The organism is Oryzihumus sp. JJN4-3R, assembly GCF_057747915.1.
In genome coordinates, this window is record NZ_CM173229.1 from 3,773,289 (window position 1) to 3,828,913 (window position 55,625).

Below are 55,625 nucleotides of genomic sequence, written 5' to 3' on the forward strand. Positions count from 1 at the left end.
GAGAGTGTCATGTCTGATCCGCTGCTGGAGTTGCTCGCTGCGCCGCCGGCGCCGTCGATGACGGTCGACGAGGTCGCCATTCACCGCGGGGGGCGTCGCCGAGTGCGTCGTCAGCGCGCCATGCGGGTAGCTGTTGCCGCCGTGGTGGCGTGTGGGATCGGTGGCGTTGCCTGGGTGGCGGGCCCTCGGGCCCAGACCACCGCCCCCGCCGCCACGCCGCCGTCTCGCGCCGTGACCGCTTCCCTGCTGGATGGGCCGGTGGCGCAGATCGCCTCCTCGCCCACCGCGGTGCCTCTCCGGCTCTCGGATGGAGCCCGAATCTGGGTGGACCCGGGTGACCTGTCGAAGCGCGGGCAGATGCGGGTCGCTGCCCGCTCGGCTGCGGGCGCCGAGCTGGGGGCGGGATCGAAGGCAACGACCCCGGTCGGCGCCCCGTACAACGTGACATTGGACTGGTCGCGCACCCTGCTGCCGGACCGGCTGCTGGTCTGGGGCGTCGCTCTGGAGGGGACCACGAAGTTCCAGCCGGACTTCGCCGCCGGGATGCGGGTCGTCAGCGTGCAAACGGCGCTCGTGCCCAAGACCCACGTCATCGTCTACGCCCTGGACGTGCGGGCCAGCGACGGGAGCGCGCCGGGATCGATCAACGCCGTGACCGGCCTGCAGATGCAGTCCCCGGCCACCTGGCCACCTCAAGGGATAGCCGGAGGTTGCTCCCCGAGGTGCCGCGCGTTGCGAGGTGCGTCATCCAACGCCCGCGGGTCTGCGCATTGACCGGACCTTGGCAGGTGCATTGGTGAGCCGCCGCGATGCGGGCACGGCAGCCAAGTTCACGGGTTGAGAAGCCAGCCCCGGTGGGATCGGCACCGCCGGGCTCGGGTAGCCGCCCACCGCGGGGCCTCCGTCGTCGCCAGCGCCTGAGACGGTGAGTGGCGCGGTAGGTGAGACGGGGCATCCGGCTGGGTCGGGTGCCCCGCCTCGTTGTTGTGCCCTGGCCAGTTCGCCGCGGGGCTCGTCGATCTCGCAGTCGATGTTGTTGACTGTGCCGGTGTGACGTCGCACGCTGTAGCCCGCGTCTGAGCGGAGGGCTCCATGGGTAAGTTGATCTACGCGGCCAACATCTCGCTCGACGGTTTCCTCGAGGACGAGACGGGTTCGTTCGACTGGTCCGTGCCGGACGAGGACGTGCACGCGTTCTGGAACGAGCACGAGCGGCACATCGGCACGTCGCTCTACGGGCGACGCATGTACGAGACGATGCGCGTGTGGGAGAGCGACGACTGGTTGACGAACGAGCCCCCGGTGGTCCGCGAGTACGCCGGGATCTGGCGTGACGCCGACAAGGTCGTCTACTCCAACTCACTCACCGAGGTGTCGACCGCGCGCACGAGGATCGAGCGGCAGTTCGAGCCCGAGGCGGTGCGACGGCTCAAGGAGACCTCCGGCTCGGACCTGAGCATCGGAGGCGCGGGGATCGCGGCAGAGGCCTTCCGGCACGGCCTGGTCGACGAGTGCGTGCTGCTGCTGTGCCCAGTCCTCGTCGGCGGCGGCAAGCCGGCGCTGCCTCGAGGCGTACGACTCGACCTCGAGCTGCTGGACCACGGACGATTCGACAACGGCGTGGTCTACGTCCGCCACGCGGTCCGGCACCCTGCCTGACGCCAGCGGGAACACGACCTGCCACCAGACAAGGCGCACCGCCAAGAGTCCACCAGACCCATCGTTACGTTGGTGGGATGGCATTGCCTGGACCGACTGGACGGATTGACTCCTTCCGAAACGTGTCAGGCCGTCGCCCGCCTGTCAGGCCCTTGGTCCGCCCTCCGTACCCTCGCGAGGCAGCGACGATCGCGGGAGGGTCGCCGCGAGGGAGACCGCTCGCTGGGCTGCAGCGATGATCGAGCTTGGCTCTCAGAAGGGCTTGATTGGTGCGGCCGACCTGGCGGCTCGCTCGACCTTCGCGCAGTAGGCCGCACGGGCTTCCTCGTCGATCGGCTGCTCGTGTTCGGGGCGCAACCCGGTCCGGCCGTCGAGGCCCTCGCGAAGGATATCGGCGTGCCCGGCATGTCGGATGGACTCGCCGAGGACGTGGACGATGATGGCGAAGAGGTTGATGTTGCGATACGGCTCCGGCCACCACGGCACGTGGCCGGGGGCGTCGAGGGGAAGCTCGTTGATCGTCGCGTCCGAGTGTTCCCACGTGCGCCGGTAGAAGCCGATGATCTGATCTCGGGTCTCGCCCTCAGCGGCCCACAGATCGTTGCCGTTGTAGTCCTGCCAGCGGGGCAGCCGTTCCGGGGAAGGGCGGTCGAAGACCTCGCCGAAGTACCTGGCCTCGACGGTGGCCACGTGTTTGACCAGGCCGAGCAGGTTGGTGCCGGTCGCTGTCAAAGGTCGGCGGGCGTCGTATTCGGACAAGCCATCGAGTTTCCAGAGCAGCGACTTGCGGTCCCGCCGCAGCCTCTCGTGCAGGTTTTGTTTCGCGAATTCATCGATCATGCGGCATGAGCCTGCCATGGTTTGCTCGTGCAGCCCGGCAGGGAGAGCCACGGACCCGACAGCGGAGCAGTGGAGGGCGGCCGGAGAGGCGGTCAAGCCCTCACTGGCACGCCAAGGTGTGCGGGTGGAACCAGAGCCCGTTGCCGACCATTACTCCCCCTCAGGTGGGCATCGAGGCGCAAAGACATGACTTGTCGTTGAGCGAGGGGACGAGAGCGTGGATGTGTACGAGGCCGTGGACAGTCGCCGGGCCGTGCGGGCGTTCAGTCGTAGGCCGGTTCCTAAAGTGGTGCTCGAACGAGTGCTGGCTGCAGCGAGGCAGGCTCCGTGGCCGGCGCCTCGACTCGTGAGCTGATGCACCGGATGGGGCACGGCAGCATGCGCGCCGCTCTGGTCTACCAGCACGCCACCGATGAGCGGGCGAACAGATCGCGGCGGCTCTCAGCGACCTGGTCGAGAAGCAGTCGCACGCCGTCGACCAGCACGCTGACCGAGGACACGCGGGGCCGGCTGGGGACCTTGAGTCCGCGTCCTAATCGCACGCTAATCGCACGCGGGCTGAAATCGGCCCCGTCAACAGAGAAGCCGCAGGTCGGGTTTGAACCCGTGACCTGCGGCTTTCGTGGTGGAGCGGGTGACGGGAATCGAACCCGCATGACCAGCTTGGAAGGCTGGGGCTCTGCCATTGAGCTACACCCGCGCGGACACCGCCGTCATGGCCGGTGGTGCGGGGCGTTAGCCTAATGCCCGCTGTCGCACGTTCCGAAATCCGACCCCCGTCCCGGGGTGTCCGAGGGGGGCCGCGGGCCACAGCGCACGGGGTATGGCGCAGCTTGGTAGCGCGTCCGCTTTGGGAGCGGAAGGCCGCCGGTTCGAATCCGGCTACCCCGACCACCAGTGCCCTCGCGAGGGAGGCGGCAGGAACCCTCGCGAAGCCCCCACCCGAAGGCCGCATCCGACTGCGGCACAGGCGATTCGGCAAAACGCCCCCGCCGGGAGACCACCGCGAACTACGCTGCGGGCACCCGGGCAGTTCCCGGGCGGCGGGGCAGCTCACACGAGGGGGACACCAGCGCGACGACCACCTGGGCCGCGGGCTGCTCACGCCATGACGCGATCGAGGGGTGTGCGATGTCCGAGACGGTTGCCAAGGCCCGGCCTGACACCAGCGACCTGCTGGCGGTCCACCAGGTCTTCCGCGATGCCCTCGACGCGGCGTCCGACCTGGTCGCCGACGCCGTGGTCGAGCACCCGGGCAAGGCCGAGGCGGTGGCCGCCTACTACGGCAACGTGCTCGCCTTCCTGCAGGTCCACCACGCGGCCGAGGACGAGCTGCTCTGGCCCAAGCTGCTGGAGCGCTGCCAGGAGGACGCCCTGCGCGTCGTGATCGTCGCCGAGCAGCACGACGGCGTCGCCGAGGTCCTGGAGCCCGCCGCCGCCGCTGTGGTCGCGTTCGGCGCCGAGCCCTCGACCGAGCACGGCGCCAGCCTGGTCGGAGCGCTGGCCACTCTGCGCTTCGAGCTGGTCCGCCACCTCGACGACGAGGAGCAGGACATCCTGCCCCTGGCCGCCGAGCACCTCAGCGCCGAGGAGTGGGCCGCGGTCACGCAGCACGCCCTGGCTCACTTCACCGGTGACCGAGTGTGGCTCATCCTCGGGCTCGTCCTGGACGCCCAGAACGACAGCCAGCGCGACGTCCTGCTCGCCCACCTGCCCGAGGCGACGCGCGAGCACTGGGAGCACGAGGGCCGCCCGCAGTACGAGGAGCTCATGGCCGCCCTGCGCGCCTGACCCACCCCGGTATGCCGGCCGGCCGCCTCCCGGCCGACCTCACCGCCGCGAGGCGGTCACGTTCCCGCGACCTACGTGGGGCGGCCTCGGACCTCGACGCGCAGCCAGGCGAACGCGTGCTGGTCCTCCGCCGTGAGGTCTGACGGGCCGCGGACACTGTCGTCCGGGAGGAACCTCACGCTCGTGCCCGAACCCCTCGCGGGACTCACCTCAGCAAGCTCCCCGTCGGGGACGCCGTGGCGGTAGGTCTGCGACCACGCCCCGTCGGCGCGATGGTTCTCGTGGACGAGGACCCGGCTGAGCGCTGCCACCGTCGAGATCCCGCGCCGCGGCAGCCCGTCGGGGAGCACAGGGCCGTCCACGGCGTTGAAGAACCTCACGTCCCTGGTGGCCATCACCGGCTTGCGGACCACGGTGCCGTCGGTGTCCACGCGCGTGTCGGTGCCGCGCCCGTCATCAGCGACCGTGACCGTCCCGTCGTCCTCGGTCGTCACGACGGCGGTCCCCACCCGCCCGATCGACTCGGCCTCGTCGTTCGCGTAGGCAAGCACCTCGAGGGTCATGTGCCGCCGGCCACCGGCAGCGAAGTGATCGGCGCGGTCCCGGACCTGCGCCAGGTGCTCGCTGTCGAGGTCCTTCGACCAGTCGTGGGTGGTGACGGCCCACCCCGCTCGCTCGCTCGTCACAGGCCGTAGTTCTCCAGGAAGCGCAACCAGATCTCGCTCATCGTCGGGAACGAGGGCACGGCGTGCCACAACGTGTCCAGCGGGACCTTGCCGACCACCGCGATGGTCGCCGCGTGGGCCATCTCGGCCGTGTCCTGCCCGACGAAGGTCACGCCCACGAGCACCCGCTCGGCCTCGTCGACGACGAACTGCGCGAAGCCCTCGTAGTCGTCGGCCTGAAGCCCGGCACCGGAGGCGGCCCGCATCTTGATGTTGACCACCTTCACGTCGATCCCGCGCTCGCGGGCCTCGGCCTCGGTCAGGCCGACCGAGGAGACCTCGGGGTCGGTGAAGACCACCTGCGGGGCGCCCAGGTGGTCGGCCCAGGCGCGCATGCCCGGCCCGTCGGTGGCCTTGCCGGCCCCGCGCGCGGCGACCACGTCGCCGGCCACGCGGGCCTGGTACTTGCCCATGTGGGTGAGCAGGTTGCGCCCGGTGACGTCGCCCGCGGCATACAGCCAGCCGCCCGGCACGGAGGTGACCTCCATGGACTCGTCGACCTCGACGTAGCCCGCGCGGGTCAGCGAGACGCCGAGCTCCTCCAGCCCGATGCCGGCCGTGTTGGGGGTGCGCCCGATCGCGCACAGCAGCTCGTCGCCGGCCACGCTCGTGCCGTCCGACAGGCTCAACGTCACCTCGCCGCCGGGCGCCGGGCGCGAGACCGACTCGGCGGTGACCCCGAGCCGGATGTCCACGCCCTCGCGCGCCAGCGACGCCGCGACCAGCCCGGAGGCGAACGGCTCCGAGCGCACGAGCAGCCGGTCCTCGCGCTGGATGAGCGTCACCTGGGAGCCGAGCGCGCTGTAGACCTGGGCCATCTCGCAGCCCACGACGCCGCCGCCGAGGACCACCAGCCGCTCGGGCACGGTGGGGGAGGTGGTCGCCTCGATGTTGGTCCACGGCTTGGCGTCGCGCAGGCCGGGGATGTCGGGCACGGTCGGGGACGTGCCGGTCGCCAGGATGACCGCGACCCTCGCCCGGTAGGTCCGGCCGTCGACCTGCACCTGGCGCTCGCCGACGAGCCGCCCGGTGCCCCGGACCAGGTCGATGCCCGCCGAGTCCAGCCACTCCACGGCGCCGCTGTCGTCCAGGTCGGAGATCCAGTAGTCGCGCCGGGCCATCACCTCCGCGGGCACGATCCGCGCCCCGGTCACACCGCGCACCCGCTGGGCCGCGTGGGCGGCGTGGATCGGGCGCAGCAGCGCCTTGCTGGGGGAGCAGGCATAGAAGCTGCACTCCCCGCCGACCAGCCGTCGCTCGACGACCATCACCTTCAGCCCGGTGCGCCCGGCCCGGTCGGCAGCGTTCTCCCCGACCGCCCCCGCGCCGACCACGACCACGTCATACGTCTCGTCCATGGCAGCACTCATGGGCTGACGCTAGCCGCGTCGCGCCGCCGCGTCTCCCCATGAGTCGGGCGCGGCCACCGGCACGACCACCCGCCCACCGCACCGCGCGTTTCAACCGCGCGTTTCAGCAGATGGAAGACGTGTGGATACCATGGCCTGTCCTCTCGGCTCCGGGCCGAGCCTTCCTGATGCCCACACCCTTGGAGTTACCCGCAGTGAAGAGCGCCGTCGAGACCCTCAACCCGACCCGGGTCAAGCTGACCGTCGAGGTCCCCTTCGAGGAGCTCAAGCCGAGCCTCGACGCGGCATACAAGACGATCGCGTCGCAGATCTCCGTCCCCGGCTTCCGCGCCGGCAAGGTCCCGGCCCGGATCATCGACCAGCGCGTCGGCCGCGGCGCCGTGCTCCAGGAGGCCGTCAACGACGCCCTGCCGAAGTTCTACGGCCAGGCCGTCGAGGAGAACAAGGTCCGCCCGCTCGGCCAGCCCGAGCTGGACGTGACCGAGGTCCCGGCCGAGGAGGGCCAGGAGCTGAAGTTCACGATCGAGGTCGACGTCCGTCCCGAGATCGAGCTGCCCGACTACGACGGCCTGGCCATCGAGGTCGACGAGGTCGCCGCCTCCGACGAGGACGTCGAGGAGCGCCTGACCACGCTGCGCCAGCGCTTCGGCACCCTCACCGGTGTCGACCGCGAGGCCCAGACCGGTGACTTCGTCTCCATCGACCTCACCGCCACCATCGGCGAGGAGGAGATCGACGCGGTCAAGGGCATCTCCTACGAGATCGGCTCGGGCAACATGCTCGACGGCCTCGACGAGGCCCTGGTCGGCATGAAGGCCGAGGAGACCAAGACCTTCACCGCCCCGCTCGCCGGTGGCGACCACGAGGGTGAGGACTCCGAGATCACCGTGACCATCCAGTCGGTCAAGGAGCGTGTCCTGCCCGAGCTCGACGACGACTTCGCCCAGCTCGCCTCCGAGTTCGACACGCTCGAGGAGCTCAAGGCCGACGTCACCGCCCAGGCCGAGCGCGCCAAGAAGTTCGAGCAGGGCGTCCAGGCCCGCGACAAGGTCCTCGACCACCTGCTCGAGGTCACCGAGATCCCCGTCCCCGACGCCCTCGTCGAGGCCGAGGTCCACAGCCACCTCGAGAACGAGAACCGCCTCGAGGACGACGAGCACCGCGCCGAGGTCCAGGAGAGCGCCCGCAAGGCCCTGCGCGCCCAGTTCCTCCTCGACGCCATCGTCGAGAAGGAGGAGGTCAGCGTCGGCCAGCCCGAGCTGATCGAGTACCTCGTCATGTCCGCGTCGCAGTACGGCATGGACCCCAACGAGTTCGCCAAGGCCGTCGATGAGGCCGGCCAGATCCCGGCCATGGTTGCCGAGGTCGCCCGCCGCAAGGCCCTGGCCACGGTCCTGGAGAAGGCCGCCGTCAAGGACACCGCCGGCAACGAGGTCGACCTCAACGAGCTCAACGTCGAGCTGGCCGACACCACCGGCGAGGCCATCGAGGACCACTCGGGTCACGACCACGCCTGACTCGGCGACGGTCGCCTGACCGACACCGCACCACCGCGTATGCCGCGGCCGGGCTCCCGGTCGCGGCATACGCGCGTCCGGGGCCGGCAGGGGTCCGCGGCCCGGGCGGGTGGCTCAGTCCAGGTCGCGGCGGCGGAAGCCTTCGATGCCGAGCACCATCAGCGCAACTCCGACGACGGTCAGCCAGAGCAGGGGCGTCGCGGTGAACGCGCCGCCGGGCAGCCTCGGGGTGTGGGCGAACGGGGCGAGGTCCATGACCCGCTGGTCCAGCTCGAAGAGCGGGCCCAGCTCGCCGATGAGCAGGAACGCCACGAGCAACCCCCAGGCGGCCGCGACCAACCGCGGCAGCAGGCCGAACGCGGCGACGGCGATGCCGACCATGACCAGCACCGCCGGCAGGTGGACCAGCGCCGCCAGGAACAGCCGGCCGACCTGGCCGTAGTCGCCCAGTGAGCCGGCCGCCGACAGGCCCATGGTGAGCCCGACCACCGCGAGCAGCCAGAGCGAGCCGAGGACGGCGACCACGACCTGGCTGAGCACCCACCGACGCCGGGTCAGGGCGGTCGCCAGCAGCGGCTCGGCGTGCAGCGACTCCTCCTCGGCGTGCAGCCGCAGGATCGTGGAGATGCCGAACACCGAGACGAGGATGGCGATCACGGCGAGCTCGGTGCCGAAGAAGGCGTCGACCAAACCGGACTGCCCCCCGAGCTTGACGATGAAGTCGCGGGCGCCGGGGGAGTCCAGGAAGGACTGGACGCTGTCGGCGAGGCTGCCGACGATCGTGCCCATGATCGCGAACCCCGCGGTCCAGGCCAGGAGGGACCCGCGCTGCAGCCGCAGGGCCAGGCCGAACGGCCCGGCGAGCCAGCGGGTCGCCTCCGGCCGGCCGGAGCGGTCGGCGAACAGCCCGGCCCCGAGGTCGCGCCGGGCGGCCAGGCCGTAGGCGCCGACGACGGCCAGGGCGCTGAAGGCCAGGCCGAGCAGGAACACCCACCAGCGGACCCCGGCATACGGGCGCACCTGCTGGGCCCAGCCAACGGGCGAGAGCCACGAGGCCCACTGCGGGCCGTGGGCGTCGGAGACGTCGCCGATGGCGCGCAGCAGGTAGGTCGCGCCGAGCACCGCGGCCGTGAGCCCGGTGGCCGCGCGGGCGCCCGCGGTGAGCTGCGCCATGACGGCGGCGACGGCGGCGAACGAGACGCCGGTGAGTGCCCAGGACAGCCCGAACGCCAGGGAACCGGTCACGGGCAGGCCGGCCATGACCAGGCTCAGCCCGGTGAGCACTCCGAGCACGACGGCGGTGCCGATGGTGACGACCAGCGCGGCGGTCAGGGCCGCGAGGCGGCCGACGACGCCGGCGCCGAGCAGCTCCAGGCGACCGGCCTCCTCCTCGGCGCGGCTGTGGCGCACCAGCAGGACCATCGTGAGCACCGCGACGAGCGCCGCGCCCATGGCGTTGACCTTGAACATGGCGACGGCACCGGCTGAGTCGATGTCGAGCACCTTGCCGTAGAGGGCCACCATGGCCGGGTTGCCGTTGATCGTCGCGCCGATCTGGCGGCGGGAGACGATGTCGGGATAGAGGGTCAGGGTGCTCGAGGCGGTGCTGCCGGCCAGCACCACGAAGACGGCCAGCCACACCGGGACGAGCACGCGGTCGCGGCGCAGGGCCAGCCGCACCAGCGGCCAGGTGCCGGTGAACCGCCCGCCGGCCGACGGGGTCGCGGCCGGGCGGGCGGCCCGCAGGGCGCCCCGGGCGCCCGCGCCGGTGGACGTGCCGGCGCTCATCGTGGCCCGCCCCGGCCGGCCGGGACGCCGTTGCCGTTGGCGGCGAGCTCGTCGCTGTAGTGCCGCAGGAACAGCTCCTCCAGGGTCGGCGGCTGGCTGACCAGGCTGCGGATGCCGGCCTCGGACAGGCGGCGCAGGACCGCGTCGAGGTGGTCGGAGTCGACCTGCGCGACGACCCTGGCCGCGACCCGGGCCCCGTCGCCGGGCTCGACGTGCAGGTCGTGCAGGCCGGGCAGCGACTCCAGCCCGGCCGGGACGCGGGCGAGCTCGGCGGTCACCGACGTCCGGGTGAGGTGGCGCAGCTCCTCCAGCGTCCCGCTCTCGGCGACCCGCCCGTGCCGGATGATGCTCACCCGGTCGGACAGGGCCTCGGCCTCGGCGAGGATGTGGCTGGACAGCAGGACGGTCCGGCCGCGGTCGCGCTCCTCGCTGATGCACTGGCGGAACACCTCCTCCATCAGCGGGTCCAGCCCTGCGGTGGGCTCGTCCAGCAGGAGCAGCTCGACGTCGGAGGCCAGGGCGGCCACGAGGGCCACCTTCTGCCGGTTCCCCTTGGAGTAGGCCCGGCCTTTCTTGCCGGGGTCGAGCTCGAAGCGCTCGAGCAGCTGGGCGCGCCGCTGCGGGTCGAGCGTGCCGCGCAGCCGGCCGAGCAGGTCGATCACCTCACCGCCGGTGAGGTTCGGCCACAGCGAGACGTCGCCGGGCACGTAGGCCAGCCGCCGGTGCAGCGAGGCCACGTCGCGCCAGGGGTCGCCCCCGAGGAGGCGCACCTCGCCGGCGTCGGCACGCAGGAGCCCCAGCAGCACCCGCAGGGTCGTGGTCTTGCCGGCGCCGTTGGGGCCGAGGAAGCCGTGCACCTCGCCGCGGCGCACCTGCAGGTCGAGCCCGTCGAGGGCGCGCGTGGTGCCGAAGGTCTTGACCAGACCGGAGACCTCTATCGCCAGATCCATGCCTGTGACGCTACTCTGCGTTCATAAATCTGTGAAGATTCGAAATCTCAAGGTTCGACTCGGGAGGTGTGCCCGTGGCCGAGGGCCAGGACGCGCGGCTGCGCCAGTTCGTCGAGGACTTCGCCTCGACCCTGGTCACCGCCGGTGTGCCCCGGATGCCGGCGCGGGTGTTCAGCGCCCTGCTGGTCAGCGACTCCGGCCGGCTGACCGCCGCCGAGCTCTCGGAGCGGCTGCAGGTCAGCGCTGCGGCGGTCTCCGGCGCGATCCAGTACCTCGAGACGGTGCACCTGGCCCGGCGCACCCGCGAGCCGGGCTCGCGCCGCGACCAGTACGTCGTCGAGCACGACGTCTGGTACCGCGTCACGATGGACCAGGACGCCCTGCTCGGCCGGTGGGTCGAGCAGCTGGACACCGGCATGGCCCTGGTCGGGCGCGACTCCGAGGTGGGCGCCCGGCTGGCGGAGACCCAGGAGTTCTTCAGCTTCCTGCGTGAGGAGATGACCCAGCTCATCAACCGCTGGGAGGAGCGCAAGCGGCTCCGGAGCACGGCCTCCTGAGCCGGGCGCGACGTGCCGGCCGCGGCCGGTCCGCCGTGCAGCCTTGTGCGCTCACGGCGAACAGCGCGCCCACACGGGATTCACCGGGCAGGGCCGGGCGTTAGGGTCATCGCAAGGATGCACAGGACACGCACCACCCGCGCTACAGATGGAGACACGGTGAGCCACAGCAGCGAGGTCGTCGCCGCAGCCAACGGTCAGATGGCCGGCCTGGACGACCACATCTACAACCGTCTGCTCAAGGAGCGGATCATCTTCCTCGGCTCCGAGGTGCGCGACGACAACGCCAACGCGATCTGCGCGCAGCTCCTCCTGCTGGCCGCCGAGGACCCCGAGGCCGACATCTGGCTCTACATCAACAGCCCCGGCGGCTCGGTGACCGCCGGCATGGCCATCTTCGACACCATGCAGTGGGTCCCCAACGACGTCGCCACCGTGGCGATGGGCCTGGCCGCCAGCATGGGGCAGTTCCTGCTCAGCGCCGGCGCCCGCGGCAAGCGCTTTGCCACCCCGCACGCCCGCGTGATGATGCACCAGCCCTCCGGCGGCATCGGCGGCACCGCCTCGGACATCAAGATCCAGGCCGAGCAGATGCTGCACATCAAGAAGCAGATGGCCGGTCTCATCGCCGAGCACACCGGCCAGAGCGTGGACCAGATCGAGAAGGACTCCGACCGCGACCGCTGGTTCACCGCGGAGGAGGCCAAGGACTACGGCTTCGTCGACCACGTCTACACCCACGCCGGCCAGGCACCGGGTGGCGGCGGCACCGCGAGCTGAACCACCCGCCATACCCACGCCTGATATTGGAGCAACAGCAATGACCCAGAACCCGTATGGCGGCCTGCACGTCCCGCAGATGGGCGGTGGCCTGCACGCCCCCGGCCCGAGCAGCCGTTACATCCTGCCGCAGTTCGAGGAGCGCACCTCCTACGGCATGAAGCGGCTCGACCCCTACACCAAGCTCTTCGAGGACCGCATCATCTTCCTCGGCGTGCAGGTGGACGACGCCTCGGCCGACGACATCATGGCGCAGCTGGTCGTCCTGGAGTCCCAGGACCCCGACCGCGACATCATCATGTACATCAACAGCCCCGGCGGATCGTTCACGGCGCTGACGGCGATCTACGACACGATGCAGTACATCCGCCCCGACATCCAGACGTTCGTCCTGGGTCAGGCGGCGTCGGCGGCGGCCGTGCTGCTCGCGGCCGGTGCCCCGGGCAAGCGCTACGCCCTGCCCAACGCCCGCGTCCTGATCCACCAGCCGGCCATGGCCGGCGGCGACTACGGCCAGGCCAGCGACATCGAGATCCAGGCCAACGAGGTGCTGCGCATGCGCACCTGGCTGGAGGAGACGCTGGCCAAGCACACCGGCCGCAGCGTCGAGCAGATCGAGACCGACATCGAGCGCGACAAGATCCTCACGGCCGACATGGCCAAGGACTACGGCATCGTCGACGAGGTCCTCGCCAGCCGCAAGGCCTCGCTGCAGGCCTGAGCGTCGCCCTCCGGGAGACCCTGACGGTCCCCGGTCCCCGGCAGGTATGCCGTGGGGCCGGGGACCGTTCGCATCCGTCCCGTCGCAGGTGGCCGGGCTCCCGCAGGGGTGGGGTGGGCGCGCGGCCGGAGACCACCCGGCATACCGTGGCCACGGTGAAGACCGTCCCTGTCCACCTTGTCCGCTGTTGGCGGACAAGCCGTGACGGACGGGCGACACCGGCGTCTAATGAGACGTGGACGGGACCTCGCGAGGTACCGTCATCCATCACCGCAAGCAGCACCAGACGTGGTAATCACCTGACAGGAAGGACCGCCCCGTGGCACGCATCGGAGACGGTGGCGATCTCTTGAAGTGCTCCTTCTGCGGCAAGAGCCAGAAGCAGGTCAAGAAGCTGATCGCGGGCCCCGGGGTCTACATCTGCGACGAGTGCATCGACCTGTGCAACGAGATCATCGAGGAGGAGCTCGCCGAGTCCTCCGAGCTGGGCCTGGACGAGCTGCCCAAGCCGCGCGAGATCTTCGAGTTCCTCGAGCAGTACGTCGTCGGCCAGGACGTGGCCAAGAAGGCCCTCGCGGTGGCGGTCTACAACCACTACAAGCGGATCCAGGCCGGCGAGACCGCCAAGAAGGGTGACGACGCGGTCGACATCGCCAAGTCCAACATCCTGCTCATCGGGCCGACCGGCTGCGGCAAGACCTACCTCGCGCAGACCCTGGCCCGGATGCTCAACGTCCCGTTCGCGATCGCCGACGCCACGGCGCTGACCGAGGCCGGCTATGTCGGCGAGGACGTCGAGAACATCCTGCTCAAGCTGATCCAGGCGGCCGACTACGACGTCAAGAAGGCCGAGACCGGGATCATCTACATCGACGAGGTCGACAAGATCGCCCGCAAGAGCGAGAACCCCTCGATCACGCGCGACGTCTCCGGCGAGGGCGTGCAGCAGGCGCTGCTGAAGATCCTCGAGGGCACGACGGCCTCGGTGCCGCCGCAGGGTGGGCGCAAGCACCCGCACCAGGAGTTCATCCAGATCGACACGACCAACGTGCTGTTCATTGTCGGCGGGGCGTTCGCCGGCCTGGAGAAGCTCATCGAGTCGCGCTCGGGCAAGAAGGGGCTGGGCTTCGGCTCCCAGCTGCACACGGCCAAGGACGCCGGCGAGAGCTACGGCGACGTGATGCCCGAGGACCTGATGAAGTTCGGGCTCATCCCCGAGTTCATCGGCCGCCTGCCGGTCATCACGACGGTCTCGCCGCTGGACCGTGACGCCCTGGTGCGCATCCTCACCGAGCCGCGCAACGCCCTCGTCAAGCAGTACCGCCGGATGTTCGACATCGACGGGGTCGAGCTGGAGTTCACCGACGACGCCATCGAGGCGGTCGCCGAGCAGGCGCTGCTGCGCGGCACCGGCGCCCGCGGCCTGCGGGCGATCATGGAGGAGGTGCTCCTGCCGGTGATGTTCGACGTGCCCAGCGACGACGACATCGCCCGCGTCGTGGTCACCCGCGAGGTCGTGCTCGACAACGTCAACCCGACGATCGTGCGGCGGGAGGAGCCGGCCCAGCGACCCAAGCGCGCACCCCGCAAGGAGTCGGCCTGAGCGCAGGGGGCTCCATTCCCCTTACATGGACGAGGCCCGGGAAGCTGTTGCTTCCCGGGCCTCGCCGTTTCCCCCTGCGTCAGTGGCGGTTCAGCGCTTCTCGCAGGCGATGCCATCCTTGTCACGGTCGCTCTTGCGGTTCGCCGCGTAGACCGCGTCGTTGCGGGTGAAGGTCGTGACGGGCTTGCCGCTCGTCTTGTCGTGGGCGCTGCGTCGGCCCACGCCGTGCTTGTAGACCTTGTTCAGCGCGGTGCAGTTCTTGTATGTCGTCGCGTGGGTCGAGGTGAGCGTGACCTGCGTGGACGGTGCCGTCATCCCGGCGAACACCACCAGTGCGGCCAGGAACATGTTGGCGACGTGGTTCACGAGCTCCCCCAGCGGACAGACTGCGGGGACGTTGGCCCCCCGCCGCTCCCGACGGTAACCCCGGCTCGAGAGGCCACCTCGCGGACTTGACCAAGTCCATACCTTCAGGCGTCGTGCTTGACCGCGGCGTTGCCCGAGGCGGTCGCCCGGCGCCCGGTCCGGCGTAGGAGCAGCGCCCCGACGGCCACGAGCGCCAGCGCTGCCCCGGTGAGCGCCGCCTGCCCGGCCGGGTGCACCGCGAGGGCGAGGCGCGCGAGCCCCCAGACGAGCACCGTGGCCGTGGCCACGGCGGCGGTCCATCGCAGCCACCGGGTGAGCAGGGGGGTGGGCAGCCCGGCCGCCGGCGGGGCGGTGGCGCCCAGGGCGCCGGCAGCGTGGAACACCAGGACCGAGCCGGCCGCGAGCAGCGCCCAGACCGACCCCGACTCCGGGACCCGGCTGAGCCAGAACCAGCCGAGGATGCCCAGGACGACCAGACCGAGGTGGGAGTCCGGCTCGACCGCCGCACCGAGGGAGAACGCCAGCACCAGCAGCGCGATGGTGGTCGACCAGGTGGCGCCCGCGGCATGGGCCAGGACGAGCACCAGCTGGGGACTGAGCGCCACGACGAGCCGCAGGCCGGTCTGGGCGCGGCTGAGGTCGGCCAGCTCGTCCAGGGCGGCGCGCCAGGCGGCGGGCAGCGACGGGGTCATCGCCGCACCATCCGCGGGGCCCCGGCGCGGCGCGTGATGTCGCTCAGCACCTGGTCCAGGCTGCCCGGACCCCGCCAGGTGACCACCGGGATCCCGGCCGCCTGCACGCGCTGCAGCTCCCGCCGCCGCTCCAGCAACCGGATCCGCCAGGCCAGGGCCACCAGCGGGTCCTGCCCGTCACCGGCGACCAGGCCCTCGGGCAGGGTGTCCACGACGATGACGGTCAGCCCCCGGCGGGCGAGGGTGACGCCGTGGCCCAGCGCGACCGGCGAGATCAGCGGCGAGAGCAGCACGACCACGGTCCCGGCGGGCACGCCGAGCAGGACCCGGCGCGGGTCGTCGTGCAGGTCGCTGGCCACCTCGATGGCGGCGAGGGCGTCCAGGACCCGGCGCAGTTGGTTCTTGCCGGTGGCCGGCGGGACCCGCGTGCTCGAAGCCGAGCCGAGGACCCGCAGGCTGACCCGGTCCCCCCGGTGCAGGTAGTGCTCCGCCATCGCGCCGGCGGCCCGCACCGCCGTGTCGAGGCTGCTCGAGGCGCCCTCGAGGCCCTCGCTGCGGCCGAGGTCGTGGACCGCGTCGACGACCAGCAGCACGTGGCTGTCCTGGTCGGCCCAGGTCGAGGTGACGTGCAGCGTGCCGGTGCGCTGGGACACCGGCCAGTGGATGCGGCGCAGCCTGTCCCCGACCTGGAAGGGGCGGATGCTCGCGAACTCCGTGCCCTCCCCGGGCCGGGCGGAGCGGTTGAGGCCGACCAGCCCGCTGGGGTGCGGCATCGGTGCCGTGGCGTCGAAGGCCGCCGGCGACGGCAGCGTGGTGAGCGCCAGCGGCTCCACGTCGTGGGGCCCCCAGCGGTAGGCCCCCCAGGTGCTGCCGGCGACCACGACGGCCGGGCCGACGGTGCGCCTGCCCCAGCGGGTCGAGCGGACCGCGACCTCCAGCGACAGCCCGGCCGGGGACGGCAGCCAGGCCACCGCCGTGCCCGATGGCGGGTCGGTCTGGAGGTGGTCCCGACGCGACATCCGCGCCGCCGCCACCGCCAGCCCGGGGACGGCCTCCACCAGGACCGTCCACCGGGTCGCCTGCCCCTCGCGCAGCACAGGTGGGCCCAGGCGTGCCGTGACCCCGGGCGCGCGGGCCGGGCGCGACAGCAGGGACCAGGCGGCCACCACCAGCAGCGGCGTCGCGAGCACCAGCAGGTCCGGGCGGCGGAACCAGACGGCGAGCAGCGCCAGCCCCGACCCGGCCACCGAGGCACGCACGTGCGCGCCGGTGGGTCGCCAGGACCGGGGCGGGGCGGTGGTGGTCACCTCAGCGGACCCGTTCGGCCTCGCGAGCCGACGGCGTGGCCACGGTCGCCAGCACGCTGCTCACGACGCTGGCTCCGGAGGCGTTGCTCATCCACAGCTCGGGCTTGATGGTGACCCGGTGCGCCAGCACCGGCTCGGCCACGGCCTTGACGTCCTCGGGGGTGACGTAGTCGCGGCCGTGCACCACGGCATACCCGCGGGCGGAGAGCATGAGGGCCAGCGCGCCGCGGGGGGAGGAGCCGACGAGGACGTGGCGGTGGGTGCGCGTCGCGGCGGCGAGGGCGACGCAGTAGTGGTGGATGCTGTCGTCGACGGTGACCGTCTCCACGGCCGCCTGCATCGCCCGGAGCCCGGCCGCGTCGGTGACGGCGCGCAGGGTCTGCTCCTCGCGGCCGCGGGCCACCCGGCGGCGCAGCACCTGGGCCTCCTCCTCGGCGGTGGGGTAGCCGAAGCTGACCCGCATCAGGAAGCGGTCGAGCTGTGCCTCCGGGAGGGGGTAGGTGCCTTCGTACTCCACGGGGTTGGCCGTCGCCAGGACGTGGAACGGGGCCTCGAGCAGGAAGGTCTGGCCCTCGACCGTGACTTGGCGCTCCTGCATCGCCTCCAGCAGCGCGGCCTGGGTCTTGGGCGGGGTCCGGTTGATCTCGTCGGCCAGCAGCAGGCCGGTGAACAGCGGGCCCTGGCGGAAGACGAAGTCGCCCTCGCGCTGGTCGAAGACGAACGACCCGGTCAGGTCGCCCGGCAGCAGGTCCGGGGTGAACTGGGCCCGGGTGAAGTCCAGCCCGAGGGTCTGGGCGAACGACCGGGCGGCGAGCGTCTTGCCCAGGCCGGGGAAGTCCTCGAGCAGCACGTGGCCGCCGGCGAGCACCGCGCTGAGGACGAGGGTCAGGGCGTCGCGCTTGCCGACGACGGCGGTCTCCACCTCGTCGAGGATCGCGCCGGCGAGCCGGGAGGTGGTGGGCAGGTCGGGCGTGGTCACAGCGCCTCGATTCGGGTCAGGATCGTGGACAGGTAGCGGGGGTTGGAGCTCCCGGGCGCGGAGGGGGTGTCGAGGAACCGGACCAGCTCCTCGCCGAGCAGCTGCCGCGCCGCGGCGGGATGCTCGTGCCGGTCGACGCCGTAGCGGGTGTCGAGGCGGTCGTCGACGAGCTCGACCAGGAGGGGATGCAGCTCGCGGGCGAAGGTCTCCGGGTGCTCGGGGTCCTGCAGCTGGTGCAGGATCCGGCGGACGCGGACGTCGTCGCCGCGGACCCGGTGGTAGGGCTCGTAGCCGGCGTGCCAGGACACCAGCTCGGCGGCGGCCATGAGGTCCGCCATGAGCCAGCACAGGGTGGCCACGCCCAGCACCGCCCCGGCCAGGACCACCGGGCGGGGCTGCGAGCCGAGCAGTGCCGCGGCGACGCAGATCACCGCCCAGACGATGGCCGCGGTCCCGAAACGCTTGAGCCACAGGCGATCCAGCCGGATCGTCCTCACGACGCCACCCCAGGCCCGGAGCTGACCACGTCGGCCCGGCGGGACAGCTGCTCGTGCAGGGTGGTCACCGCCTCGACCGCTCGCTCGCGGGCGTCCTCACCCAGGACGTGCGCGGAGAAGCGGGCCTCGCGGTAGAGGGCCGCGAGCGTCACGATGGCCGACCGGTCGACGGTGTAGCTCTCCAGCACCCGCCTGGTGAGCTCCGCCGCGGTCTCGGCCGGGTCGCGGGGGAGCCCGGCAGCCTCCGCCGACTCCTCCAGGGCCAGCCAGCAGGCGACGATGGCGTTGCGGGGGGAGCCCTCGGCCAGGGCGTCCCGCTGCCGGGAGACGGTGGCGGTCAGGGCCTCGGCGAGGTCGGGGACGGGCTCGAGTCCGGTCGGTCGGGGCGCCACCTCGCGGGTGCGGACCCTGTCGCGCCACCACTGCCACAGCGCCCACAGCAGCAGCAGCCCCAGGACCACCACCGCGACCAGGACCGCCGTCGCCAGCAGCTGCCAGACGGTGTCGAGCGGGTGCGCGCCGGCCTGCCGGGTGGGGGTCGCGGTCGGGGTGGACGTGGGGGAGGGGGCCGGGGGCGGGACCGGGCGGGCCCGCGGCAGGCCGGCGGTCGGCACCCTCAGCGCCGACACCGACCCCGCGGCGGACACCCACACCAGGAGGGCGAGGCCGAGCGCCACGCTCCCCACGGCCACTCCCCGCGTGCGGTCCATGCGGCGCACGCTACAACTCATCGGGCGGTTCGCCCGGGACCGTTGTCATTCCGCAACCCGGGGGGCGGATGACAGTACGGACGACGGCCCGACCACCCGTGCACCGCCACCCGGTTTGCGGGGTGGCCGGGCAGGGCCGAGGGTGGGGCCATGACGTCGCCCTCCGGCCCGGCCACCACGTCCTGGAGCCTGCACCGGGGCGACCCGGCGCCGGTGCAGCAGAGCCCGGTGACGTGCGGCTCGGCCGCGCTCACCGTCGCGCGGATGCTCGCCGACCCGGCGTTCGCGCAGTGGGTCCTGACCGCCTCCGGTGCCGAGCCGGACGGTCAGGGCTTCACCCCACGGGCGCTGTCCCGCTTCGCCGCCCAGGAGCGCGCGACCATGGGCCGCACCAACAGCCCGGTCACCGCCGGGGGAGCGCTCAACCTCCCGTGGCCGACCGCCCTGGGCACGCCCCCGTGGGGCGCGCAGGCCGAGCTGGCCGCGCGCACCCACAGCAGGTATGCCGTGACGCAGCTCAGGTGGGCCGGCCCGGCCGGCCGCGCCGCGGCATACCAGCGCCTGTGCTCGACGCTGACCACGACGCGAGCGGCGTTGCTCTACGTCGGCAACGCATGGCTGCCCCGCCACATCACGCTGCTGCTGCCGCCGGAGGGGGACGAGGCGCTGACCGTCTACGAGCCGGCCCACGGCCTCGTCCGCGCGCTGCCCGAGGGGGAGCTGGCGCAGGGCCGGCTGGGCCTCGCCGGGTGGGACGAGCCCTGGCTGGTCGTGGAGCCGCAAGCCTGAGACAGCAGCAGGCCCCGACCCGGTGGGCGGGTCGGGGCCTGCCGTCGCGGGAGGTCGGTCAGTCCTTGACGACCGGCACCAGCGTCACGTCGCGCACCTCGACGGCCCCGGCCTCGCCGAAGGCGATCTCGCCGGTGATCCGACCGGCGGCCGTGAGGTCCGCCAGGCCGGCCCGCACCCGGTCGAGCTCGGCGGCCGGACCGGCCAGCGTCATCGCGCTGACCTCGGCCCGCATGCCGACCTTGGCCTCGGACTTGGCCTTGCGCACGCCGGCGAGGGCGGCGCCGACCGCCGGCAGGATCGCCGGATCCGCCTGTGCCGCAGCGGTCTTGACGTCATCGGCCTCCGGCCACGGTGCCCGGTGGATCGAGCCGTCGTGCCACCAGGACCAGACCTCCTCGGTGGCGTAGGGCAGGAACGGCGCGAGCAGGCGCAGCAGCACGTCGAGGGCGATCCGCAGCGCGGCGCGGGCCGAGGCGGCGCCCTCCTCGCCGCGGCCGCCGTAGGCGCGGTCCTTGACCAGCTCGAGGTAGTCGTCGCAGAACGTCCAGAAGAACGCCTCGGTGACCTCCAGCGCCCGGGTGTGGTCGTAGGCGTCGAAACCCTTGGTGGCCTTGTCGATCACGTCCGCCAGCCCGGCCAGCATCGCCGCGTCCAGCGGATCGGTCACGGCGGCCGCGAGGTCGCCCTCGACGTCGCCGAAGGACAGTGCGAACTTGCTGGCGTTGAGCACCTTGATCGCCAGGCGGCGGCCGACCTTCATCTGGCCGGTGTCGTAGGCCGCGTCCGTGCCCAGCCGGGCCGAGGCCGCCCAGTAGCGGACCGCGTCGGCGCCGTGCTGGGTGACGATGCCCTCGGGCGTCTCGGCGTTGCCCTTGGACTTGGACATCTTCTTGCGGTCGGGGTCCAGGATCCAGCCGCTGATCGCCGCGTGCTTCCACGGCAGCGAGTCGTGCTCGAGGTGGGCGCGGACCACCGTGGCGAACAGCCAGGTGCGGATGATGTCCTGACCCTGCGGGCGCAGGTCCATCGGGAAGATCTTGGTGAACAGCTCGCGGTCACCGCGCCAGCCGGCCGCGATCTGCGGGGTCAGCGAGGAGATCGCCCACGTGTCCATCACGTCCGGGTCGCCGGTGAAGCCGCCCGGCTGGTCGCGCTGGGACTCCTCGTAACCGGCCGGCACGTCGGCATAGGGGTCGACCGGCAGCTGGTCCGCCGACGGCGTGATCGGGTGGTCGAAGTCGACCTCGCCGTCCGCGCCGATCGGGTACCACAGCGGGATGGCGACGCCGAAGAAGCGCTGCCGGCTGATCAGCCAGTCGCCGTTGAGACCGCCCACCCAGTTCTCGTAGCGCGTGCGCATGAACGCCGGGTGGAACTCCAGCTCGCGCCCACGGGCCAGCAGCTGCTCGCGCAGGTCGGAGTCCCGGCCACCGTTGCGGATGTACCACTGACGCGAGGTGACGATCTCCAGCGGCTTGTCGCCCTTCTCGAAGAAGTTCGCCTTGCGCTGGGTGGCCGTCGGCTCACCGTCGAGGTCGCCGCTCTCGCGCAGCGCGTCGACGATCGTCGTGCGCGCCGAGAAGGTCGTCTTGCCGGCGAGGTCGTCGAAGAGCTTCTTGCCCCGGGCGGAGGCAATCCACTCCGGAGTCTCGTGCTGGATCCGCCCGTTGCGCTGGATGATCGAGCGCGTGGGCAGCTGCAGCTCGCGCCACCACTGCACGTCGGTGAGGTCACCGAAGGTGCAGCACATGGCGATGCCGGCGCCCTTCTCCGGCTCGGCGGCCGGGTGCGCCAGCACCGGGATCTCGACCCCGAACAGGGGTGAGGTGACCGTGGTGCCGAACAACCCGGCATACCGCTCGTCGTCGGGGTGCGCGATGAGCGCGACCACGGCGGGGATCAGCTCGGGGCGGGTGGTCTCGATGTAGACCTTCTCGCCGTCGGGCTGGTGGAAGGCCACGCGGTGGAAGTGGCCGGGGTAGTCGCGGGCCTCGAGCTCGGCCTGGGCCACCGCGGTCTGGAACGTCACGTCCCACAGCCCCGGCGCCTCGGCCTGGTAGGCCTCCCCGCGCTCGAGGTTGTGCAGGAACGCCTGCTGCGCCACGGCGCGCGAGCGGCCGTCGATGGTGCGGTAGCTGATGTCCCAGTCGACCGACAGGCCCAGCGTGCGCCACAGGTGCTCGAAGGTCTTCTCGTCCTCGACGGTGAGCACGTCGCACAGCTCGATGAAGTTGCGCCGGCTGATCGGCTTCTGGTCGGCCGCCTTGACGCTCTTGCCCTCGGCGCCCTGCAGCGGCGGGACGAAGCCCTCCTCGTAGGGCAGTGAGGCGTCACCGCGCACGCCGTAGTAGTTCTGCACCCGGCGCTCGGTCGGCAGGCCGTTGTCGTCCCAGCCCATCGGGTAGAACACCTCGAAGCCGGCCATCCGCTTGTAGCGCGCCACGCAGTCGGTGTGCGTGTAGGAGAACACGTGGCCGACGTGCAGCGAGCCGCTCGCGGTGGGCGGCGGGGTGTCGATCGAGTAGATCTCCTCGCGGCCCTTGCTGCGGTCGAAGGTGTAGGTGCCCTGCTCGCTCCATACGCCCGCCCACTTCTCCTCGAGACCGTCGATGGACGGCTTCTCCGGGATGGTCACGGCGCGCGGTGCGTTGGCAGGGTTGGTCATGGGCCGAATCCTCCCAGATGGCCGGGGGTGGTCACGAACGGGTTTGCCCCGCGGACGCCGGTATGCCGGGTGGCCGGCTCCGCGACGTGCCGGCGGGTGTGCCGGGTGGCCGGGTCAGCCGCGGGTCTGCCCGGCGGTCCGGGTCATGATTCGGGGACCCGGCGGGCGCCCGCCGGGTTGTTGAGGCATCCCGGGGTCTGCCGGGCAGAACAGGGGTCGGCGCGCGACTCGGGGGTCGGCGCGCGGACCACGGGTCGGTCGGCGGCTCAGGCCGGGACCGCCTCCTCGCCCGCGCCGTCGCCGTAACGCTGGAGCAGGCTGGTGCGGCGCACGAGGGAGGTCACCGCGGCGAGCTCGACGAGACCGAGGAGCAGCGCGGCCACGCCGCCCCAGACCAGCGCCACGGTGCGTCCCGTCGAGGTCTGGGCCCCGCCGGCGTCGTGGGTGACCACGAGGCCGTGCCGGTCGACCACCACGTCCACCTGGTCGCCGGGGTGCGCGAACGGGCCGTTGTTGAAGTAGAGCCAGTCGCCGGGCCGTCGGCGGTAGTGCTGGCTGTGGTCATGCAGGGTGAAGAACCCCCGCTGGACACGTCCGTCGGGCAGGACGTAATCCGCCTGCCACATGCCGTTCGAGAGCTCGTGGGCGGCGACCACCCTGGCCGCGTCGACCCGCTGGGCGTCGAAGCTGGCCGAGAGCTGGTCGGCCGCCTGCACGGTGACCGGGCCCACGGCGATCCCCGCGATGACGATGGCCGCGCCGAGGGCGATCGGCAGCCGGGCCGAGGCCTGGCCCAGCACGAGGAAGACGAGCACCGCCGTCACGGCCGTGAGGAAGGCGGGGTACTCGAAGGGCCGGGCCGAGCTGTTGGCGAGGTCGGGGTTGAGCCCCCACCACACCCCGATCGCCAGGGACAGGTGCAACACCACGACCTGGAGGATGCGCCCCCACAGCCGCATCCCCTTGCGCTCAGTGGTCTGGTCGGTCGGCAGCCAGGTGCTCGCGGGCATCAGTGTGCTCCTCCCATGTGGGCGGCGGCGGTGGCCGGGGTGCGTCGGGTCTCAGTCATCGACGTGCCCGGTGGCCAGGTCCGAGGAGCGCACCAGTCCCAGCGGGTCCGAGCCCAGCACGACGAAGCGGACCATGAGGAAGGTCAGGCCGGCGAAGACGACCCCGAAGCCCACCCAGAAGCCGACCGTCTGCCCGGTGACGGTGGCGTCGAGGAACCGGCCGAGCACCCCACCGACGGTGTGCCCGAGCTCGGCGGCCAGGCTGCTGACGAGGAAGACCCCGAGCCACAGCGGCCACGTGCGCCGGACCCGGGCGAGCCGCCCCGGCAGCCTGCCCTGCTCGTGCCCTTCGACGTCGGCGGCCTCGGCCATGACCCCGGCGACCAGGCGCCGCGGCATGACGTAGATCGGCACCAGCGCCAGGAGGAGCGCGAACACGCCGGGCAGGACCACCCGCGCCGGCGTAGTCGCGTCGCGGTTGCGCCACTCGGTCCAGCCGTGGGAGGTGCTGGCCACCAGCCGCAGCCGCTGGCCGGGATGTGCCGCCGCCGGCACCTCGACCGGCACCGGGTGGCCGTCGACCGTTACAGAGAGGTACCCGGTGCCCGGGTAGCCGTAGTCGCGCTGCACCACCACGCCGGTCGCCGCGCGCTCCCCGGGCCAGACCAGCCGCTCAGCCGGCAGGCCCGCGGCGAAGTACGTGACCAGCCCGACCATCAGCACCGCCGGGAGCAGGGCAAGGTGCGAGTATCCCGCGTAGCCGGCTGCCACAGCCCGCGGCAGGGAGAGCAGGCCCACCTCGTGCGACGGGTCGGGGTGCGGCACGGGTTCGCTCTCCGTCTCCACGGACGAGAACCCCGCCCGCGGGCCGCGGGAGAGGTAGGGCACGGAGGGGAAGGTGTGCCGCACCCGCCGCAGCGGCCGACCGTCCGCGGTGCCCAGCACGCGGGCCGTGCGGCGCGCCGTCGCCGGGCCGACCAGCGCCGTCATGACCAGCCCGCAGAGCATGCCCACGAGCACCGACGGCGCCGCGAGGAGGGCCACCACCATCAGGGGCAGCATGGCGATCCGGACATACCAGTCGAGCCGGCGGTCGGTGACCGGCTGGAGGGCGAACCTCGCCAGGTCCACCCACACCCGGGTCCAGCTGCACACCGCGCCGTAGAGCGGCAGGACCGCCGCCGTCCCCCAGCGCACCTGGGACATGGCCGCCGGGACCGAGGCCAGCGTGCCGTCCTCGACAGTCGCCTGACCGGAGCCGGGCAGTACGAGGTAGGTCCGGCGCAGGGCGCGGACGGCCAGCGCCTCCCCGGGCCGAAGGGTCTGGCTCACCCACACCTGGGCGCGCCCGAGGCCCTGTTGGCGCAGGGCTTCCGCCAGCGCCGGGGTCGGCCGGACGGGCACGGCCTGCGAGGCGCCGAGCAGCTTGCGCGAGGCGAGCAGCGTGCCCAGCACCGCGCAGACGGGTCCGGAGGCGATGGCGATGGCCATGGCCCGGCCGTTCCACTGCCAGACCCACAGCGCGTAGACCGGCCCCGCGACGACCAGGGCCAGCAGGTAGCTCCCGATGACCCATGTCGCGACCACGCGCGCGAAACCGAGGACCCTCACGCCTGACACCCCCCGCCACCGGGCCACCCCGTGGCCGGCCCTGACTCGACGTGGGCCGACCCTACCGGGGCCGGCCCCTGTCGGCGCCCGGCGGCTGGGCCGCCAGCGGGCTCAGAGGGCGCGCAGGTACTGCGGCGGCCACGGGGTCGACTCGGGCTGGACCTCCAGCGCCTGCGCGGCGTGCAGCGCCCAGTAGGGGTCGCGCAGCAGCTCGCGCGCCAGCAGCACCGCATCCGCCTCGCCGGCGACGAGAACGTCCTGGGCCTGCTTGGGCTCGGTGATCAGGCCGACGGCGCCGGTGGCGATCCCGGCCTCGCGCCGGATCCGCGCGGCGAACGGCACCTGGTAGCCCGGGCCGACCTCGATCTGCTGGCGCTGGTCGAGCCCGCCGCTGGAGACGTCGACGAGGTCGACACCGTGGTCCTTCATCCGCCGCGCCAGCTCGACGCTCTGGTCGACGTCCCAGCCCTCGCCGGCGGGGAGCCAGTCGGTGGCCGAGATCCGCACGACGAGCGGCAGCCGCTCAGGCAGCTCGTCGCGCACCGCGTCGATCACCTTGAGCGGCAACCGGATCCGGCCCTCGAAGTCGCCGCCGCGCTCGTCGGTGCGCTGGTTCGAGACGGGGGAGAGGAACTGGTGCAGCAGGTAGCCGTGGGCCCCGTGCAGCTCGACCACCTCGAAGCCGGCGGCGACCGCACGGCGGGTGGCGGCACGGAAGTCCTCGACCAGCCGGTCCACGTCGGCCGCGGTCAGCTCCCGCGGCGTCGCGTAGTCGCCGAAGGCCACCGGGCTCGGCGCCACGGTCTGCCAGCCGCCGCGCTCCACCGGCACCGACCCTCGCTCGGGGGCGAACGGCGCGTACGTCGAGGCCTTGCGCCCGGCGTGCGCCAGCTGGACGCCGGCCGTCGCGCCGGCGTCCTTGACCTGCGCCACGATCGGCGCGAACGCCTCGAGCTGGGTGTCGTTCCACAGCCCCAGGTCCTGCGGGCTGATCCGCCCCTCGGGGTTGACCGAGGTCGCCTCGGCCATCACCAGGCCGGCGCCGCCGACCGCGCGCGAGTGCAGGTGCGTGGCGTGCCAGGCCGTCGGCGCACCGGTCGCCGGGCCGGTGTCGGCCGCGGAGTACTGGCACATCGGCGACATCCACACCCGGTTGCGGATGGTCACGTCACGGAGGCGGATCGGCTCGAAGAGGGAAGTCACGTCATGGTCCAAGTGCTTGCGCCCGGGGCCTATTCCGTGACGCCCGCCCCCATGCCCACCTACCAGCCACCCTCGCCGGTATGCCGGGTGCGGGCGCCCGCACCCGGCATACCGGGGGTGCGCAGCCCCTCGTGCGTCTTGTGGCGGAGGTGGGGGCACGGGTGGGGGAGCAGCGTGGAGGCGCCCGGCGGCCCCCTGCCCGCCGGTGCGAGAGGAGACAGTCATGACCGTGATGGTCGAGATGGACATGGCCATGCCGCGAGAGCTGCTCGAGGCGCTCGCCGAGAAGATGGGGGTGCACTCCCACGCCCCCGACGGGCTGGTGACGCACTTCCTGTCCGAGACGGCGGACGGCGTCCACGTCGTCGACGTCTGGGACTCGCCGGAGACGTTCGAGCGGTTCCGGGACAACCAGCTGATCCCCGAGATGATGACGTTCCTGCAGGAGCGCGGGATCCAGCCCCCGGAGCAGCTGCCCGACGCGAAGTACACGCCCGTCTACGACCTCGTCCGCGGCAACTGAGGCCGGGGGCCGGGCGCCCCCCTGACGCCTGACGCGCAGGTTCGTCACCTTCACGCGGGAGATCCCCTGCGCGAACGTGACGAACCTGCGCGTCGACGCGGGGTCGGCGGGTCAGCCCGACCAGTAGACCCGGCCGGGGTTCATCACCCCGCGCGGGTCGAACAGCGCCTTGACCGCCCGCTGCCGGGCCAGCTCGGCCTCCCCGAGCTCCTGGGCCAGCCAGCGGGACTTCAGCGAGCCGACCCCGTGCTCGCCGGTGATCGTCCCGCCCAGCTCGAGCGCGACGGCCACCAGGTCGCCGAACGCCTCCTCGGCGCGCTCGCGGCTGCCCTCGACCGCCGGGTCGAAGAAGAAGCAGGGGTGCAGGTTGCCGTCGCCGCCGTGCCCGGACATGGTGACCTCCACCTGGCGCTTGGCGGCGATCTGCTGCCCGGCGCGGATCAGCTCGGTCAGCCGGCCGATCGGCACGCACACGTCCTCGATGAACCGGTGGCCCTTGGCCTCCAGGGCTGGGTTGAGGGCCCGGCGCCCGGCCAGCAGCGCGTCGGCCTCCTGCACGTCGTCGGCGACCGCGACCTCGGCGGCGCCGGCGGACTCCAGCACCGCGGCATAGCGCTGCACGTCCTCGGCCGTGTGGTCCGGCCGGTCGCTCTGCACGATCAGCGCGGCGGCGCAGCCCTGCGGGAAGCCGTAGTCGGCGATCGCCTGCACCGCGTCGATCGTCGCAGCGTCCATCAGCTCCAGCAGCGAGGGACGGTGCCGCTCCTGGCGCAGGGCGATGATGGCGGCGCTCGCCTGCTCGAGGTCGTCGAAGGTCGCCAGCACGGTCAGCGCCGGGTCGGGCGCCGGCACCAGCTTCGCGGTGACCTCGGTGACCACGCCGAGCGTGCCCTCGGAGCCCACGAACAGCCCGGTCAGGTCCAGCCCGGCGACCCCCTTGGCGGTGCGGCGGCCGGTGCGGATCACCTCCCCGCCGGGCAGCACCACCTGCAGCGCGCGGATGTAGTCAGCGGTGACGCCGTACTTCACGCAGCACAGCCCGCCGGCGTTGGTCGCGACGTTGCCGCCGATGGTGCAGAACGCCGACGAGGCCGGGTCCGGCGGGTAGAACAGCCCCGCCTGCGCGGCGGCCTGCTTCAGGTCGGCGTTGATGACCCCCGGCCCGGTCACGGCGATCCCCTCGAGTGGGTCGACCTGGTGGACCTGGTTGAGCGCCTCGACGTTGAGCACCACGCCGCCCTCGATCGCCACGCTGCCCCCGGCGAGGCTGCTGCGGGCACCCTGCGGCACGACCGGGGTGCCGGTCTCCTGGGCGAAGCGCATCACCTCGACCACGTCGGCCAGGTCGCGGGCCCGGACCACCTCGTAGGTCGCCGGGGCGACCGCGCCGAGGGACTCGTCCACGGCATACGTCGCCTTGACGTCGGGGTCGGTGACCACCCGGGTGCTGACCGATGCGGGGAGTGCTGCCACGGCCTTCACCCTATGCGCGCCCCGGCCGGCCGGCGCGGGCGAACGACGTCGCGACGCCGGCGGCGACTGCCCTAGACTGGCGCGCACAGGCGTCGACCCGGCCATCACCGGCGAGCCTCCGGAAGAAAGGGCCCGCGAGGGCCTGACTAGAACCGGACGGGTGGGCCCGTCACAGCCTCTGACCAGAGCGGTCGTATGCCGCGCCCCACCACCGGGGGCGGCTGCGGCAAGCGAGGTGGTACCGCGGTGCCGCCCGGACGGATCCGGGTGACGTCGTCCTCGTGAGACAGACGGCCACGAGCCGGCAGCTTTCGAGGAGATGGAGACGCGGCGATGACCTACCCCAAGGTCGACTTCCTGCAGCCCGAGTCCGACGACGCGACCGCGCGCCCCCAGGGTGTCGCCGCGAGCCCCCGCTTCCCCGAGATCGAGGAGCGGATCCTCAAGTACTGGGCCGCCGACGGCACGTTCCAGGCCTCGGTGGAGAACCGCCCGGCCGGCGAGGACGGCGCGAACGAGTTCGTCTTCTACGACGGCCCGCCGTTCGCCAACGGCCTGCCGCACTACGGCCACCTGCTCACCGGCTACGTCAAGGACCTCATCCCGCGCTACCAGACGATGCGCGGGCGCCGGGTCGAGCGCCGCTTCGGCTGGGACACCCACGGACTGCCGGCCGAGCTCGAGGCGCAGCGCAAGCTGGGGCTGAAGACCAAGGCCGACATCCTCGACCTGGGCATCGAGGCGTTCAACGCCGCCTGCCGCGAGTCGGTGCTGCAGTACACCCACGAGTGGGAGGCCTACGTCACCCGCCAGGCGCGCTGGGTCGACTTCGAGAACGACTACAAGACGCTCGAGCCCGACTACATGGAGTCGGTCATCTGGGCGTTCAAGACGCTCTTCGACAAGGGCCTGGTCTACGAGGGCATGCGCGTCCTGCCCTACTGCTGGAACGACGAGACGCCGCTGTCCAACCACGAGCTGCGCATGGACGAGGACGTCTACCAGCAGCGCCAGGACCCTTCGGTCACCGTCGCCGTGACGCTGGACTCCGGCGAGAAGCTGCTCGCCTGGACGACCACGCCGTGGACCCTGCCGAGCAACCTGGCCATGGCCGTCGGCCCGGACGTCGACTACGTCACCGTCGAGCACGAGGGCTCGCGCTACGTCCTCGCCGAGGCCCGCCTGGCCGCGTATGCGCGGGAGCTGGGTGAGGACGCCGGCGAGCGGATCGTGGCGCGCCACAAGGGTTCCGAGCTGGTCGGCCGGCGCTACACCCCGATCTTCGACTTCCTCACCGACACCGCCGTGTGGGGCACCGAGAACGCCTGGCAGGTCATCCAGAGCGACCACGTCACCACCGACGACGGCACCGGCGTGGTGCACATGGCCCCGGCCTACGGCGAGGACGACCAGAAGGCGTGTGAGGCCGTCGGCATCCCGACCATCCTCACCGTCGACGAGGGCGCGAAGTTCACCGCCGCCGTGCCGCCCTACCAGGGCATGCAGGCGTTCGAGGCCAACCGCCCGATCATCAACGACCTCAAGGCATCCGGGCTGCTCGTGCGCGAGGAGTCCTACGTGCACTCCTACCCGCACTGCTGGCGCTGCCGGAAGCCGCTGATCTACAAGGCGGTCTCCAGCTGGTTCGTCGAGGTCACCAAGATCAAGGACCGCATGGTCGAGCTCAACGAGCAGATCACGTGGGTGCCCGAGCACGTCAAGCACGGGCAGTTCGGCAAGTGGCTGAGCAACGCCCGCGACTGGTCGATCAGCCGGAACCGCTTCTGGGGCAGCCCGATCCCGGTGTGGAAGTCCGACGACCCGAACTACCCGCGCGTGGACGTCTACGGCTCCTTCGCCGAGCTCGAGCGCGACTTCGGCGTGGAGGTCACCGACCTGCACCGGCCGTTCATCGACGAGCTGACCCGGCCCAACCCCGACGACCCTACGGGCCGGTCGACGATGCGCCGCGTGCCGGACGTCCTCGACGTGTGGTTCGACTCCGGGTCGATGTCCTTCGCCCAGGTGCACTACCCGTTCGAGAACGCCGACTGGTTCGAGGACCACTTCCCCGGCGACTTCATCGTGGAGTACATCGGCCAGACCCGTGGCTGGTTCTACACCATGCACGTCCTCGCGACGGCGCTGTTCGACCGGCCCGCGTTCCAGGCCTGCGTCAGCCACGGCATCGTCCTGGGCAACGACGGCCAGAAGATGAGCAAGTCGCTGCGCAACTACCCGGACGTCTCCGAGGTGTTCGACCGCGACGGCGCGGACGCGATGCGCTGGTTCCTCATGAGCAGCCCGATCCTGCGCGGTGGCAACCTCGTCGTCACCGAGCAGGGCATCCGCGACGGGGTGCGCCAGGTGCTCATCCCGCTGTGGAACGCCTGGTACTTCTTCTCGCTCTACGCCAACGCCGCGGGCGGTGGCGAGGGCTACGAGGCGCAGTGGTCCACCGGCTCCGAGGACGTGCTCGACCGCTACCTGCTGGCCAAGCTGCGCCGGCTGGTCGAGGACGTGCAGGAGCAGCTCGACACCTACGACGTGGCCTCGGCCTGCGACACGGTGCGCGGCTTCCTCGACGTGCTCACCAACTGGTACATCCGCCGCTCGCGCGAGCGCTTCTGGGACACCGCCGGTGACGGCTCGGCTCAGGCGGCTTTCGACACGCTCTACACCACCCTCGAGGTGCTCACCCGGGTCGCGGCACCGCTGCTGCCGTTCACCGCCGAGGAGATCTGGCGCGGGCTGACCGGCGGCCGCTCGGTGCACCTGACCGACTGGCCGGTGGCCTCGGACCTGCCGGCCGACGACGACCTCGTCACGGCGATGGACCGGGCCCGCGACATCTGCTCGACGGCGCTCGGCCTGCGCAAGGCCAACGCGCTCCGGGTGCGGCTGCCGCTGCAGGACCTCACCGTCGTCACCGAGGACGCGAAGGCTTTGGAGTCCTTCGGCGCCGTCGTGGCCGACGAGGTCAACGTTCGCACGGTGACCCTGGTCGACGTGGCGGCCGCGAGCGAGGCCGACTTCGGCATCTCGCAGAAGCTGACCGTCAACGCCCGCGCCGCCGGACCGCGCCTGGGCAAGCAGGTGCAGGTCGCGATCAAGGCGAGCAAGTCCGGTGACTGGTCGGTCGGCGACGACGGCACTGTCGTCGCCGGCGGCCTGCCGCTGGAGGAGGGGGAGTACACCCTCGAGACGGTCGTGGCCGAGGACGGCCACGGAGAGGGCAGCCGGGCTACCGGCATGCTCCCCGGCAGCGGATTCGTCGTGCTGGACACCACGGTCACCCCCGAGCTGGCGGCCGAGGGCCTGGCCCGCGACGTGGTCCGCGCCGTGCAGCAGGCCCGTCGCGACGCCGGCCTGGACATCAGCGACCGGATCAGCCTGACCGTCACCGGGGACCAGGAGGTCTGGGAAGCCACCGTGGCGCACCAGGCCCTCATCGTGGAGGAGACGCTGGCCACCCAGTTCGGCTCGGCGCCCGACCTGGCGGCGCTGCCGCCGGGCGAGGGTGTCGTGGAGACCACCGTCGGCGACGGCCAGGCCGTCCGCATCCTGGTGAAGAAGCTCTGATGGCGCCCTCGTCCGGCCGCCCCGACGCGGCCCAGCAGCACGCCGCCGAGCAGCTCGAGCTGCGCAAGCGGATGCGCGAGGTGGAGGAGGCCATCCTCGCCCGCACGCCCGAGCACGACCTCGAGCCCTCCCTGGACCGCATCGCCGCGGTGATGGAGCTGCTCGGCGACCCGCAGAGGTCGTTCCCGGTCATCCACGTCACCGGCACCAACGGCAAGACCTCCACGACGCGGATGATCGAGCGCCTGCTGCGCGAGGCGGGCCTGTCCACCGGGCGGTTCACTTCGCCGCACCTGCACGACATCCGCGAGCGGATCGCCCTGAACGGCAGCCCGATCCCGGCCGAGAAGTTCATCGCGGCCTACGAGGACGTGCTGCCCTACATCGAGATGGTCGACGCCCGGTCGGCCGACGAGGGCGGCCCAAGGATGACCTACTTCGAGGTCGTCGTCGCGGTCGCCTACGCCGCGTTCGCCGACGCCCCGGTCGACGTGGCCGTCGTCGAGGTCGGCATGGGCGGGTCCTGGGACGCCACCAACGTCGCCGACGGCACGGTCGCCGTGGTCACGCCGATCGCCCTCGACCACGAGCGCTTCCTCGGTTCCTCGGTCGAGGACATCGCCACCGAGAAGGCCGGGATCATCAAGGAGGGCGCCATCGCCGTCGTCGGCGTCCAGGAGCCCGAGGTCGTCGAGATCCTGCGCGAGCGGGCCGCGGAGGTCGGCGCCACCACGGCGCTCGAGGGCCAGCAGTTCGGTGTGCTCGCCCGCGACCTCGCGGTCGGTGGCCAGCAGGTCTCCGTCCGGGGGCTCTCCGGTGACTACAACGACCTCTTCCTGCCGCTGCACGGCCCCCACCAGGGGCACAACGCGGCCATCGCGCTAGCGGCCGTCGAGGCCTTCATCGGTGGGGGCGAGCAACCGCTCGACATCGACGTGGTCCGCGCCGGCTTCGCCGAGATGTCGTCCCCGGGTCGGCTGGAGATCGTGCGCCGCTCGCCCACGGTCCTGGTGGACGCCGCGCACAACCCGGCCGGTGCGGTCGCCCTGCGCGACGCCCTGGAGGACTCGTTCAACTTCGCCCGGATCATCGGGGTCATCGCCGTGCTGGCCGACAAGGACGCCACGCAGATGCTCGAGATCCTCGAGCCGGTGCTCGACGAGGTCGTCCTCACCCGCACGACCTCACCCCGGGCGATGAGCCCGAGGTCGCTGGGTGACCTCGCCACGGAGATCTACGGCGAGAACCGCGTCACGGTGGTCGACAGCCTGCCCGAGGCGCTGGACCGGGCCGCCGGCCTGGCCGACGAGGGCGGTGTCGCCGGCGGTGTGCTCGCCACCGGGTCGATCACGACCGCGGCCGAGGTGCGCATGCTGCTGGGAGTCACCGAGGCCTGAGAGACGGCCGGGCCCACGGACTGCACCACGGTCCGTGGGTCCGACCCGTCGGCCCGGACCCATGACCCGTCGGCCCGGACCACGGGTCGACGCGGCTCACGGCAGGGGAGCGAAGCCCGGGATGTTCCTGCCCAGCCACGTCAACGCCCCGGGCAGCAGTCCCTGCCAGAGGCTGACCCGGTGGCCCGCGTGCTGCAGGACCACGGCGTTGACGGCCAGCGGCGGCCGGGTCACCTTGAGCAGGGCCGCACTGGACCCGTACGACACGGGGTCGGCGTGGGAGGTCTCCAACCACAGGGCCACCGGTGGCGGCCGCCGGGCGGTCAGGGCCACGAGGTCGTACCGGCGGGACAGGGGGCTGCCCGGCCGGTACGCCTCGTACGCCGGGCCGAACTCGGGCCGGAAGTAGCCGCCGAGGACGATCGCGGCGGCGTACTGCGCCGGGTGCAGCATCGTCGCCATGGCTGCGCACCAGCCGCCCGCGGACAGCCCGATGGTGGCCCACGACGAGCGGTCCAGCCGGGTGCGGAAGCTGGCCGCCAGCCAGTTGGGCACGTCCCGCGTCACCCAGGTCTCGAGCTGGGGTCGACCGGCGCTGCCGTTGACGCACTCGGTGTCGACCCCCGAGGGCACCTCCAGCTGGGGGGAGACGATGATGGCGGGTCGCATCCGGTGGGCGGCGACCTCCTGCGCCATGACCTGGCCGAGGTTCATGCCCTGCACCCACGAGAACGGCGAGCCGGGGTAGCCGTGGAACGCCTCCACCACCGGGTACCGCACCCGCGCGTTGGCCGGCGCCCCGTAGCCGGGCGGCAGCTGCACCACGATGCTGCCGGTGATGCCGCTCAGGGCCCCGTGGACCTGGTAGACCAGGGCACCGGAGCCCACGGTGGTCGGCGGCCCGGCCACCCCATGAGCCGGTGCCGTCGCCGCCGGCCCCGCCACGTACCGGGATGCCGCCTGCGCCGCGGAGGTCCCCCGCTGCAGGGCCGTGGTGGTGACCGTGCCGCTGATGGCGCCCTTGAGGTCGACCCAGTCGGCGAAGAACAGGAACTGGGCGTTGAGCTGCGTCGCCGCTGTGAGCAGCACCAGCAGGTTCACCCCCAGCAGCATCCCCACGCGCGCCAGCACCCGACCGGGGGTGCGGCCGGACAGCCGTGGCCACACGACCACCGTGACGACGAACGCCAGCGCCGTGACCCCGGCGACCAGCCCCAGGAACAGCCCACCCGTCAGTCCCATGACCGCACGCCACCTCGCCTCGGGTCTCACGCCAACCTGCCGCCGCCCAGAGGCTGCCCGCCGTGGCTGAGTGCACGCTGGATGCGGGCTGGGGATCCCCGGCGGTCTGCCAGCCCGGAGCGCAACGTGGAGGGTTGTCCGGGTCAGGACCCCGACAACCCTCCACGCTGGGGGCGTGGGGGAGACTGGAGCCGTGATCCGCTCCCTCGTGCTCTACGGCGTCCCCGAGAAGATGACCCGGCGGCTGGCCGCCACCGTCGTCGGCAGCCAGGGGCTCGCCGTCTTCTTCGGTGCCCTGGTCGCCCGTGCGATCGCGGCGGCGCAGGGCACGTCGAGCTCGGGCACCTTCATGGCGGTCGGCAGCGTCATCGCCGTGCTGTGCATCCTCGATGCCGGCCTGCTCCGTCGCCCCTGGGGGATCACGCTCGGCTGGCTGCTCCAGGTCGCGACGCTGCTCTCGGCGCTCGTCGTGCCGATGATGCTCATCGTGGGGCTGATCTTCGGGGCGCTGTGGGTCACCGCCCTCGTCCAGGGCGCCAAGATGGACGCCCTGACCCGCGCCCACGCGGCCCGAGAGGCCGAGGCCGGCTCGGCCGCACCGCCTACCGATCGGTAGGCTCCGGCCCATGACTGAGCGTTCACTTGTGCTGGTGAAGCCCGACGGGTTCAAGCGCGGACTCTCCGGTGAGGTCCTGCGCCGGATCGAGGCCAAGGGCTACACGCTCGTGGCCCTGTCGATCTTCGTGCCCGACCAGGACCGGCTGGCCCTGCACTACGCCGAGCACGAGGGCAAGCCCTTCTACGAGCCGCTGGTGGAGTTCATGTCCAGCGGCCCCGTCACCGCGGCCGTCATCGAGGGCGAGCGCTGCATCGAGGGCTTCCGCGCCCTCGCCGGCGCCACCGACCCGAGCACGGCGCTGCCCGGCACCATCCGTGGCGACCTCGGCCGCGACTGGGGCCTGAAGGTCCAGCAGAACATCGTCCACGGCTCCGACTCCCCGGAGTCTGCCAAGCGCGAGATCGAGATCTGGTTCCCCGGGCTCGCCTGAGCCCCGCCTGACCACGAAGGCCCGCCCCGGACGTCCGGGGCGGGCCTTTCGCATGCGGTGCCGGTATGCCGGGCAGGCGGCCACGCGGCATACCTGCGTCGGGTGCAGGTTGCCAAGGTCGCAGGCCGGTCCTTGACTGGCGACGGCGGAGGGGCTCGGTGTCGGAGGCGCACCGGGGCCGGCTCGCCGGGAGGTGACGGGGCATGGCGACACGACCGGAGTCCGTGAGCAGGGACCAGGACGCGGCGGCCCTGGCGGTCCGCGTCGGCGGCCTGCCTGGCCCCGACCGGGCGATGAGACGGTCCGCGGCGGCCGCGGGGGTGCTCGGCGTGCTGGTCGTGGTCGCCATGGACCAGCTGCACCCGGGGAAGGCGCCCCCCAACGACAGCGCCGCGTCCTTCCTCGAGTACAGCCGGTCGAGCGCGTGGACCGCCGTGCACATCGGCCAGTTCACCGGCGCGCTGCTGCTGTCGCTGATGCTCCTGACCCTCGCCCGCCTCGGCACCGTGCGCCGGGGGGCCGTCGGAGTCCTCGCGACCGTCGGCGGCTTCGCCGCGATCCTCTACGCGGCGGTGTTCGCCGTCCAGATGGCCGTGGACGGCGTGGCGCTCAAGGGAGCGGTCCACCGCTGGGTCACGGCCCCCAACCCGACGGCGAAGGATGCCGCCTTCCTCACCGCCTCCGCGGTCCGGGACGTCGAGAAGGGGCTGGCCGGGTTCTTCCAGATGCTCGGCGGGACGTCGCTGTTCGCCCTCGGCCTGGCCATCGTCCTCGGGCACCTCGTGCCCAGGTGGCTGGGGTGGGTGGCGGTCGTGGCCGGCGCCGGTCTCGCGGGCGGAGGGGTGCTGACCGCACACACCGGGTTCTCCTCCACGGCCTCGGCCGTCCTCCTGGTGCCGAGCGTTCTCCTGCTCGTCTTCGTGCTCGGCGCCAGCGTGGCCCTGTGGCGCGGTCCCGGGACGATCCCGGCCCCGACCCCTGGTGCCACGTGACCCCCGTCGGCGCCACGGGTCCCGGCTGAGCGGCGGGGGAGCGGGCTCAGCCGGGGGAGACCTCGTCGAGCCCGGCGATGACGACCTCGAGCAGCGAGGCGAGCTCCTCGCGCTGGGCGTGGGTGAGCGGGGCCAGCACGTCGGACTCGACCAGGTTGGCCTCGCGGATGGCGGCCTTGAAGGTGGCCCAGCCGTCCTGGGTGAGCGTGACGAGGACCCGGGTGCGGTTGTCCGGGTCGGCCCGGCGCGCGATCAGCCCGCGCTGGGCCATCCGGTCCAGCCGGTGCGTCATGGAGGAGGCCGCCACGTTGGTGGCCTCGGCGAGCTGGCTGGGCGTCAGCGCCGAACCGTCGCCGGAGGTGGCGAGCCGCGCGAGCACGCCCCACTCGCCGGCGGAGAGGTCGAGGTCGGCCAGCTGGTGGGCGTACCACTGGTTCATCCTCCGGGCCAGGCCGTGCACCGCGGTGATGACGCGCTGCACCGACTCCTCGCCCCCGGCCGCCACGTAGGCGGCGACGTCGGCCCGGTAACGCTCGTGCTCCGAGGGCTGGCGGGACCGGCCCGACCGCTTCGTGGCGCTCATGGCGTCATCGTGCCATGCTATATTTCGAAACCGAAATATTCGAGAAGCAACACTACGAGTTGCAAGTCTGAAGGGAGAGGGGCAGTGCGGCGCGCGCGTCTGCTGATCCTGGCGTCGACGATCGGGATGGTCGGGTGGGGCACGGTTCTGCCGTACCAGTACGCCTACGCGGCGAACACCCGCGGCTGGGGTGCCGTCGTCGCCGCGGGTGCGTCGAGCCTCTTCTCCATCGGGGCCCTCCTGGCTGCGCCCGTCGCCGGCCGGCTGACCGACCGGCACGACCCGGTGCGGGTCGCCGTCATCGCCAAGCTCGTCGCCGCGCTCGGCACCGGGTCGCTGCTGCTGGCCGAGGGGCCGGGGCTCTTCCTCGCCGGCATGTTCGTCTTCGGCGTCGGCATGACCGCCGCCACCCCCGCGATGTCGGTCCTGGTCCTGCGCTGGGTGGGGCAGGCCGAGCGGCGCCGTGTCTTCGCCTGGCAGTTCACCGGGCAGGCGCTCGGCATGGCCGTCGGCTCGTTCGCCGCCGGCTACCTCGTCGACCTGCACCGACCCCACGGCATGTGGCCGGCGTTCGCCGCGGCCGCGGCCGGCTTCGCCGTCTCGGCCGCCCTGCTCGGCGCCACCGCCTTCGGGCCGCGGGCCGAGCCGGAGGTGGCGGCCCGCGTGGAGGAGGCCCACCACGGCAGGGGCGCGGCCGGCCTACGGCTCGTGCTCGGCACCCCGGCCCTGCGCTGGACCGCCCTGGTCACCGTCACGCTCGCCCTGGGGTTCTACGCCCAGTTCGAGAGCGGGCTGCCGGCCTACGCCATCACCGTGCTCGACGTGCCAGAGCGCACCGTCGGCACCGCCTCGGCGGTCAACTGCCTCGTGATCATCGCGCTGCAGATGGTGGTCACCCGCTTCACCGCCCGCCGGTCCGCGCCGTCGCTGCTCGTCGTCGTGGGCACGATCTGGGTGCTCTCGTGGGGCCTGCTGACCGTCGCCGACCACGTGCCGGCGCTCGCGGGCACGCTGTTCGTCACGGCTTTCGGCGTGTTCGCCGTCGGCGAGACGATGTACGCCCCGGTCCTCAACCCGCTCACGGCGAGCCTGGCGCCGGCCGGCATGGTCGGCACCACGCTGGGCATCTTCTCCGCGCTGCAGACCGGTGTCTCCGCGGCCGGTCCGCTGCTCGCGGGGCTCGCCCTCAGCGGTGGCAGGGGTGGCGTCTTCCTGGCCGTCCACGCCGGCATCAGCGTCGCGGCGCTGGTCTCTGCCTGGCGGCTCAGGGCGCTGCTCCGCCGCGCACCGGTCAAGGCACCGGCGACAACCCGGCCCGAGCTGGCGCCGGCGCCGGTTGCCTGAACCCCCACCATCAGGGGTCCAGGGGACACGTCCATGCCATCTCCCGCTGACCCCGCCCCGCGATTAGGGCAGCGCACAGCCCCGCTGCTAACCTTGCTGACTGCCGTGAACCGGCCGCGGATCAGAGAGAGCCCAGGTGAACCAGCCCTGTGGCACCGCGCAACGACACTTAAGGAGCACTGTGGCCCTCGACGCTGCTGTGAAGAAGGAAATCCTCGCCGAATACGCCACCCACGAGGGCGACACCGGCTCCCCCGAGGTGCAGATCGCGATGCTGACGCGTCGCATCAAGGACCTCACCGAGCACTCCCGCGAGCACAAGCACGACCACCACAGCCGCCGCGGCCTGCTGCTGCTGGTCGGCCGTCGCAAGCGGATGCTGCGCTACCTCGAGGCGACCGACATCGAGCGCTACCGCTCGCTGATCAAGCGCCTCGGTCTGCGCCGATAAGACGTCTCACGTGAGGGAGGCGGCCCGCTCCGATTCTCCGGAGTCCGGGTCGCCTCCTTTCGCATGAGCGGCCTGTATGCCGGCCCCGGACTCGCGCGTCCCGCGCGCGGACCCAGCCACACGGCATACGGTGCCGGTGGCACCCGCCCACTGGGCGGGCCCACGAAGGAAAACCCGTGCACAACGACGATGCACGCGGTGTTTGTGAATGAGAGAACAGGAGGGCCCAATGGAGGGTCCAGAGATTCAGTTCGCCGAAGCCACCATTGACAACGGCTCGTTCGGCACCCGCACGGTCCGGTTCGAGACCGGTCGCCTGGCCAAGCAGGCCGGCGGCGCCGTCGCCGCCTACCTCGACGACGACACGATGCTGCTGTCGACGACGACGGCCGGCAAGTCCCCCAAGGACCAGTTCGACTTCTTCCCCCTGACGGTGGACGTCGAGGAGCGCATGTACGCCGCGGGCAAGATCCCCGGCTCGTTCTTCCGTCGCGAGGGTCGCCCCTCGACGGACGCGATCCTCACCTGCCGCCTGATCGACCGCCCGCTGCGCCCGACCTTCAAGAAGGGTCTGCGCAACGAGGTCCAGGTCGTCATCACGGTGCTGTCGCTCAACCCCGACCACCAGTACGACGTGCTCGCGATCAACGCCGCGTCGGCCTCCACCCAGATCTCCGGCCTGCCCTTCAGCGGCCCGATCGGTGGCGTCCGCGTCTCGCTGATCGACGGCCAGTGGGTCGCGTTCCCGAACTTCTCCGACATCGAGCGCTCGACGTTCGACATGGTCGTGGCCGGTCGGGTCGTCGGTGACGACGTCGCGATCATGATGGTCGAGGCCGAGTCCACCGAGTCGACCTGGAACCTCGTCAAGAACGAGGGCAAGCAGGCACCGACCGAGGAGATCGTGGCCGAGGGCCTCGAGGCGTCCAAGAAGTTCATCAAGGTCCTGTGCGAGGCCCAGGCCGAGCTGGCGAGCAAGTCCGCCAAGGAGGTCCAGGAGTTCCCGATCTTCCTGGACTACCAGGACGACGCGTTCGCCGCGGTCGAGGCCGCCGTCTCCGCCGACGTGGCGCAGGCGCTGACCATCGCCGCCAAGCAGGAGCGCGAAAGCCGTCTCGACGAGATCAAGGACGCCATGAAGGCCTCCCTCGGCGAGCAGTTCGAGGGTCGCGAGAAGGAGCTGTCCGCGGCCTACCGCTCGGTGCAGAAGAAGCTGGTCCGCCAGCGCATCCTGCGCGACAAGGTCCGCATCGACGGCCGTGGCCTCGCCGACATCCGCGCCCTCGGCGCCGAGGTCGAGGTCCTGCCGCGCGTGCACGGCTCGGCGATCTTCGAGCGTGGCGAGACCCAGATCATGGGCGTCACCACGCTGAACATGCTCCGCATGGAGCAGCAGCTCGACACGCTGTCGCCGACGACGCGCAAGCGCTACATGCACAACTACAACTTCCCGCCCTACAGCACCGGTGAGACCGGCCGCGTCGGTTCGCCGAAGCGCCGCGAGATCGGTCACGGCGCCCTGGCCGAGCGTGCGCTCATGCCGGTCCTGCCGACCCGCGAGGAGTTCCCCTACGCGATCCGTCAGGTGTCCGAGGCCCTCGGCTCCAACGGCTCGACGTCCATGGGCTCGGTCTGCGCGTCCACCCTGGCGCTGATGAACGCCGGTGTGCCGCTGCGCGCCCCGGTCGCCGGCATCGCCATGGGCCTGGTCTCCGACGAGGTCGACGGCGAGACCCGCTACGCGGCGCTGACCGACATCCTCGGCGCCGAGGACGCGTTCGGTGACATGGACTTCAAGGTCGCCGGCACGCGCGAGTTCGTCACGGCCATCCAGCTCGACACCAAGCTCGACGGCATCCCCGCCTCGGTCCTGGCCGGCGCGCTGACCCAGGCCCGTGACGCCCGCCTGCACATCCTGGACGTCATGGCCGAGGCCATCGACACGCCGGACGAGATGAGCCCCTTCGCTCCTCGCGTCATCACGGTGAAGGTGCCGGTCGACAAGATCGGCGAGGTCATCGGGCCCAAGGGCAAGATGATCAACCAGATCCAGGAGGACACCGGCGCGGACATCTCCATCGAGGACGACGGCACCGTCTACATCGGCGCCACCGACGGCCCGTCGGCCGAGGCCGCGCGTGCGGCGATCAACGCGATCGCCAACCCGCAGATGCCCGAGGTCGGCGAGCGCTTCCTCGGCACGGTGGTCAAGACGACGACCTTCGGGGCGTTCGTCTCGCTGCTGCCCGGCAAGGACGGCCTGCTGCACATCTCCGAGGTGCGCAAGCTCGTCGGCGGCAAGCGGATCGACTCCGTGGACGACGTCGTCAAGGTCGGCCAGAAGGTCCAGGTCGAGCTCAAGGAGATCGACCCGCGCGGCAAGCTCTCGCTCGCCGCGGTCCTGCCCGAGGGCGACGACGCCGAGGCCGGCGAGGCCAAGGCGGAGGAGCCCGCGCAGGCCTGACCCGGTCCTGACCGGTTGGTCTGACTGACACCGAGGCCCGGTGCCCCCACGTGGGGTGCCGGGCCTTCGTGCGTCCCGGCCTCCCGGGCGTATGCCGTGCGGCGGGGTCTCGTGCCGCCGCCTTTCACGCGGGTTCGTCACACTCGCGCGGGAACGTCTCCGCGCGAGTGTGACGAACCCGCGCTTCGTGCCGGGGCGGCTGCTCCGGCCGCCGGTCACCGGCCCTGCGGCGGGGGTCGAGGGGCGCGCTCACTACTCTGGTCGGCGTGAGCACGATCAAGGTTGCGGTCATCGGCGCCAACGGGCGCATGGGTTCCGAGGTGTGCCGTGCGGTCGAGTCCGCGCCGGACACCGAGCTGGTCGGTCGCTTCGACCACGGCGACGACCTGGGCGACCTCGGGGGCGCCGACGTCGTCGTGGAGTTCTCCGTCCCGGACGCCTCGGCTGCCAACGTGGCCCACTGCGTCGAGCGCGGCGTGCACGTCGTGGTCGGCACCACCGGCTGGAACAAGGACAAGCTGGCCACCCTGCGCGAGCAGGTCGAGGCCCAGCCCGGGGTCGGCGTGCTCATCGCCCCCAACTTCGCCATCGGCGCCATCCTGATGATGAGCTTCGCCCAGCAGGCGGCCCGTTTCTACGAGTCGGTCGAGGTCGTCGAGCTGCACCACCCCGACAAGGTCGACGCCCCCTCGGGCACGGCCGCCCGCACCGCCTCCCTGATCGGCACCGCCCGCCGCGAGGCAGGCCTGGGCGACGTCCCGGACGCCACCACCCACGACCCGGACGGCGCCCGCGGGGCGCGCGTGGACGGCATACCGGTGCATGCGCTGCGGCTGCGCGGCCTTGTCGCGCACCAGGAGGTGCTCTTCGGTGGGGTCGGCGAGCTGCTGACGATCCGGCACGACTCCTTCGACCGGGTCAGCTTCATGCCCGGCGTGCTGGAGGGCGTGCGCAAGGTCGCCGACCACCCCGGTGTCACCGTCGGCCTCGAGCACTACCTCGGGCTGGCCTGATCCCCTTGCGCGAGAAGGCCCGGGAGCGCATCACCGCGCTCGTGCTGTTCGTCGTCCTCGGGTTCTACTCGGTGACGATCGGCTGGCGCGGCGTGCTGCTGGTCACCGACAGCGGCGGGCGCATCGTCCCCATCCTCCTCGGCATCGCCGTGGTGTTGATGCCGGTCATCGCGCTGTGGGCGATCTGGCGCCTTGTGCTCTTCGCCCGCGACGGCTCGGCGATGATGCAGCAGCAGTCGTCGCCGGCGGGGCCGGCGGACCAGACGTGGCGGGCCCACCTGGCGGAGGCCGAGGCGCACCGGCAGGCGGGGGAGCGGCAGGCGGAGCAGCGCGCCTATCGCGCGGCGGTGCGGGCCTGGCGGGAGAGCCGCCCGGCCTGAGGTGCGGGTTCAGGTCCGGTCACTCACGGCTGGTGCCGTCGGGCGGGTTGGTGCCCGGGCACGCTCGACCTACCACGGGGGCTTTTCGGCGCGATAACCCGCAGGGATCGCCGCGAGGTAGGTCGATTGTGCTCGCCCCGACCTGCGCCCGTGATCGTCGGCCGTTGCCGACGGCCCGGATAACGGGCCCAGCGGGAGCGGTGAGGAGAGGTGCGGGGCAGGGGGCGCTCGGGTGCGGCGGGCCGGTATGCCGGATGGATGGCTCCGCGGGGCAGGTCCCCGGGTCCGCGGGTCGGGCCGCTATGCCGGATGGCTGGCTTCGCGGGGCCGGTCGCCGGGTCCCGGGTCAGGTCGCCGGGTCCGCGGGCGCAGGACTCCGGTCCCTGCGTGCTCGGTGCGGTGCGGTGCGGTGGTCAGGCGGCCCAGCCGAGGGCGCGGAGGATGCCCGCGGTGGCTGCGGCCAGGACGACCACGACGAGGAACGGCGCCCGCAGCAGCAGGGCCACGACGGCGACGGCGAGGGCCGCCGCGCGGGCGTCGAGCACGAGGGTGTTGCCGGTCGTGAACGCCTGCACCGCCACGAGGGCGGCCAGCAGCGCCACCGGCAGCAGGTCGGTCACCCGCCGGGTCCGCGGGGCGTCGAGCCAGCGGTGGGGCACGACGTGCCCGGCGTACTTCAGCCCGAACGCTGCGGCGCTGGCCACGAGGACGGTCACCCACAGGCTCATCCCTGCACCCCCTCGCCGCGCGCGTCCGTCGCGTCCGTCGAGCCGGTCGGTGCCGGGCCGTGGCGACGTCGCCACAGGCCGGCGACCACGGCGGTGAGGGCTGCGACGAGCACGGGGACGCCGGCGGGGGAGTGCGGCGCCACGACCAGGGCCACGAGCGCCGCGGCCACGCCCACCGCCGCTGCCTCGCGGGTGCGCAGCCGGGGCCAGAGCAGCGCCAGGAAGGCGGCCGCCGCTGCGGCGTCGAGGCCGTAGACCTTGGGGTCGCCGAGCGCGTCGCCGACGAGGGCGCCGAGCAGGGTCATGAGGTTCCAGAGCAGGAAGATGCTGGCGCCGGTGACCCAGAAGCCGAGTCGGCTGGCCGGGCGCTCGGGCTGGGCGATCGCCACGGCGGTGGACTCGTCGATCGTCAGGTGGGCCGCCGCGAGCCGCCGGACGCCGCGCACCTCGAGCAGGCGCGAGACCTGGAGGGCGTAGAGGCTGTTGCGGAACCCGAGCAGCGACGAGGTGGCGATCGCGGCCGCGCCCGACCCGCCGGCGGCGACGATGCCGACGATGGCGAACTGCGAGCCGCCGGAGAACAGCAGCGCCGAGAGCGCGACCGTCTGCCAGACGTTCAGCCCGGCGGCGACGGACAGGGCGCCGAAGCTGACCCCGTAGGCCCCCGTCGCGAGCCCCACCGACAGGCTCTGCCGCAGGACCGCGCGGCGACGGTATGGGTGCAGCTCGCTCACGCCGGGCCGAGGTCGGCGACCAGACGGACTTCCCGCATCGTCGCGCCGTCGTCGTCGATGACCCGGTCGCGCCAGGCGCCGTCGGGGGCCAGCCCCGCCGCCACCAGGAACGCCCGGGCCGGCTCGTCGTCCGCGAGCAGCCACACGCTGACCAGGGCGAAGCCGCCGGTGCGCAGGGAGTCGATGGCGGCGTTGAGCAGCCGCGACCCGTGCCCGGCCCGCCGCGCCTCAGGGTGCACGCCCATCGCCAGGACCTCGCCGGCGGTGCCCACCTGGTCGCGGTCCGTCGTCGGCCCGATCGCCGCGAAGCCCACGACCTGCTCGCCGGCGCAGGCGACGAGCAGCCGGTGCCGGGGCGAGGGCGCCGACGCCAGGGAGTCCCGCCACACGCGGGCGAACGCCGGCCCCTCGAACTGGGCGAGGACCTCCTCGGGGAGCAACCCGGCATACGCGTCCCGCCACACGGCCGCCTGGACCAGCCCCACGGCGGGGGCGTCACTGGCCCGGGCGACCCGCACGCTCGCGTCGGCCGCGACGGGGCCGGCCGCGGGGTCGTGCAGGTGCTCGTGGGCGTGGTCGTGGGGCATGGGGTCATCCTGTCATCGCGGCGTGGTGTGACACGAGGACGTCAGGATTGCGCCGATGTGTAACACCTCGGCATACTGGAGACATGTATGGCAACGACTTCGTCGACCCCGACGTGCCGCTCAACGCCGCCGAGTCCGGCGCCGTCGAGCAGGCCGCGGCGCATGAGGACCGGCGCGACGAGGTCGGGCCGGACTTCGACGCCCTGATCGCCGCCGACCAGCGGATCGAGCCGCGCGACGACATGCCCGAGGGCTACCGCAAGACGCTGATCCGCCAGATCGCCCAGCACGCGCACTCCGAGATCATCGGCATGCAGCCCGAGGGCAACTGGATCACCCGCGCGCCGAGCCTGCGCCGCAAGGCGATCCTCATGGCCAAGGTGCAGGACGAGGCCGGTCACGGGCTCTACCTCTACAGCGCCGCCGAGACCCTGGGGATCGACCGGGCCGAGCTGCTGGACATGCTCCACAGCGGCCGGCAGAAGTACTCCTCGATCTTCAACTACCCGACGCTGACCTGGGCCGACTGCGGCGCCATCGGCTGGCTCGTCGACGGCGCCGCGATCATGAACCAGGTGCCGCTGTGCCGCTGCTCCTACGGCCCCTACGCCCGCGCGATGATCCGCGTCTGCAAGGAGGAGTCCTTCCACCAGCGTCAGGGCTTCGAGATCCTCTGGGCCCTCTCCCGCGGCACCGACGCGCAGAAGGCCATGGCCCAGGACGCCGCCAACCGCTGGTGGTGGCCGGCGCTGATGATGTTCGGCCCGCCGGACACCGGCGAGGCCGCCAAGGGCGGCCACACCGAGCAGTCGATGGCGTGGGGCATCAAGCGGTTCAGCAACGACGAGCTGCGCCAGAAGTTCGTCGACATGACCGTCCCGCAGGCCCAGAAGCTCGGCCTGACGCTGCCCGACCCGGACCTGCGGTTCAACGAGGAGACCGGGCACTGGGACTTCGGCCCGATCGACTGGGACGAGTTCTGGCGGGTGCTGCGCGGTGACGGTCCGTGCAACGCCGAGCGGGTCCAGTGGCGGGTCTCCGCCCACGAGGAGGGTGCCTGGGTGCGCGAGGCCGCCAACGCGTATGCCGCCAAGCACGCCCGCGCCAACGGCCAGGAGAGCGCCGCATGACCATCCCCACCCCCCATGACCGTTCCGGCGACGCCGTGCCGCCCGCGCCCGAGCGCAGCTGGCCGCTGTGGGAGGTCTTCGTCCGCGGCAAGCGCGGCCTCTCGCACGTCCACGTCGGGTCGCTGCACGCGCCGGACGCCGAGATGGCGCTGCGCAACGCCCGTGACCTCTACACCCGCCGCCAGGAGGGCGTCTCGATCTGGGTCGTCGCCTCCAGCGACATCACCGCGAGCAGCCCTGACGAGCGCGACTCCTTCTTCGACCCGGCGGCGGACAAGGTCTACCGGCACCCGACCTTCTACGACGTGCCCGAGGACGTCGAGTACCTATGAGCGCCAACACTTCCCAGCCCGGGATCGCGGCCCTGACCGCCTCCCAGCTCACCGCCCGCTACGCCCTCCAGCTCGGCGACGACGCGCTCGTCTACGCCCAGCGCCTGGGGGAGTGGATCAGCCGTGCCCCGCAGATCGAGGAGGACATGGCCCTGGGCAACATCGGCCTGGACCTGCTCGGCCAGGCGCGGGTGCTGCTCAGCCACGTCGGCTCGCTGGACGGGACGGGTCGCACCGAGGACGACCTGGCCTACTTCCGCGACGAGCGCGAGTTCCGCAACGTCCACCTCGTGGAGCAGGAGCGGGGTGACTTCGGGGTCGAGATGGCCCGCCTGCTGTGGTTCTCCAGCTACCAGGCCGAGCTGTATGCCGCGCTGGTCACCTCCGCGGACGAGGTCATCCAGGGCGTCGCGCTCAAGGCGGTCAAGGAGGTCGACTACCACCGTGACCACGCCACCCAGTGGGTGCTGCGCCTCGGTGACGGCACCCCCGAGTCCCACGAGCGCATGCAGCACGGGCTGGAGCAGGTCGCGCCCTACGTCGCCGAGCTCTTCGACGACGACGCAGTGAGCGTCGCGGCGGCCGAGATCGGTGTGGGTGCGCGTCCAAAACCCTTGTGGGACAATGCTTCCGCCTACGTCAGCCGCGTGGTCGCGCAGGCCACTCTGGCGATGCCCGAGGAGCCGAAGTGGCGCTCGCGCGGAGGCCGTGAGGGCATCCACTCCCGACCGATGGGCTACCTCCTGGCGGAGATGCAGCACATCGCCCGATCCCACCCCGGAGCGACCTGGTGAGCACCGCCCTGCCCGAGAAGCCCGTCGACCTGACCGCCCCGGGGTCCGGTGTCGTCCTGGAGGTGCCGCCGCACCTGGCGCTGGACACGGCCGTGGGCCGGGCCATCGCGGACGTGCCGGACCCCGAGGTGCCGGTCGTGACCATCGAGGACCTCGGCATCCTGCGCGAGGTCACGGTCGACGAGGAGGAGCACCTCGTCCGCGTCGTCATCACGCCGACCTACTCCGGGTGCCCGGCCATGGACGCCATCCGCATGCGGATCGAGCACGTCGCCGCCCGCGAGGGCTACACCGCCTCGGTCACCACCCGGCTGGCGCCGGTGTGGACGACCGACTGGATGTCGGAGGAGGGCCGCGCCAAGCTGGCCGAGTTCGGCATCGCGCCGCCCGGCGAGCGTCCCGCGCCGGCACTGGGCCCGGTCGGGGTCGGGCTCTCGGTGCGCCAGGTGGCGTGCCCGCGCTGCGGGTCCTCGGCCACCGAGGAGGTCGCCCGGTTCGGGTCGACGGCCTGCAAGGCGCTGCGTCGCTGCACGGCGTGCGGTGAGCCGTTCGACGAGTTCAAGGCGATCTGAGTGGCCGGTCTCATCAGCAAGCCCCAGCGCCACCGCGCGCGGTTCCACACCCTCACCGTGGCCGACGTCGAGCGGCTGACCGACGACGCCGTCGCGGTCTCCTTCGCCGTGCCCGACGACCTGGCCGAGGAGTTCGCCTTCGAGCCGGGCCAGCACCTGACCCTGCGGGCCATGGTCAACGGCGAGGACGTGCGCCGCTCCTACTCGATCTGCCTGTCCCGCTCGGAGGCGAAGCGTCGCAAGCAGCTGCGCGTGGCGGCGGCGCGGGTCGAGACGGGGCTGATGTCGACCTGGATCGGGGAGTCGGTCAAGCCCGGCGACGAGATCGAGGTGATGACCCCGCTCGGCGGCTTCACCTGCCCGACCCGGCCGGACGGCATACGGCACCATGTCGCGGTCGCCGCGGGCAGCGGCATCACGCCGATCATGTCCCTGCTGGCCACCGCCCTGGAGGAGGAGCCGCACTCGCGCGCCACCCTCGTCCTGGGCAACCGGCGGACGAGCTCGATCATGTTCCTCGAGGAGCTCGAGGACCTCAAGAACCGCTACCCGGGGCGCTTCCACCTCATCAACGTGCTCTCGCGCGAGGCCCAGGACGTCGAGCTGTTCACCGGCCGCATCGACCGCGACAAGCTCGAGCGGTTGTTCGCGACGATCCTGCCGGTCGCCACCGTCGACGAGTGGTACCTCTGCGGGCCGTTCGGCCTGGTCGAGACGACGCAGGAGCTGTTGGCGGACAAGGGGGTCGACCCCCACCACGTCCACCACGAGGTGTTCCACGTCGACGCGCCGGGGGAGCCCACGGGCACCCGTGCGCCGGTGCCGGCCGCGCCGGGGGCACCGCCGGAGGCGGTCGTCACGGTCAACCTCGACGGCCGCTCGACGGTCATCGAGATGCCCTCGCGCGAGGAGACGATCCTCGCGGCGACGCTGCGGGCCCGGCCGGACGCGCCGTACAGCTGCACCGGCGGCGTGTGCGGCACCTGCCGCGCCCGGCTGGTCGAGGGCGAGGTCCGGATGGAGCGCAACTACGCCCTCGAACCGGAGGAGGTCGCCGCCGGGATCGTGCTGGCGTGCCAGGCCCACCCGCTCACCGACGCGGTGTCCCTCGACTACGACGCCTGAGGACCGGCCCAGACGTATTCCGGGTCGCCGCCGGGGCGGTCAGTCGCGCCAGGTCCGCTGGTAGGTGACGAAGGCGAAGCCCTCGCGCTGGTCGCGGGCCGTCTCGGACCAGTCGGCCGGGTCGACCTCGGGGAAGAGCACGTCGCCCTCGGGGGACTGCTCGACCTCGGTGAGCAGCAGGCGGGTCGCCACGGGCAGCGCCTCGGCGTAGACCTGGCCGCCGCCGACCACGAACACCTCGGTGTCGCCGTCGCCCACCGCCCGCTGCAGCGCCTCCGGCAGGGAGTGGGCCACCTCGACGCCCTCGTGCGCCCAGTCGCCCTGACGGGTCACGACCACGGTGCGCCGGCCCGGCAGCGGTCGGCCGATCGAGTCGAACGTGCGCCGGCCCATCACCAGGGTGTGACCCATGGTGACGGCCTTGAAGTGAGCCAGGTCCTCCGGCAGCCGCCAGGGCAGGTCGTTGTCTCGCCCGATGACCCGGTTGCGGCCGACGGCGGCGAGCAGGGTCACGCTCATACGGCGATGGGCGCCTTGATCGAGGGGTGCGGGTCGTAGCCGACCAGCTCGAAGTCCCCGATCTCGAACTCGTCGATGGTCTTGCGCTCGGGGTTCATCCGCAGCGTCGGCAGCGCCCGGGGCTCGCGGGTGAGCTGCTCGCGGGCCTGCTCGACGTGGTTGGTGTAGAGGTGGGCGTCGCCGAGGGTGTGGACGAAGTCGCCCACCTCGAGCTCGCACACCTGGGCGACCATGTGCGTCAGCAGCGCGTAGGAGGCGATGTTGAACGGCACGCCGAGGAAGATGTCGGCCGAGCGCTGGTAGAGCTGGCAGGAGAGCCGGCCGTCGGCGACGTAGAACTGGAACAGCGTGTGGCACGGCGGCAGGGCCATCTGCTCGATGTCGGCGACGTTCCACGCGCTGACGATGTGCCGCCGCGAGTCGGGGTTGCTGCGGATCGACTCGATCACCTGGGCGATCTGGTCGACGTGCCCGCCGTCCGGGGTCGGCCACGACCGCCACTGGAAGCCGTAGACCGGCCCCAGCTCGCCCTGCTCGTCGGCCCACTCGTCCCAGATCGTGACACCGCGCTCCTGGAGCCAGTCGACGTTGGTCGACCCGCGCAGGAACCACAGCAGCTCGCCCACCACGGACTTCATGTGCAGCCGCTTGGTCGTCACCGCCGGGAAGCCCTCGGTCAGGTCGAAGCGCATCTGGTGGCCGAACACGCTCAGCGTGCCGGTGCCGGTCCGGTCGCCCTTGGGCGTGCCGTGGTGCAGGACGTGGTCGAGGAGGTCGAGGTACTGCCGCACGCAGGCAACCTAACACCGGGCCCCGACGACTTTGCTCACCTCAGGCCGCTCCCGGGCCGCGATTCGGGGGTGGCGAGCGGCCTGGGCTGAGCAAACAGGCCTGAAGTGAGCAAACGGGCTTGGAGTGAGCGCAGGAGCCGGGGGGTGCGCCGCGCTCGGGCGGCGCGGCACCCGGCATACCGGAGGCGATAGCCTCACCCCATGCCCAGCACGCCCCCCTTCGGCACCGTCCTGACCGCCATGGTCACCCCGATGCACCCCGACGGCTCGGTCGACCTCGAGGGGGCGCAGCGGGTCGCGACCCACCTCGTGGAGCACGGCCACGACGGCATCGTCGTCAGCGGCACCACCGGAGAGTCGCCCACCACCACCGACCGGGAGAAGGCCGACCTGCTCCGCGCGGTCGTCGAGGCGGTCGGTGACCGGGCCCGCATCGTCGCGGGGGTCGGCACCAACAACACCGCCCACTCGGTCGAGGGGGCCGAGGCTGCGGCCAAGGCCGGCGCGCACGGGCTGCTCGTCGTGACCCCGTACTACAACAAGCCCCCGCAGGAGGGCATCCTCGCCCACTTCCGCACGGTCGCCGACGCCACCGAGCTGCCGGTCATGGTCTACGACATCCCCGGCCGCGCCGGAGTCGCGATCAGCACCGAGACGATGCTGCGCCTCGCCGAGCACGAGCGGATCGCGGCCGTCAAGGACGCCAAGGGCGACCTGTTCGCCTCGAGCAAGGTCATGGCCGCGACCGACCTGCTCTGGTACTCCGGCGACGACGTGATCAACCTGCCGCACCTCGCCCAGGGCGCCGTGGGCGTCGTCAGCGTCGTTGGGCACGTGGCCGGAGACCTGTATGCCGAGATGGTCGCCTCCGTGGGTCGGGGGGACCTGCCGCGGGCGATCGAGATCCACCGGCGCCTGATCCCCGCGGTCGACGCCGTCATGAACATCACCCAGGGCGCGATCATGGCCAAGGCCGCACTGAAGGAGCTGGGCGTCATCGACTCGGCTGCCGTGCGCCTGCCCCTGGTCGCCGCCACCGACGACCAGGTCGCCGCCGTGCGGTCCGGTCTTGAACAGTCAGGACTGATTTGAGTCATCCCCACCCCGAGCTGACCACCCCGCCGCCGCTCGCAGACGACGGCGTTCGCGTCGTCGCGCTCGGCGGCCTCGGCGAGGTCGGCCGCAACATGACCGTCATCGAGCACCGCGGCCGGCTGCTCATCGTCGACTGCGGCGTCCTCTTCCCCGAGGACCACCACCCCGGCATCGACCTTATCCTGCCGGACTTCAGCTACATCCAGGACCGCCTCGACGACATCGACGCGATCGTCCTGACCCACGGCCACGAGGACCACATCGGCGCCGTGCCGTTCCTGCTCCGCCTCAAGGCCGACATCCCGCTGGTCGGCTCGCAGCTGACCCTCGCCCTGGTCGAGGCCAAGCTCAAGGAGCACCGGATCACCCCCTACACCCTCGGGGTCAAGGAGGGGCAGCGCGAGCAGCTCGGCTCCTTCGACTGCGAGTTCGTCGCGGTGAACCACTCCATCCCCGACGCGCTGGCCGTGGCGATCCGCACCTCCGCGGGCACCCTGCTGCACACCGGCGACTTCAAGATGGACCAGCTGCCGCTGGACGGCCGGCTCACCGACCTGCGCGCCTTCGCCCGGCTCGGCGAGGAGGGCGTGGACCTGTTCCTCACCGACTCGACCAACGCCGAGGTGCCCGGCTTCACCACGCCGGAGAAGGACATCGCCCCGGCCATCGACCGGGTCTTCCACCAGGCGAAGCGCCGCATCATCGTGGCCTGCTTCTCCTCGCACGTGCACCGCGTGCAGCAGGTGCTCGACGCCGCCCACACCAACGGCCGCAAGGTCGCCATGGTCGGGCGCTCGATGCTGCGCAACATGGGCATCGCCCAGGACCTGGGCTACCTGCACGTGCCCGACGGCGTGCTGGTCGACGTCAAGAAGCTCGACAACTACCCCGACGACCAGGTCGTGCTCGTCTGCACCGGGTCCCAGGGCGAGCCGATGGCCGCGCTGTCCCGCATGGCCAACCGCGACCACCGCATCGAGGTCGGCGACGGCGACACCGTGGTCCTGGCCTCCTCGCTGATCCCGGGCAACGAGAACGCCGTCTACCGCGTCATCAACGGCCTGATGCGGCTGGGTGCCGACGTCGTGCACAAGGGCAACGCCCGCGTCCACGTCTCCGGCCACGCCAGCGCGGGCGAGCTGCTCTACTGCTACAACATCGTCAAGCCGCGCAACGTCATGCCGGTCCACGGCGAGTGGCGTCACCTCGTGGCCAACGGCGACCTCGCCGTCGCCACCGGCGTGCCCCGCGAGAACGTCGTGCTGGCCGAGGACGGCGTGGTCGTCGACCTGGTCGACGGCAGGGCGCGGGTCGTCGGCGCGGTCGACTGCGGCTACGTCTACGTCGACGGCTCGTCGGTGGGCGAGACGACCGAGGCGCTGCTGAAGGACCGGCGCATCCTGCGCGACGAGGGCTTCATCTCGATCATCGTCGTGATGGACTCCGCCACCGGCAAGATCGCCGCCGGCCCGGAGATCCAGGCCCGGGGCTTCGCCGAGGACCAGGACGTCTTCGACCAGGTGCTGCCCAAGATCGAGCAGGCCCTGGCCGAGGCGACCGGCAACGGTGTCAGCGACACCTACCAGCTGCAGCAGATCGTGCGCCGCACGGTCGGCGGCTGGGTCGGCGGCAAGCTGCGCCGCCGGCCGATGATCATCCCGATCGTCATCGAGGCCTGAGCCCCAACCCGTCTGCTCGACCGGACACGGCCTGGCCCGCGTTTCGCGCCTTCCGGGGCGGTGAAACGCGGGCTGAGCCGTGTTCCCTCATCGGTCGGGGAGGTGAGCCGGGCTGCCCCGGGGGGCGGCCCGGCATACCGGCTGGTGGGCCCTCGCTGCGTCAGTAGCGGGCGCCGACGACCTGCTCGCCGAGCGGGTCGAGCTCAGCCAGGTCCTGCGCGTCCAGCGTGACGTCGAGAGCGGCGACGTTCTGCTCCAGCCACTTCCGGCGCTTCGTGCCCGGGATCGGGGCCAGGGCGATGGCCAGGCGCTCGGCCCGGCCGTGCACCCACGCCAGGGCCACCTGCGCCGGGGCGACGCCCTTGCGCTCGGCGACCTGCCGGACCTGGTCGGCGATGGCCTGGTTGGCCTGGCCGGCATCTCCGTTGAAGCGCGGGTTGAAGCCGCGGAAGTCCTTGTCCCCCAGGGACTTCGGGTCGACGGTGCCGGTGAGGAAGCCGCGACCGAGCGGGGAGTAAGGCACCAGCCCGATGCCGAGCTCGCGCAGCGTGTCGACGACGTCGGTCTCGGGGTCGCGGGTCCAGAGGGAGTACTCCGACTGCACCGCGGTGATCGGGTGCACCGCGTGGGCCCGGCGGAGCAGGTCGTGGTTGACCTCGGACAGGCCGAGGTGGCGCACCTTGCCGGCCTGGACGAGCTCGCCCATCGCGCCGACGGTCTCCTCGATCTGCGCGTTCTGCGGCGGCCGGTGCAGGTAGTACAGGTCGATGTGGTCGACGCCCAGGCGCAGCAGCGAGGCGTCGCAGCACTGCTTGACGTAGGCCGCGTCGCCGCGGATCGTGCGGGCCCGGTCGCCGCCGGAGCGGTCGATGCCGAACTTGGTGGCCAGCTGCACCTGGTCGCGCCGGTCGTGGATGGCCCGGCCCACGAGGACCTCGTTGTGCCCGGAGCCGTAGACGTCGGCGGTGTCGAGGAAGGTCACGCCGAGCTCCAGGGCCCGGTGGATCGTCGCGATCGACTCGTCCCAGTCGCCCTGGCCGTACCACTCGCTCATGCCCATGCAGCCCAGTCCCTGCGCGGAGACGTCGAGGCCGCCGAGGTTGACTCGCTTCATCGCTGTCCATCCGTTCCTGCCGCAAGGCGGCGGTAGAGGTCGATCTTGCTCTCGAGGAGCTCGGTGCAGGCGTCGAGGTCCTCGCGCAGCCGGGCCATGCGCTCGCGGTGCTCCTCCAGCAGGGCGAGTCGTTGCTCGACGCCGGGGTCGCTGCGCACGAGCTCGGCGTACTCGCGCATCTGCGCGACCGGCATACCGGTGGCACGCAGCCGGGTGATGAGGGTCAGCCACGACAGGTCGCGCTCGCCGAAGCGGCGGCGCCCGTCGCTGCCACGCGGGACCCGCTCCAGCAGGCCGATCCGCTCGTACCACCGCAGGGTGTCCTGGGACAGGCCGACCGTGTCGGCCGCCTGCCGGGTGCTCAGCGGCTGCATGGCTCCGACCCTAGGAGCTGGAGTGCACTCCAACGCAAGTGCCGACCGCCAGCCGGTATGCCGGGCGGCCGGCTGCGCGTGCCACCCCGGGCGGGGTGCCTCAGGCGCTGAGGGCGCAGAAGTTGCGGCGGTAGGCCTGCGGCGAGGCCCCGACGATCCGGGTGAAGTGGTGCCGCAGGATCGCCGCGGTGCCCAGGCCGGTGCGGGAGGCGATCTGCTCCACCGAGGCGTCGGTGGTCTCGAGCATGCGCCGGGCGAGCAGGACGCGCTGCCCGGTGACCCACTGGTGCGGTGTGGCTCCGGTCTCGGCGCGGAACCGCCTCGCGAAGGTGCGCTCGCTCATCAGGGCCCGGCGGGCCAGAGCCGGCACGGACAGGTCCTCGTCGAGGTGCTCGAGCGCCCACACCAGGACCGGCTGGAGGGTGTCCGCGCCCACCTCGGGGACGGGGGACTCGACGTACTGGCGCTGTCCGCCGTCGCGCTGCGGGGGCACGACCATGCGCCGGGCGATGGTGGAGGCGACGGCGGCGCCGAACTCCTCGCGGACCAGGTGCAGGCAGGCGTCGATGCCGGCGGCGGTGCCGGCCGAGGTCAGGACCGGGCCGTCCTCGACGAACAGGACGTCGAGCTCGACGTCGATGGCGGGGTAGCGCCGGGCCAGCTCGTCGGTGTGGAACCAGTGGGTGGTCGCGCGACGGCCGTCGAGGACGCCGGCGGCGGCGAGGACGAACGCACCGGAGCAGACGCTCATCACGCGGGCGCCGCGGGCGACGGCGTCGCGCAGCCCCTGCAGGAGGCCCTCGGGGTAGGGGCCCTCCTCGATGGCCGGCACGGCGATGAGGTCGGCGTCGGCGAGGCGGTCGAAGCCGTGCTCGGCGGTGATGGCGAACCCGGTCCGGGCCGGCACGGCCTCGCCGGGGTTCTCGGCGCAGATGAGGAAGTCGAACGCCGGGACGCCCTGGTCGGTGCGGTCGATCCCGAAGACCTCGCAGAGCACCCCCAGCTCGAAGGGCGAGAGCTGCGGGAGCACGGGGACGGCGATGGTGCGCAGCATGGGACCAGCATGCCACCGATCTGGCGGGAAATCGATGGCTGATGTCATTTCCGCCACTCGTGGCCGGTATCAGGTGCGAAGCATGATTTCTGCCATGGAACTCCTCATCATGTTTGCCGCACTCGTCGTCATCGCCGTCCTCGCCCCGCGCTTCGGCGCCGACACCCACCGCAGTCGCGAGTGGGAGGAGCCGATCGACCCGTGGCCGGCCGGCATCCGCAACCCCCTGCCCAAGCCGCGTCGGACCCGCCTTCCGTGACCCGTCCGCACCACCGTCACCCCGTCCATCACCACCCGTCCATCACCCCCCGTCCATCACCCTCGTCCATCACGCCAGTCGCATCACGCCAGTCAGGGCGGTGTCGTCGCCG

At 72.2% G+C, this 55,625-nt stretch carries 56 protein-coding genes and 2 tRNA genes (1 of these 58 only partly in view); 31 read left to right on the forward strand and 27 right to left on the reverse strand.

Annotated elements, in window-relative coordinates:
* From AC3ANM_RS17995 to AC3ANM_RS18005, 3 genes are all read left to right on the forward strand, one after another.
* Positions 1-17 carry the 3' end of a SigE family RNA polymerase sigma factor gene (locus tag AC3ANM_RS17995; protein ID WP_488285785.1) on the forward strand. Its footprint begins 481 nt before the window's first position, so the window shows 17 of its 498 coding nt (coding positions 482-498); its start codon lies beyond the left edge, outside the window; its stop codon occupies positions 15-17.
* A 214-nt stretch (positions 18-231) separates the two neighbouring features.
* On the forward strand, positions 232-774 hold the full coding sequence (locus tag AC3ANM_RS18000) for a hypothetical protein (RefSeq protein ID WP_488285786.1): 543 nt from the start codon (positions 232-234) through the stop codon (positions 772-774).
* A gap of 318 nt (positions 775-1,092) precedes the next feature.
* Positions 1,093-1,659: a dihydrofolate reductase family protein gene (locus AC3ANM_RS18005; protein ID WP_488285787.1), complete on the forward strand. Its 567-nt coding sequence runs from the start codon at positions 1,093-1,095 to the stop codon at positions 1,657-1,659.
* 252 nt (positions 1,660-1,911) lie between these two features.
* On the opposite strand, the gene AC3ANM_RS18010 is transcribed toward AC3ANM_RS18005, so the two are convergent.
* Positions 1,912-2,499 carry a DinB family protein gene (locus AC3ANM_RS18010; RefSeq protein ID WP_488285788.1) on the reverse strand — a complete coding sequence of 196 codons (588 nt, stop codon included), beginning with the start codon at positions 2,497-2,499 and terminating at the stop codon, positions 1,912-1,914.
* Between the two features lie 235 nt (positions 2,500-2,734).
* Between AC3ANM_RS18010 and AC3ANM_RS18015 the strand changes: the two genes are divergently transcribed.
* Complete coding sequence (locus AC3ANM_RS18015; protein WP_488287976.1) at positions 2,735-2,854, forward strand: nitroreductase family protein; 120 nt, start codon at positions 2,735-2,737, stop codon at positions 2,852-2,854.
* A gap of 271 nt (positions 2,855-3,125) precedes the next feature.
* Here AC3ANM_RS18015 and AC3ANM_RS18020 read toward each other — a convergent pair.
* Positions 3,126-3,199, reverse strand: a tRNA-Gly gene (locus AC3ANM_RS18020).
* A gap of 117 nt (positions 3,200-3,316) precedes the next feature.
* Between AC3ANM_RS18020 and AC3ANM_RS18025 the strand changes: the two genes are divergently transcribed.
* Positions 3,317-3,393, forward strand: a tRNA-Pro gene (locus tag AC3ANM_RS18025).
* A 237-nt stretch (positions 3,394-3,630) separates the two neighbouring features.
* A complete protein-coding gene (locus tag AC3ANM_RS18030) occupies positions 3,631-4,290 on the forward strand; it encodes a hemerythrin domain-containing protein (protein WP_488285789.1) in 660 nt (219 codons plus the stop codon).
* Positions 4,291-4,361: 71 nt separating this feature from the next.
* Here the strand turns inward: AC3ANM_RS18030 and AC3ANM_RS18035 are convergent, their stop codons facing one another.
* Together AC3ANM_RS18035 and AC3ANM_RS18040 are read right to left on the reverse strand one after the other, a co-directional pair.
* Entirely contained in the window at positions 4,362-4,976 is a 615-nt protein-coding gene (locus AC3ANM_RS18035; RefSeq protein ID WP_488285790.1) for an ATP-binding protein, read from the reverse strand.
* Positions 4,973-6,385, reverse strand: a complete 1,413-nt coding sequence (locus tag AC3ANM_RS18040; RefSeq protein ID WP_488285791.1) for a dihydrolipoyl dehydrogenase family protein — start codon at positions 6,383-6,385, stop codon at positions 4,973-4,975. The genes AC3ANM_RS18035 and AC3ANM_RS18040 overlap by 4 nt, the downstream gene beginning before the upstream one ends.
* A gap of 194 nt (positions 6,386-6,579) precedes the next feature.
* Between AC3ANM_RS18040 and tig the strand changes: the two genes are divergently transcribed.
* Positions 6,580-7,902 (forward strand): trigger factor, encoded by a 1,323-nt coding sequence (gene tig, locus AC3ANM_RS18045; protein ID WP_488285792.1) that lies wholly within the window; start codon positions 6,580-6,582, stop codon positions 7,900-7,902.
* Positions 7,903-8,016: 114 nt separating this feature from the next.
* Here the strand turns inward: tig and AC3ANM_RS18050 are convergent, their stop codons facing one another.
* Positions 8,017-9,690 (reverse strand): ABC transporter permease, encoded by a 1,674-nt coding sequence (locus AC3ANM_RS18050; RefSeq protein WP_488285793.1) that lies wholly within the window; start codon positions 9,688-9,690, stop codon positions 8,017-8,019.
* The gene (locus AC3ANM_RS18055) at positions 9,687-10,640 is read right to left on the reverse strand and encodes an ABC transporter ATP-binding protein (RefSeq protein WP_488285794.1); all 954 of its coding nucleotides are present in this window, start codon (positions 10,638-10,640) and stop codon (positions 9,687-9,689) included. The genes AC3ANM_RS18050 and AC3ANM_RS18055 overlap by 4 nt, the downstream gene beginning before the upstream one ends.
* A gap of 74 nt (positions 10,641-10,714) precedes the next feature.
* Between AC3ANM_RS18055 and AC3ANM_RS18060 the strand changes: the two genes are divergently transcribed.
* The 4 genes from AC3ANM_RS18060 to clpX all read left to right on the forward strand — a co-directional run bounded on the left by AC3ANM_RS18060 (position 10,715) and on the right by clpX (position 14,301).
* Positions 10,715-11,197 (forward strand): GbsR/MarR family transcriptional regulator, encoded by a 483-nt coding sequence (locus AC3ANM_RS18060; RefSeq protein WP_488285795.1) that lies wholly within the window; start codon positions 10,715-10,717, stop codon positions 11,195-11,197.
* 201 nt (positions 11,198-11,398) lie between these two features.
* Positions 11,399-11,977, forward strand: coding sequence for an ATP-dependent Clp protease proteolytic subunit (locus AC3ANM_RS18065; RefSeq protein ID WP_488287977.1), 579 nt, complete (start codon positions 11,399-11,401; stop codon positions 11,975-11,977).
* Positions 11,978-12,017: 40 nt separating this feature from the next.
* The gene (locus tag AC3ANM_RS18070) at positions 12,018-12,698 is read left to right on the forward strand and encodes an ATP-dependent Clp protease proteolytic subunit (protein ID WP_488285796.1); all 681 of its coding nucleotides are present in this window, start codon (positions 12,018-12,020) and stop codon (positions 12,696-12,698) included.
* Between the two features lie 319 nt (positions 12,699-13,017).
* Positions 13,018-14,301, forward strand: coding sequence for an ATP-dependent Clp protease ATP-binding subunit ClpX (gene clpX, locus AC3ANM_RS18075; RefSeq protein WP_488285797.1), 1,284 nt, complete (start codon positions 13,018-13,020; stop codon positions 14,299-14,301).
* A 90-nt stretch (positions 14,302-14,391) separates the two neighbouring features.
* Here clpX and AC3ANM_RS18080 read toward each other — a convergent pair whose 3' ends face one another.
* From AC3ANM_RS18080 to AC3ANM_RS18105, 6 genes are all read right to left on the reverse strand, one after another.
* Complete coding sequence (locus AC3ANM_RS18080; protein ID WP_488285798.1) at positions 14,392-14,667, reverse strand: excalibur calcium-binding domain-containing protein; 276 nt, start codon at positions 14,665-14,667, stop codon at positions 14,392-14,394.
* A 104-nt stretch (positions 14,668-14,771) separates the two neighbouring features.
* On the reverse strand, positions 14,772-15,359 hold the full coding sequence (locus tag AC3ANM_RS18085; RefSeq protein WP_488285799.1) for a hypothetical protein: 588 nt from the start codon (positions 15,357-15,359) through the stop codon (positions 14,772-14,774).
* A complete protein-coding gene (locus AC3ANM_RS18090) occupies positions 15,356-16,666 on the reverse strand; it encodes a DUF58 domain-containing protein (RefSeq protein WP_488285800.1) in 1,311 nt (436 codons plus the stop codon). Before AC3ANM_RS18090 ends, AC3ANM_RS18085 begins: the two co-directional genes overlap by 4 nt.
* Position 16,667: 1 nt before the next feature.
* Complete coding sequence (locus AC3ANM_RS18095; protein ID WP_488285801.1) at positions 16,668-17,645, reverse strand: AAA family ATPase; 978 nt, start codon at positions 17,643-17,645, stop codon at positions 16,668-16,670.
* On the reverse strand, positions 17,642-18,142 hold the full coding sequence (locus tag AC3ANM_RS18100; RefSeq protein WP_488285802.1) for a hypothetical protein: 501 nt from the start codon (positions 18,140-18,142) through the stop codon (positions 17,642-17,644). The genes AC3ANM_RS18095 and AC3ANM_RS18100 overlap by 4 nt, the downstream gene beginning before the upstream one ends.
* Positions 18,139-18,852 carry a DUF4129 domain-containing protein gene (locus AC3ANM_RS18105; RefSeq protein WP_488285803.1) on the reverse strand — a complete coding sequence of 238 codons (714 nt, stop codon included), beginning with the start codon at positions 18,850-18,852 and terminating at the stop codon, positions 18,139-18,141. Before AC3ANM_RS18105 ends, AC3ANM_RS18100 begins: the two co-directional genes overlap by 4 nt.
* Before the next feature lie 150 nt (positions 18,853-19,002).
* On the opposite strand from AC3ANM_RS18105, the gene AC3ANM_RS18110 reads away from it, so the two are divergent.
* Entirely contained in the window at positions 19,003-19,641 is a 639-nt protein-coding gene (locus AC3ANM_RS18110; RefSeq protein ID WP_488285804.1) for a hypothetical protein, read from the forward strand.
* Between the two features lie 58 nt (positions 19,642-19,699).
* Here AC3ANM_RS18110 and valS read toward each other — a convergent pair whose 3' ends face one another.
* From valS to AC3ANM_RS18130, 4 genes are all read right to left on the reverse strand, one after another.
* Positions 19,700-22,309, reverse strand: coding sequence for a valine--tRNA ligase (valS, locus tag AC3ANM_RS18115; protein ID WP_488285805.1), 2,610 nt, complete (start codon positions 22,307-22,309; stop codon positions 19,700-19,702).
* A gap of 266 nt (positions 22,310-22,575) precedes the next feature.
* Positions 22,576-23,319, reverse strand: coding sequence for a hypothetical protein (locus AC3ANM_RS18120; RefSeq protein WP_488285806.1), 744 nt, complete (start codon positions 23,317-23,319; stop codon positions 22,576-22,578).
* Between the two features lie 51 nt (positions 23,320-23,370).
* Complete coding sequence (locus tag AC3ANM_RS18125) at positions 23,371-24,930, reverse strand: hypothetical protein (protein ID WP_488285807.1); 1,560 nt, start codon at positions 24,928-24,930, stop codon at positions 23,371-23,373.
* A gap of 111 nt (positions 24,931-25,041) precedes the next feature.
* On the reverse strand, positions 25,042-26,133 hold the full coding sequence (locus AC3ANM_RS18130) for an NADH:flavin oxidoreductase/NADH oxidase (RefSeq protein ID WP_488285808.1): 1,092 nt from the start codon (positions 26,131-26,133) through the stop codon (positions 25,042-25,044).
* 223 nt (positions 26,134-26,356) lie between these two features.
* On the opposite strand from AC3ANM_RS18130, the gene AC3ANM_RS18135 reads away from it, so the two are divergent.
* Positions 26,357-26,656, forward strand: a complete 300-nt coding sequence (locus AC3ANM_RS18135; protein ID WP_488285809.1) for a hypothetical protein — start codon at positions 26,357-26,359, stop codon at positions 26,654-26,656.
* A 111-nt stretch (positions 26,657-26,767) separates the two neighbouring features.
* Here the strand turns inward: AC3ANM_RS18135 and AC3ANM_RS18140 are convergent, their stop codons facing one another.
* Positions 26,768-28,129, reverse strand: a complete 1,362-nt coding sequence (locus AC3ANM_RS18140) for an FAD-binding oxidoreductase (RefSeq protein WP_488285810.1) — start codon at positions 28,127-28,129, stop codon at positions 26,768-26,770.
* Positions 28,130-28,462: 333 nt separating this feature from the next.
* Between AC3ANM_RS18140 and ileS the strand changes: the two genes are divergently transcribed.
* Entirely contained in the window at positions 28,463-31,711 is a 3,249-nt protein-coding gene (gene ileS, locus AC3ANM_RS18145) for an isoleucine--tRNA ligase (RefSeq protein WP_488285811.1), read from the forward strand.
* Positions 31,711-33,108, forward strand: a complete 1,398-nt coding sequence (locus AC3ANM_RS18150) for a bifunctional folylpolyglutamate synthase/dihydrofolate synthase (RefSeq protein ID WP_488285812.1) — start codon at positions 31,711-31,713, stop codon at positions 33,106-33,108. The genes ileS and AC3ANM_RS18150 overlap by 1 nt, the downstream gene beginning before the upstream one ends.
* A gap of 96 nt (positions 33,109-33,204) precedes the next feature.
* On the opposite strand, the gene AC3ANM_RS18155 is transcribed toward AC3ANM_RS18150, so the two are convergent.
* Positions 33,205-34,350 (reverse strand): alpha/beta hydrolase, encoded by a 1,146-nt coding sequence (locus AC3ANM_RS18155; RefSeq protein ID WP_488285813.1) that lies wholly within the window; start codon positions 34,348-34,350, stop codon positions 33,205-33,207.
* Positions 34,351-34,543: 193 nt separating this feature from the next.
* Here AC3ANM_RS18155 and AC3ANM_RS18160 point away from each other — a divergent pair, with 193 nt between their 5' ends.
* The 3 genes from AC3ANM_RS18160 (at position 34,544) to AC3ANM_RS18170 (ending at position 36,391) form a co-directional block, all read left to right on the forward strand.
* Positions 34,544-34,966, forward strand: coding sequence for a DUF4233 domain-containing protein (locus AC3ANM_RS18160; RefSeq protein WP_488285814.1), 423 nt, complete (start codon positions 34,544-34,546; stop codon positions 34,964-34,966).
* Between the two features lie 10 nt (positions 34,967-34,976).
* Positions 34,977-35,399: a nucleoside-diphosphate kinase gene (gene ndk, locus AC3ANM_RS18165; RefSeq protein WP_488285815.1), complete on the forward strand. Its 423-nt coding sequence runs from the start codon at positions 34,977-34,979 to the stop codon at positions 35,397-35,399.
* A gap of 203 nt (positions 35,400-35,602) precedes the next feature.
* Positions 35,603-36,391, forward strand: coding sequence for a hypothetical protein (locus tag AC3ANM_RS18170; RefSeq protein ID WP_488285816.1), 789 nt, complete (start codon positions 35,603-35,605; stop codon positions 36,389-36,391).
* 46 nt (positions 36,392-36,437) lie between these two features.
* Here AC3ANM_RS18170 and AC3ANM_RS18175 read toward each other — a convergent pair whose 3' ends face one another.
* Positions 36,438-36,974, reverse strand: a complete 537-nt coding sequence (locus AC3ANM_RS18175; RefSeq protein WP_488285817.1) for a MarR family winged helix-turn-helix transcriptional regulator — start codon at positions 36,972-36,974, stop codon at positions 36,438-36,440.
* Positions 36,975-37,058: 84 nt separating this feature from the next.
* On the opposite strand from AC3ANM_RS18175, the gene AC3ANM_RS18180 reads away from it, so the two are divergent.
* From AC3ANM_RS18180 to AC3ANM_RS18200, 5 genes are all read left to right on the forward strand, one after another.
* Entirely contained in the window at positions 37,059-38,318 is a 1,260-nt protein-coding gene (locus tag AC3ANM_RS18180; protein ID WP_488285818.1) for an MFS transporter, read from the forward strand.
* Positions 38,319-38,499: 181 nt separating this feature from the next.
* Positions 38,500-38,769, forward strand: coding sequence for a 30S ribosomal protein S15 (rpsO, locus tag AC3ANM_RS18185; RefSeq protein ID WP_488285819.1), 270 nt, complete (start codon positions 38,500-38,502; stop codon positions 38,767-38,769).
* Between the two features lie 229 nt (positions 38,770-38,998).
* Positions 38,999-41,233 carry a polyribonucleotide nucleotidyltransferase gene (locus tag AC3ANM_RS18190; protein ID WP_488285820.1) on the forward strand — a complete coding sequence of 745 codons (2,235 nt, stop codon included), beginning with the start codon at positions 38,999-39,001 and terminating at the stop codon, positions 41,231-41,233.
* Between the two features lie 266 nt (positions 41,234-41,499).
* The gene (dapB, locus tag AC3ANM_RS18195) at positions 41,500-42,246 is read left to right on the forward strand and encodes a 4-hydroxy-tetrahydrodipicolinate reductase (RefSeq protein WP_488285821.1); all 747 of its coding nucleotides are present in this window, start codon (positions 41,500-41,502) and stop codon (positions 42,244-42,246) included.
* Positions 42,247-42,251: 5 nt separating this feature from the next.
* Entirely contained in the window at positions 42,252-42,626 is a 375-nt protein-coding gene (locus AC3ANM_RS18200; protein ID WP_488285822.1) for a hypothetical protein, read from the forward strand.
* Between the two features lie 413 nt (positions 42,627-43,039).
* Here the strand turns inward: AC3ANM_RS18200 and AC3ANM_RS18205 are convergent, their stop codons facing one another.
* Genes AC3ANM_RS18205 through AC3ANM_RS18215 form a run of 3 tightly spaced genes read right to left on the reverse strand, consistent with a single transcriptional unit; the run spans position 43,040 to position 44,675 of the window.
* Positions 43,040-43,354, reverse strand: a complete 315-nt coding sequence (locus tag AC3ANM_RS18205; protein WP_488285823.1) for an AzlD domain-containing protein — start codon at positions 43,352-43,354, stop codon at positions 43,040-43,042.
* Entirely contained in the window at positions 43,351-44,088 is a 738-nt protein-coding gene (locus AC3ANM_RS18210) for an AzlC family ABC transporter permease (protein ID WP_488285824.1), read from the reverse strand. Before AC3ANM_RS18210 ends, AC3ANM_RS18205 begins: the two co-directional genes overlap by 4 nt.
* Entirely contained in the window at positions 44,085-44,675 is a 591-nt protein-coding gene (locus AC3ANM_RS18215; protein ID WP_488285825.1) for a GNAT family N-acetyltransferase, read from the reverse strand. Before AC3ANM_RS18215 ends, AC3ANM_RS18210 begins: the two co-directional genes overlap by 4 nt.
* An 83-nt stretch (positions 44,676-44,758) precedes the next feature.
* On the opposite strand from AC3ANM_RS18215, the gene paaA reads away from it, so the two are divergent.
* From paaA to paaE, 5 genes are all read left to right on the forward strand, one after another.
* Positions 44,759-45,805, forward strand: coding sequence for a 1,2-phenylacetyl-CoA epoxidase subunit PaaA (gene paaA, locus AC3ANM_RS18220; RefSeq protein ID WP_488285826.1), 1,047 nt, complete (start codon positions 44,759-44,761; stop codon positions 45,803-45,805).
* Positions 45,802-46,137, forward strand: a complete 336-nt coding sequence (paaB, locus tag AC3ANM_RS18225) for a 1,2-phenylacetyl-CoA epoxidase subunit PaaB (protein WP_488285827.1) — start codon at positions 45,802-45,804, stop codon at positions 46,135-46,137. The genes paaA and paaB overlap by 4 nt, the downstream gene beginning before the upstream one ends.
* On the forward strand, positions 46,134-46,931 hold the full coding sequence (gene paaC / locus AC3ANM_RS18230) for a 1,2-phenylacetyl-CoA epoxidase subunit PaaC (RefSeq protein ID WP_488285828.1): 798 nt from the start codon (positions 46,134-46,136) through the stop codon (positions 46,929-46,931). Before paaB ends, paaC begins: the two co-directional genes overlap by 4 nt.
* An 80-nt stretch (positions 46,932-47,011) precedes the next feature.
* Positions 47,012-47,503, forward strand: a complete 492-nt coding sequence (gene paaD, locus AC3ANM_RS18235) for a 1,2-phenylacetyl-CoA epoxidase subunit PaaD (RefSeq protein WP_488287978.1) — start codon at positions 47,012-47,014, stop codon at positions 47,501-47,503.
* Positions 47,504-48,628 carry a 1,2-phenylacetyl-CoA epoxidase subunit PaaE gene (gene paaE, locus AC3ANM_RS18240; protein ID WP_488285829.1) on the forward strand — a complete coding sequence of 375 codons (1,125 nt, stop codon included), beginning with the start codon at positions 47,504-47,506 and terminating at the stop codon, positions 48,626-48,628.
* A gap of 39 nt (positions 48,629-48,667) precedes the next feature.
* Here paaE and AC3ANM_RS18245 read toward each other — a convergent pair whose 3' ends face one another.
* Both AC3ANM_RS18245 and AC3ANM_RS18250 read right to left on the reverse strand, forming a co-directional pair.
* Positions 48,668-49,147, reverse strand: coding sequence for a dihydrofolate reductase (locus AC3ANM_RS18245; RefSeq protein WP_488285830.1), 480 nt, complete (start codon positions 49,145-49,147; stop codon positions 48,668-48,670).
* Entirely contained in the window at positions 49,144-49,938 is a 795-nt protein-coding gene (locus AC3ANM_RS18250; RefSeq protein WP_488285831.1) for a thymidylate synthase, read from the reverse strand. Before AC3ANM_RS18250 ends, AC3ANM_RS18245 begins: the two co-directional genes overlap by 4 nt.
* Before the next feature lie 201 nt (positions 49,939-50,139).
* Here AC3ANM_RS18250 and dapA point away from each other — a divergent pair, with 201 nt between their 5' ends.
* Entirely contained in the window at positions 50,140-51,030 is an 891-nt protein-coding gene (dapA, locus tag AC3ANM_RS18255; protein WP_488285832.1) for a 4-hydroxy-tetrahydrodipicolinate synthase, read from the forward strand.
* Positions 51,027-52,712 (forward strand): ribonuclease J, encoded by a 1,686-nt coding sequence (locus tag AC3ANM_RS18260; protein WP_488285833.1) that lies wholly within the window; start codon positions 51,027-51,029, stop codon positions 52,710-52,712. Before dapA ends, AC3ANM_RS18260 begins: the two co-directional genes overlap by 4 nt.
* 160 nt (positions 52,713-52,872) lie before the next feature.
* Here AC3ANM_RS18260 and AC3ANM_RS18265 read toward each other — a convergent pair whose 3' ends face one another.
* The 3 genes from AC3ANM_RS18265 to AC3ANM_RS18275 form a co-directional block, all read right to left on the reverse strand.
* Positions 52,873-53,826 (reverse strand): aldo/keto reductase, encoded by a 954-nt coding sequence (locus tag AC3ANM_RS18265; protein ID WP_488285834.1) that lies wholly within the window; start codon positions 53,824-53,826, stop codon positions 52,873-52,875.
* Positions 53,823-54,200 carry a MerR family transcriptional regulator gene (locus AC3ANM_RS18270; RefSeq protein ID WP_488285835.1) on the reverse strand — a complete coding sequence of 126 codons (378 nt, stop codon included), beginning with the start codon at positions 54,198-54,200 and terminating at the stop codon, positions 53,823-53,825. Before AC3ANM_RS18270 ends, AC3ANM_RS18265 begins: the two co-directional genes overlap by 4 nt.
* Before the next feature lie 100 nt (positions 54,201-54,300).
* Positions 54,301-55,254: a GlxA family transcriptional regulator gene (locus tag AC3ANM_RS18275; protein ID WP_488285836.1), complete on the reverse strand. Its 954-nt coding sequence runs from the start codon at positions 55,252-55,254 to the stop codon at positions 54,301-54,303.
* Between the two features lie 94 nt (positions 55,255-55,348).
* On the opposite strand from AC3ANM_RS18275, the gene AC3ANM_RS18280 reads away from it, so the two are divergent.
* The gene (locus tag AC3ANM_RS18280) at positions 55,349-55,513 is read left to right on the forward strand and encodes a hypothetical protein (RefSeq protein WP_488285837.1); all 165 of its coding nucleotides are present in this window, start codon (positions 55,349-55,351) and stop codon (positions 55,511-55,513) included.
* Positions 55,514-55,625: the final 112 nt, after the last annotated feature.

Excerpts from the sequence above, each read along its gene's own strand:
- AC3ANM_RS18005 (WP_488285787.1), top strand. The coding sequence starts at position 1,093 with ATGGGTAAGTTGATCTACGCGGCCAACATCTCGCTCGACGGTTTCCTC.
- AC3ANM_RS18010 (WP_488285788.1), bottom strand. The coding sequence starts at position 2,499 with ATGATCGATGAATTCGCGAAACAAAACCTGCACGAGAGGCTGCGGCGG.
- AC3ANM_RS18030 (WP_488285789.1), top strand. The coding sequence starts at position 3,631 with ATGTCCGAGACGGTTGCCAAGGCCCGGCCTGACACCAGCGACCTGCTG.
- AC3ANM_RS18040 (WP_488285791.1), bottom strand. The coding sequence starts at position 6,385 with ATGAGTGCTGCCATGGACGAGACGTATGACGTGGTCGTGGTCGGCGCG.
- AC3ANM_RS18050 (WP_488285793.1), bottom strand. The coding sequence starts at position 9,690 with ATGAGCGCCGGCACGTCCACCGGCGCGGGCGCCCGGGGCGCCCTGCGG.
- AC3ANM_RS18055 (WP_488285794.1), bottom strand. The coding sequence starts at position 10,640 with ATGGATCTGGCGATAGAGGTCTCCGGTCTGGTCAAGACCTTCGGCACC.
- AC3ANM_RS18065 (WP_488287977.1), top strand. The coding sequence starts at position 11,399 with ATGGCCGGCCTGGACGACCACATCTACAACCGTCTGCTCAAGGAGCGG.
- AC3ANM_RS18070 (WP_488285796.1), top strand. The coding sequence starts at position 12,018 with ATGACCCAGAACCCGTATGGCGGCCTGCACGTCCCGCAGATGGGCGGT.
- AC3ANM_RS18085 (WP_488285799.1), bottom strand. The coding sequence starts at position 15,359 with ATGACCCCGTCGCTGCCCGCCGCCTGGCGCGCCGCCCTGGACGAGCTG.
- AC3ANM_RS18105 (WP_488285803.1), bottom strand. The coding sequence starts at position 18,852 with ATGGACCGCACGCGGGGAGTGGCCGTGGGGAGCGTGGCGCTCGGCCTC.
- AC3ANM_RS18110 (WP_488285804.1), top strand. The coding sequence starts at position 19,003 with ATGACGTCGCCCTCCGGCCCGGCCACCACGTCCTGGAGCCTGCACCGG.
- valS (WP_488285805.1), bottom strand. The coding sequence starts at position 22,309 with ATGACCAACCCTGCCAACGCACCGCGCGCCGTGACCATCCCGGAGAAG.
- AC3ANM_RS18120 (WP_488285806.1), bottom strand. The coding sequence starts at position 23,319 with ATGCCCGCGAGCACCTGGCTGCCGACCGACCAGACCACTGAGCGCAAG.
- AC3ANM_RS18135 (WP_488285809.1), top strand. The coding sequence starts at position 26,357 with ATGACCGTGATGGTCGAGATGGACATGGCCATGCCGCGAGAGCTGCTC.
- ileS (WP_488285811.1), top strand. The coding sequence starts at position 28,463 with ATGACCTACCCCAAGGTCGACTTCCTGCAGCCCGAGTCCGACGACGCG.
- AC3ANM_RS18150 (WP_488285812.1), top strand. The coding sequence starts at position 31,711 with ATGGCGCCCTCGTCCGGCCGCCCCGACGCGGCCCAGCAGCACGCCGCC.
- AC3ANM_RS18155 (WP_488285813.1), bottom strand. The coding sequence starts at position 34,350 with ATGGGACTGACGGGTGGGCTGTTCCTGGGGCTGGTCGCCGGGGTCACG.
- ndk (WP_488285815.1), top strand. The coding sequence starts at position 34,977 with ATGACTGAGCGTTCACTTGTGCTGGTGAAGCCCGACGGGTTCAAGCGC.
- AC3ANM_RS18170 (WP_488285816.1), top strand. The coding sequence starts at position 35,603 with ATGGCGACACGACCGGAGTCCGTGAGCAGGGACCAGGACGCGGCGGCC.
- AC3ANM_RS18175 (WP_488285817.1), bottom strand. The coding sequence starts at position 36,974 with ATGAGCGCCACGAAGCGGTCGGGCCGGTCCCGCCAGCCCTCGGAGCAC.
- AC3ANM_RS18190 (WP_488285820.1), top strand. The coding sequence starts at position 38,999 with ATGGAGGGTCCAGAGATTCAGTTCGCCGAAGCCACCATTGACAACGGC.
- AC3ANM_RS18205 (WP_488285823.1), bottom strand. The coding sequence starts at position 43,354 with ATGAGCCTGTGGGTGACCGTCCTCGTGGCCAGCGCCGCAGCGTTCGGG.
- AC3ANM_RS18215 (WP_488285825.1), bottom strand. The coding sequence starts at position 44,675 with ATGCCCCACGACCACGCCCACGAGCACCTGCACGACCCCGCGGCCGGC.
- paaA (WP_488285826.1), top strand. The coding sequence starts at position 44,759 with ATGTATGGCAACGACTTCGTCGACCCCGACGTGCCGCTCAACGCCGCC.
- paaB (WP_488285827.1), top strand. The coding sequence starts at position 45,802 with ATGACCATCCCCACCCCCCATGACCGTTCCGGCGACGCCGTGCCGCCC.
- paaC (WP_488285828.1), top strand. The coding sequence starts at position 46,134 with ATGAGCGCCAACACTTCCCAGCCCGGGATCGCGGCCCTGACCGCCTCC.
- AC3ANM_RS18245 (WP_488285830.1), bottom strand. The coding sequence starts at position 49,147 with ATGAGCGTGACCCTGCTCGCCGCCGTCGGCCGCAACCGGGTCATCGGG.
- dapA (WP_488285832.1), top strand. The coding sequence starts at position 50,140 with ATGCCCAGCACGCCCCCCTTCGGCACCGTCCTGACCGCCATGGTCACC.
- AC3ANM_RS18265 (WP_488285834.1), bottom strand. The coding sequence starts at position 53,826 with ATGAAGCGAGTCAACCTCGGCGGCCTCGACGTCTCCGCGCAGGGACTG.
- AC3ANM_RS18270 (WP_488285835.1), bottom strand. The coding sequence starts at position 54,200 with ATGCAGCCGCTGAGCACCCGGCAGGCGGCCGACACGGTCGGCCTGTCC.
- AC3ANM_RS18275 (WP_488285836.1), bottom strand. The coding sequence starts at position 55,254 with ATGCTGCGCACCATCGCCGTCCCCGTGCTCCCGCAGCTCTCGCCCTTC.
- AC3ANM_RS18280 (WP_488285837.1), top strand. The coding sequence starts at position 55,349 with ATGGAACTCCTCATCATGTTTGCCGCACTCGTCGTCATCGCCGTCCTC.